This window comes from Corynebacterium sp. MSK150, assembly GCF_030229215.1.
Lineage (GTDB): Bacteria > Actinomycetota > Actinomycetes > Mycobacteriales > Mycobacteriaceae > Corynebacterium.
In genome coordinates this window covers 173,015-214,259 of sequence record NZ_JASPHM010000003.1, presented here as the reverse complement: position 1 = coordinate 214,259, position 41,245 = coordinate 173,015, and the positions used below count along the sequence as shown (strand labels likewise).

Here is a 41,245-nt window from a genome sequence, read left to right as displayed (position 1 = left end):
AGATAGGCCAGACCTGGAAGCACTGTAAGGTGTGAAGGCTACTGGTACTAATTGACCACAACAAACACCAACACACTACGTGTGACTTAACAAAAGAGTAAAGAGAAAGAAACAGTCACTGTCGTGACCGCGTCCACTATGCAGTATCTGACACAACACCCACACAAAGTGGGCACCCAAAAAGGGGTTTGTACTAATGCTTCGAATGTTTGTCGGTGGTCAATAGCTGCAGGGAAACGCCCGGTCCCATTCCGAACCCGGAAGCTAAGCCTGCACACGCTGATGGTACTGCAACCGGGAGGTTGTGGGAGAGTAAGTCACCGCCGACACCAAACAACAAAACACAACAAAATACAGAAACAATGAGGCCGTAGAAGACAAGGCACACTATAAAGTGCCGGAACTTTCTACGGCTTCATTCGTCGTTTTACCGCGATTGTCTGTGAAGCCAGCTTGAGGGCTATTCCGAAGGATGTTCTGAAGAGAAAACTTTTTCATTGCATCTTCGCTACACTTATCCACTCATTAGTTTGGGAGGAAGCTCATGTGGTTCGATGGCTATCATCGGCAATTTGGAAAACGCCTGGAAGAGTTTCACGCGATTGCGATTCCCGCGATGCTCGCGGAGCTATCGCCGGTGCAGGAAGAACAAGTTACCCAGGGTTCCAAAGAATTTCCCTTCGACGCGGTGCTAGACGTCTTAAACTCCAAGCACAGCTACGAAGACAAGGTTTCCCGAATACTGGCCATCAGCGGTACATGGATGAATGCTTCTTCCGGTAGCCAGTGGGCTCTAGGCCCATTGAGCAGCACAGCATACTCTGAACGGGTAGGCATAGGCGTTAGATGGGGTGAGATTGCATTCTCACCACTATTGAACGTCGCAGAAAACCTTATTGATGCGTATCCGACTTGGCCAGGCGTGCTCAGGGAATTCGCTGAGAACCAAGAGTTTAACCGTGATTATTTCTCGCAACGGCTTAAGGAGATTTAGCGGTGGCTGACTTCTCTTCTGAAAGACCGCTCGATGTTTCTGGGTCGAGGGTCTTATTCGGTATCGGCACCGCGTTGCCGGGCGCTTTGCTTTTGTCTATTTCGTGTGAAGGTGACAGTGAGGGCTGGTGGGACGCTGCGACTGGCGCGGTCTTGATTCTGCTCGCAGTGATTCTTCTCGGTTGGGCTGCAGTGAGGAAGGAGGTGCGTCGTCAAGCGCTGTGGGGCCTGCTATTTGTTGTCTACGGTATTCTAGGCGCGCTGCTTGTTCCTGGTGGTAGCATCCGTTTCGTCACGGTGTGCGTCTGGGTTAATCTGATGAATTTCGTTTGGCTAACGCTGCGGCAGCCCGTCAGGATCTAAATTCCGGCTTTTCGTTCGCGGGTTGTAGAATAGGGCCGGTATTCCTGTGCTAGTTCCAACCAAGAAAGGGTAGGGCTGAATGTCGGAGCGCAATCACAATGGGCGCGGCGGACGTGACCGCAAGCCACGCAATAACAAGGGCCGTGATTTTAAGGGCGATTCCCGGAAGAAGAAGTCTTTTTCGCCGCAGCGCTCCGGTTACCGTGAGGAACGCATTAACCGTCGCATGAGTGACCCAGACATCCCGGCAGAGGTAGATGTCAACGACCTGGACCCGATGGTGCTGCAGGACCTGAAGTCGCTATCGAAGGAGAATTCCGAGGCCGTCGCTAAGCATATGATCATGGCTGCGACCTGGATGGAGGATGATCCTAAGCTGGCCCTGCGCCACGCACGCGCTGCCAAGGATCGTGCAGGCCGAGTTGCTATCGCCCGTGAAGTCAACGGAATCGCTGCGTATCGCGCCGGCGAGTGGAAGGAAGCACTCGCTGAGCTGCGTGCCGCGCGCCGCATTTCCGGTGGCCCCGGGATGCTTGCAGTCATGGCTGATTGCGAGCGCGGTTTGGGCCGCCCGGAAAAGGCGCTCGAGCTAGGCCGTGCGGAGGAAGCATCAGAACTTGATGAAGAGTCCACGATTGAGCTGGCAATTGTTTTGGCCGGCGCCCGTCTAGACATGGGTCAAGCTGAGTCCGCGGTTGTCACCATTCAGCGCGCACATCCTGACCGCGATGCCCGCGGGGTAAGCGCATGCCGTCTCGCTTATGCCTACGGTAATGCTCTGCTTGAAGCAGGTCGGAAGGACGAGGCTCGGGACTGGTTTGAGCACGCAGTTTCTATTGATGAAGGCGACTGGACTGATGCTGCCGAGCGCCTAGAGGAGTGCAAGTAGTGACGGTCCTCAGCAAGCACGATGCTCTTCTCCTTGATCTCGATGGCACCGTGTGGGAAGGCGGCCGTCCACTCTCAAACGTAGTGGACGTCATCAACACCTGCGGAGTGCCGGCAGTGTATGTGACCAACAATGCTTCGCGCAGCCCGCAGGCAGTGGCGAAGATGCTCGCGGACATCGGGCTCACTGCGGGTACAGAACAGATCGTTACCTCTGCGCAAGCGGTTCTCCAACTAGCAGCAGAAGAGGTCCCAGCTGGGGCGAAGCTCCTTATCATCGGTGCCGATTCCCTCCGTGACTTGGCCCGAGAGATGGGCTTCAAGGTAGTCTCCAGCGCCGATGACAAGCCTGCTGCTGTAGTGCAAGGCTTTGATCGCTCGGTTGGCTGGGAACACTTGACTGAAGGTGCCTTGGCCATTCGCCAGGGAGCCAAGTTCTTTGCTTCGAATCTCGATACCTCTCTGCCAATTGAGAGAGGCCTTGCTGTGGGTAATGGTTCTCTGGTTGCCGCCATCCAGTCAGCCACCGGGGTAGAGCCGGTATCTGCTGGCAAGCCTGAGCCGGCCATGTTTACTTTTGCGGCAAAGCAAATCGGCGCGAAAAAGCCACTTGCTGTGGGCGACCGCCTGGATACTGATATTGCAGGTGGTAACTCTGCTGCAATGGATACCTTCCATGTGCTCACCGGCGTTTCTGGTGAGTTGGAGCTGATTGAGGCTCCTGTGGAGGCACGCCCTAACTTTATTGGCGCAGGAATGCACGAGTTGGCCCTTCCTGTCTCCGTCGCTCGTCCCGGAGCACAGGGTGGATTTACGGCGCGGTGCGATGGCCATGACCTTCTGCTCGAGGGCGGAGACGAAAAGTCTACCTCCGTGCAGGCATTGCGCACCGTGTTGGAAGTTGCATGGGCCATGCCGTCGCCGCCGCGCTATATTCAGCCGCGTAGCGAGCGTGCGGAAAAGGTTGTTGCGCAATGGCGGTAAAGCCGCACGACTTTCGAGCAGTCAAGGAGCCAGCAGAGATCGATGCGGAAGTAGCAGAGATCCTTGGAGAAGACGCAGCGGATTTGGCCGCTGAAGTAGATCAGCTTGATCGCGCTCACAATGTGTTGCGCGATGCATTGCAGGAGAATTGATGCCCCCACAACGTCGTAGGTTAGATGCGGAGCTGGTGCGCCGAAAGATTGCGCGGTCACGTGAGCAGGCGCGGGAGATGATTAAGTCCGGCCGTGTCACAGTTGGTGGCTTCAAGGCGCAGAAGCCGGCGTCGATTGTAGAGCCCGAGGTTTCCATCAAGGTAGAGGAAGCCGAAGAAGATAAGTGGGCTTCACGTGGCGCTCACAAGCTTTTGGGCGCCTTGGCGGCGTTTGACGTCGACATGAACGGCCGTATCCTCGATGCCGGCGCTTCTACCGGTGGCTTTACGGACGTGTGCTTAGAACACGGTGCGCAGGAAGTGCTGTCTGTCGACGTGGGCTATGGGCAGCTGCTCTGGCGCCTGCAAAACGATGATCGCGTAACCGTTTTGGACCGCACCAATATCCGGAATTTGACGCTGGAGCTTACCGACGGCCCCTGCGACGGCATGGTAGGCGACTTGTCCTTCATTTCCCTCCGCTTGGTATTGCCGGCCATTGTGGATTGTCTGAAAGACGGTGCTTGGTTGTTGCCTATGGTTAAGCCCCAATTTGAAGTGGGCAAGGAGCGCCTCGGAAGCGGTGGCGTGGTTCGTTCTCCGGAGTTACGCAAAGAAGTAACCAAGGAAGTCGCTGAATTTGCGTTGTCGCTGGGGCTTAGTATGCATGGGGCTGTTGCATCACCGCTGCCTGGGCCAAGCGGCAATGTGGAGTACTTCCTGTGGCTGAAGAAGGACGGTCAGCCCACAGATCTGGCTAAAGTGGAAGAAATGATTGACCGCGCAGTCGAGGAAGGCCCGCAATGACACGTGAGATCCTGTTGGTACCTCATGCCAACCGCCAGCAGAACCTGGAGGCGACGTCGCGTGCAGCGGAGCTTTTGCAAGATGCGGGCATTACTGTTCGAGTGTGCGCGGACGAAAAGGTACTGCCGGGATTAAAGCATGTACCTCACACTGAAGATGCGGCCGCAGGGTGCGAATTGGTATTGGTTTTAGGCGGCGATGGAACCTTCCTCCGTGCCGCCGACATGGCGCGAGCCGTAGATATTCCAGTGCTGGGCATCAACCTAGGCCACGTGGGATTTCTGGCCGAGTGGGAGGTTGAATCCCTCGACCAGGCCTTGGTGCGGGTCATTGAAAAGCGCTACCGCATTGAAGACCGCCTCACCATTGATGTGTCCATCTTTGATGAGGAGGGAACCCTTCTTAGCCGCAGCTGGGCTTTGAACGAGGCTTCGGTAGAAAACCAAAACCGCTCCGGCGTCCTGGATGCAATCTTGGAAGTTGACCGCCGGCCGGTGTCGTCCTTCGGCTGCGATGGCGTGCTTATTTCCACGCCTACCGGATCCACCGCCTATGCATTTTCCGCAGGCGGTCCGGTGTTGTGGCCCTCCCTAGATGCAATTTTGGTGGTACCTAATAATGCGCATGCGCTGTTTACCAAGCCATTGGTTGTATCGCCCAATTCTTTAGTGGCCGTCGAATCGACGATGCGCACGACTCCAGCCACCGTGATATTAGATGGCTTCCGCGAATTTGCGATGCCACCAGGGGCACGAGTGGAAGTAGTGCGAGGCGAGCGTCCGGTGCGGTGGGTACGCTTGGATGACCAACCTTTTACTGACCGTTTAGTCTCGAAGCTGCGCCTGCCCGTGGAAGGGTGGCGCGGGCCGAAGGAGAAATAGTGCTCGTCGATATTTCCATCAATGATCTGGGCGTTATTAGCCAGAGCTCCGCGGAACTATCCGCGGGCCTTACCGTGCTTACCGGTGAAACCGGTGCGGGTAAGACCATGGTGGTTACTGGTTTAAGGCTCTTAGCCGGTGGTCGCGCGGACGCCTCCCGGGTGCGCGATGGCGCGAAAAAGGCTGCAGTGGAGGGACATTTTTCCTCTGCAAAGGACTCGATCCGTGAGCTGGTGGAGTCGGTAGGCGGAGAGCCCGACGAAAATGGCGAGTATATCGTTTCACGCACAGTCTCTGCCGCGGGAAGATCGCGGGCCTATTTAGGCGGCCGGGCGGTACCGGCTGCAACCTTGGGCGAGTTCGCGCGCGAGCTCATTACAGTGCATGGGCAAAATGATCAGCTGCGTTTGCTCGCGCCCGAGGAACAACTGGGTGCGGTTGATCGTGCGGATCCGAAGTTGGCCCGTGTGCGGGAGCGCTATACCGAGGCCTTTAAAAAGTGGCGCAGCCTAGCGAAGGACTATAAGCGGCGCACGGAGCAGCGCCGCGAGCTGGCGCAGGAAGTTGACCGTCTGCAATTCGCCGTCGATGAGATCGATGGCATTGCCCCAGAACCCGGCGAGGATGAAGAACTGGTGCAGTTGGTTCGCAAGCTGCAAGACGTCGATGGGCTGCGAGAGTCCGCGGAAGTTGCGCTGGCTGCCATCGACGGCACCGAGGAGCTGGAGGAGGCTGCCTCGGCCTTGCTGGGCCGGGCGGTCTCGGCATTGGCGGGTTCCACCGATAAGGAACTGGCGGCCTTGGGCGAATGGCTCAGCGAGATCTCGTCGCAACTGGGCGATATCTCCGGCGAGCTCGGTGGATATCTGGCGGGGCTGCCGGCGGATCCACACCTATTGGAAAAGTCCCTCCAGCGGCAGCAGGAATTGCGCACGTTGACTAGGAAGTACGCAGGGGATATTGATGGCGTCGTGGCCTGGCGCAATGAGGCTGCGGCAAAGCTCGAGTCTATGGATACCTCTACTGAAGCCCTGGAGGAGCTGAAAAAGCAGGTCAAAGACGCTGAATCGGTGATGATTGAGCGGGCAGGGGAGCTGACAAGGGGGCGTCGGAAAGCGGCGAAGGCCCTGGGCGAGCAGGTAACGCAGGAGCTCCACGGCTTGGCCATGCCAAATTCGACCTTGACGGTCGAGCTTACGCAGGCGAAGTATTCTAAGTCCGGTGCAGACGCGGCCGAGCTGCAGTTGAATGGTAAGCCGATCGCCTCTGCTGCCTCGGGCGGCGAACTCTCCCGTGTCATGCTGGCCTTGGAGGTCGTGCTGGCAGACGAGGACGGCGCCACCTTGGTCTTCGATGAGGTCGATGCCGGCGTGGGCGGGCGCGCAGCGGTAGAGATCGGCCGCCGCCTGGCGCGCTTGGCGGTGCATAACCAAGTGATTGTGGTAACGCACCTGCCACAGGTCGCAGCGTACGCGGATGCGCACCTGCATGTATCGAAGGAGAAATTTACCTCTGGCGTGGCCGAGCTATCACAGGAGGAACGCGTGGAGGAGCTGGCCCGCATGCTGGCGGGGTTGGACGATACCGAGACCGGCCGCGCGCACGCGCAGGAGCTTTTTGACCGCGCACAGGAAGAAGCTTCCGCGCGCCTCGCCCACTCGAAACCATAATCACGCCACAATAGGGTCCATGGCTCTGTTTTCCCGTAACCCCGAGCAGCCTGGTGCGCTGCGCGACTGCACTCCAGGCGCTAAGGGGATGAAAAAGTTTAGTGAAGGCGATGTCGCCGTAATTGATGCGGCCAATATCTCTCGCCACGAGGCTCAAACTCTTGTAGACCTTAAGCCCTCCGCCGTCATTAACGTGGCGGAATTTTCTACCGGCACTGTCCCAAATTATGGCCCGCACATGCTGCTTGACGCCGACATTACCCTCCTTGAAAGCGTGGGGCAGTCCTTTGTTTCCGAGTTCAAAGAGGGCAAAAAGGCGCGCATCGGGGAAGACGGCACGGTCTTTAGCGGCGATAAAGCGCTCGGCACCGGCCGCGTGGTAACCCGCGAGCGAGCAGAAAAGAACTTCACTGCGGCGCAGGGCGCGCTGATCGACCACATGGAATCCTTCTTTGGCAATTCCATCGATTTTATTAACTCGGAAGGCCCACTGCTTATCGACGGCCTCGGCGTCCCCGCCTCCGGCTCCGAAATCGCCGGCCGCAAGGTTGTCCTCTTTTCGCCTACCGATAGGCACCGCGAACAGCTCAAGCAGCTGCGCAACTTTATCCGCGAGTATGAGCCGCTGCTGATTGCAGTGGGATCGGCGGCAGATTCCTTACTGGCCCAAGGATATAAGCCAGATTTCATTATTGGGGATCCCAATGGCGTGAGTGATGAAGCTCTGCGTTGCGGTGCCCGCGTAATCGTTCCTGCGGACCCGGAAGGGGAGGTAGAAGGCCTCGACCGCATCCAGGACCTCGGCATCGGCGCGATGACCTTCCCCGCAGCAACACACTCAGGTACCGACCTGGGCCTACTCTTTGCTGATTACCACGGCGCGGATCTCATCGTGCAGGCCGGCGGTGGGGTAGACCTCGATGATATCTTTGCTGACCGCACCAACCCCTCGGCCGTGCTGTCCCGCCTCAAGGCCGGTACCAAGGTGGTTGACGCTGATGCGGTGATCAATCTCTACAGTGCGCCTTCCTCCAACCTCGGCTGGCTGTGGGCAGTACTGGGAATCCTCGTTGCCATTGCGGCGGTCATCCTCATCGTCGGTTTTGGCGGCAGCCAAGACTTTGCTAGCAACCTTAGCGAAACCTGGTCTAGCCTCTTTGGGGGCGCATAAGGCATGGCAAAGACTGAGCTTGTAGCAGGCTTGGGCTTCGGCGCCGCGGTAGGCGTAGCCTTGGGCGCCCTGGTGATTGCGCCAAACCTGACCACCAGCATGGCAGACGACGACCCAATCCGCGAGGAGCACCGCAAGGTGGTCCAAGACAATAAGATTCTGCAGACCCAGAATGAGGCTAGCGACAAGATCGTGGCCGATTCTGGTGCGGAAATGGTTGACGGGACATTGTCGCAGCGCCCAGTACTCATCGTGACCACCGATGACGCCAATGGCGGAGACGTGGACGCGATTCGGAAGCTCTTGGAGTCTTCCGATGCCACGGAGGCCGGCGAGATTAAGCTGACCAAGGACTTCTTGCGCCCCGAAACTAAGGACAAGCTGCTTCCCATCTTGAAAGATATTGCGCCCAAGAAGGCAGATATCAAGGACTTGGATTCTGCAGGAGCCCTCAGCGGTGAGGTCCTGGGTACTGCGCTGTCTATGGATCCTGAGAGCACGAAACCTTTGGCCTCGGTAGACGAGCGTGCAGACGTGCTCCATAAGCTGCGCGACGAGGGCTTTATTGATTACGAGGACGGCACCATCGTGCCTGCCCAGGCCATCATCGTGGTCTCTGGAAATGGCCTGCGAGGTTACCCGTCAACCGCGCTGGCAGAATTTGCCACCGGGTTGGATGAGGTCAATGGGTCCGTGGTGTTGAGCGGGCGCACCAAGCAGACCCAGGATGATAAGGCGCTAGCCCAAGTGCGTGATCAGGACGCGGAGCTGTCTACGGTCGATAGCACAGAACGGGCAGTGGAGCGCATTGCGGTCATTCTGGCCACCCAGGAACAACTTGATGGTGGCCAGGGTGACTATGGCGCCACCGAAACTGCTGACTCCGCCTTGCCGGGAAAGGAATAGCCCATGGCGCATGATTTCAAGGTGCTTGATTCGCAGCTGCTTGTCGACGCCCCCATTATTGCCCTGCGCCGCGACGAGGTACTGATGCCCGGTGGCGTATCTGCCTCCCGGGAAGTAGTCGAGCACCTAGGTGCTGTGGCCGTCGTGGCAGTGGACTCAGACGAGCGTATTGCGATGGTGTATCAGTACCGCCACAGCGTGGGAAAGCGCCTGTGGGAACTGCCAGCGGGATTGCTCGACGTTCGCGGTGAGGATGAGCTGACCGGCGCCCAGCGTGAACTGCAGGAGGAGGCCGGTCTGAGCGCGCAGACGTGGTCCGTGCTGACGGACCTTGTGACTTCGCCGGGTTTCTGCGAGGAGGCGGTTCGCGTATTCCTTGCCTCGGAGCTTTCCGAGGTCCCCCGGATGGAGGCTACCGGTGACGAAGAGGCCGATATGGAAGTCGCCTGGGTGGGACTCGATGAGGCCGTCGACAAAGTGCTGCGCGGCGACATCGTCAATTCCATCGCCTGCAGTGGTATCTTGGCCGCCTACGCTGTGCTGCGCGGCGGCAAGCAGACCCGCAGCGTGGAGGAGCCGTTCGACCTTCGACCGACCTCAATGAGCTCCCGCCGCACGGGCGCGGACCTAAAGCAGCTGTGAGTGCGCTCGAAAACATAGCGCAGACGTGGCTTAATCACCTAGCAGTCGAGCGCGGCGTTTCTGCCAATACGTTGAGCAACTATCGCCGCGATGTCCGCCGCTACCTCTCCTGGCTGAGGGATAACGGGGTAGATGATCTGCGGTTGGTGACACGACCGATGGTGGAGGCTTATCTCAAAGACCTGCGCTCACACATGGCGGTGTCCTCAGCCAACCGAGCGCTCATCGTTGCTCGCGGACTGCATAAATTTGCCGTGTCAGAAGGCGTAGTGGACGTCGATGTCGCGGTTGAGGTAACCCCTCCGTCAACTGGGCAGCATTTGCCTGAGACATTATCGGTTGACGAGGTCACCGCCCTCATTGAAGCGACCCCTACTGAGACCCCAGTAGATGTGCGCGACCGTGCCCTGCTGGAGATGCTCTATGGCACCGGCGCGCGCATCTCAGAAATTATCTCCCTTACCGTTGATGACGTTTCCTCCGCGCAGGAGGTAATACGCCTGCGGGGCAAGGGAGACAAAGAGCGGGTTGTGCCAGTGGGCTCGCATGCTCGCCAGGCTCTCGATGCCTACCTGGTGCGGGCGCGACCGGCGCTGAGCAAAGGTAAGACGCCGGCGCTGTTTCTCAATACCCGCGGTGGGGCTTTATCGCGACAAAGTGCATGGACTGTGTTGAAGACGGCAGCGCAGCGGGCGCAATTGGGGAAGTCCATTTCTCCGCACACCTTGCGGCATTCTTTTGCGACGCACCTGCTTGAAGGCGGCGCTGATGTGCGCACCGTGCAAGAATTGCTGGGACATTCCTCGGTGACGACAACGCAAATATATACTCACGTCACTGCCGATTCCTTGCGCGAGGTTTGGCGCACTGCTCATCCTCGTGCTTAAGAAAGGACCACTATGTTTTCAACTCGTATAGCTGGTGCGGTGCTATCTTCCGCATTGCTTTTCCCAGCGGTGGCACACGCGCAGCTGCCGCCGGAAGTAGAAGCTGCTATTGCTGCTCCCATTTCGGTTCCTGCCGGTCAGACCACGACTGTAAGCTTGCCCGTGCCGGCCGAAGCTAGCTACTCCGGCGACGGGTGGAATGTATCTGCCTCTGGTACCTCCGCTACCATCACCGCCCCAGCTGAAGGCGGCCAAGTCTCGGTTCCTGTTTCTGCCCAAGGTATGAATGCGACCCTGACGCTAGTAGCCGATGGGTCGGTTGCACAGGAGGACATTCAGGAAGAAATTGATGGCGCGGAAGGCGGACCGGCCCCAGCTCCAGCGCCGGATCCGGGCTCGAATAAGCCGGCTGGGGGTGACAATGCTCCAGCCGGAAAAGATGCCGAGGGCGGAGATGACAAGCCTGCGCCGTCGAAAGAAAATAGCAACTTGCCGGTTGTTCCAGGTGAAAAGCCGGAGCGCAAGCCTGCCGGGGAAGCCAACCTGGAAGGCGCGGAATACGTCAACCTTGAATCCACAATTGAAGGCAATACTATTACCGCGAAGATGGGCCTCAAGCAGGCCTATGACCTTTACCAGCAGTTCAAGGACACGCAAGAAAACGACGTCACGCTGCGCTACCTTGACGGCGAAGGCAATATCATCCAAGGCGTAAAACGCGACGTGGACGCCTCTTCTCGAACCCTCACCTTGACCTATCCGGAGGGCGAGGCGCCTGATAATCCCTTTATCATGCAGTTGCTTCGCAATGACGGTTCTGGGGCCGCACTCATCGTCACCCTACAGGACCCTAACTATCAATCCGCCGCGGAAAACCTCGATGAGCGCCAGCAAAAGGAACCCAAAGAAGAAGACGGCGGCTCATATCTAGGGTGGATTATAGGAGGGGTAGCCGCAGCGGTGCTCATCGCACTCATAGCTCTAGTGGCAATCCTCAAACGCCGTTCTAGTCAACGCTAAACACTTGATATACACTAAGTCTCGGTACTTTTGGGCTGTAGCGGGTACGCTTTAATGACAACGTTGTAATCAACCCTAAGCCAAGTGTCATGGTCCGGAACTTGGCGTCAAGGAAGCAGGTGTGACTGTGAGCGAAGAGGGTCTCTTTTCTGCCTCTGACGTAGAGGTGGGGCTGACCGGTCGTCCTATCCGTGAGCTACCGGAACCCGCACCCTTGGAGAAGCATGGGCCGGCCACCATTATTTCGATGTGTAACCAAAAGGGTGGCGTCGGCAAAACCACCTCTACCATCAATATAGGTGCCTGCTTGGCGGAGTATGGCCGTAAAGTCCTCTTGGTTGACCTTGACCCCCAGGGAGCGCTGTCAGCAGGCCTTGGTCTCACGCATGATGATATCGAGGACACCATTTATGACGTGATGCTCGATAGTCACACTTCTATTCATTCCGCTATCCAGCACACCGGGGTATCGGGCTTGGATCTGGTGCCGGCAAATATCGACCTTTCCGCCGCAGAAATTCAGATGGTCAATGAAGTAGGTCGCGAGCACACCCTTGCCCGGGCTCTGCGTCCGGTGCGCCGCGATTATGATTTCATCATTATTGATTGCCAGCCTTCCTTGGGCTTGCTTACCGTCAATGCTCTTGCTTGCTCACAGGGTGTGATCATCCCTATGGAGTGCGAGTTCTTCTCCCTGCGCGGTTTGGCGCTGTTGACCGATACCGTGGAAAAGGTTTCTGATCGCATTAACTTTGACCTCGAGGTCATGGGAATCCTAGTGACCATGTTTGACCGCCGGACCAAGCACGCCCGGGAAGTTATGTCCCGAGTGGTGGATTACTTTGGCGATAAGGTCTTTGACACCGTCATTACCCGGACCGTTCGATTCCCAGAGACTTCGGTAGCCGGCGAGCCGATTACTACCTGGGCACCAAGCTCCCCGGCCACGCAGCAGTACCGGAACCTGGCCAAAGAGGTCATCGAGCGCTCGACCGTTTAAGGTATCGTGACCCAGCCGGAGATTACGGGCTTTCGCATTGCACTGCGGAATTTTGAAGGCCCATTTGACCTGCTATTGCAGCTCATTCAGTCCAAGAAGATGGACGTGACTGACGTTGCGCTGTCAGAAGTGACGGACGAATTCGTGGCGTATACACGCCAGCTGGGAGAGTCCGCTGATCTGGATGAGACCACTGATTTTTTGCTAGTGGCAGCTACGCTCTTGGATTTGAAGGCGGCACGGCTACTGCCGCGCGGTGACGTCGACGATATTGAAGACTTAGAACTGCTGGAGTCGCGCGACCTCCTTTTTGCCCGTCTGTTGCAGTACAAGGCTTATAAGCAAGCAGCGGACCAATTCGCCGTGTGGCAGCGCGAGGCGCAGCGCAGCTATCCGCGCGCGGTTTCCATCGAGGAGACGTTTGCTGAACTTTTGCCTCCAGTTTCGCTCGGCCATACGCCGGCCAGCTTTGCCGAGTTGGCTGCGGGCGTGTTCCGTCCCAAACCACCGGAGGAGGTGGCAACCGGTCACGTGCACGCCGTAGCAGTATCAGTACCAGAGCAGGCCGGCAAGATCTTGGAAATACTCAAGCTACTCGGCGCGGGTCAATGGACCAGCTTTGGTGCGCTAACCCGCGACTGTACGGTTTCTATGCAGATAGTGGGGCGTTTCTTGGCCCTGTTGGAGTTGTACAAAGCCAAGGCGGTTGATGCTCAACAAGAAGAAGCGCTGGGTCAGCTGGACCTCTCGTGGACGGGCTTGGATGTTGACCCAGCGGTAGTCGCCGCAGCGAACTGGGACTAAGGGCGCTGCTGGATGAATTCCAGTGTCTCGGGGGACAGCTCGCGGTCGGAGTAGACGCGTACGTCTGGTTCCTCGGGGTGGTCCTCGGTGCCTATGCGGCGTCCTTCCCATACTTGTTGGAGCCCTTGCTTTTCGATGACCCGGATGGCCGCCGGGTGATTTGTTGTTACGCGGGCCGTGATCGGTGAGTCAGGGTCCACTTGGCGGATGCATTTAACTGCTTCCGTGGTGATCTCTGTGGCAAAACCGGCACCCCAATGGGCGGGGCGCAGGCGGTATTTGATGTCCCAGAAGTTTGCCTCGTCGACGAAGATGGCACCACCGACGCCGACGAATTCCGAAGGGTTGTGGCGCATATACGCGGCCCAAGGCCCGAAGTGGTGGGCGTCCCACGACTCGGAGGATGCTTGTGCGAGTGCACGCGTGGTGCGGATGTCAGCAAAGCGCCCATTGGGACGGTGGTTCCAGATACGTCCGTCGCTGTAGACCTTGTGGGTCTCTTCGGTATTAGCGGCGGACAGCGGGATGAGGATGAGTCTGTCAGTGCGAGTGATAGTTTCCATGACAATATGTTATACGAGTCACAGTCAGGAATAAAAGTGATTTGAAGAATTTTCAGCGACTTTTTCTTCTCCAGTAAACTCGGGCGCTATGGATCTTCCCCTCATCTCGCAGTTGCGTTCCCGTCTTGAGTCCATATTGCTCGTGCTCGACTCTCCAGCCTCTGTGGAGTCATTGGCGCGTGCGCTGGGGGCGGAAACGGACGTCGTTAGTGATTGCTTGCGTTCTATTCAGCGCGAGTTGGATAGTCGCGGTTCCGGTATTGACCTGCGCGAGACCCAAGAGGGGTGGCGCTTTTATACGCGCACCGAGAATGCCGGTGCGGTAGAAGAATTTCTCTTGGATGGTGCCCAAACCAAGCTCTCCCGCGCTGCTCTGGAGACTTTGGCGGTAGTGGCTTATCGCCAGCCTGTTACTCGCCAGCAGGTGGCGGCGGTTCGCGGTGTCAACGTTGATGGTGTTATGCGTACCCTTAACCTGCGCGGATTGGTCCGGGAGTTGCCGCAGGATGATTTTGAGGGCGCCGCGCACCGGTACGAGACGACAGAATTGTTCCTCGAGTTATTGGGGATCGATTCTTTGGAGCGCCTGCCAGACTTGGCACCGCTGTTGCCTGACGTAGAGGCGATCGACGAAGAGTACTAGCGTGGGGTAGGATTGCCCAGGTAATTTCATATCTTCGAGAGAAAAGGACACGTACGTGACTCCTCCCGCTCGCCGTGACGGCACACCGGATAAGAAGCAGCGAGACAGTGACATCATTGTCTCGAATGCGAAGCCGGCCCGTCACCAGCATGTGTCAAAGAAAAAGCAGAAGGCTACCGCAGAATCCGTAGCCCGCGAATTGGGCGCCGATTGGCTGGTCGATGAAGACAAGCCCAAGGGAGAGCGTCTCCAAAAGGTGCTCGCCAAGGCGGGCGTCGCTTCCCGCCGCCACGCAGAAATCCTCATCGATGCCGGCCGAGTTGAGGTCAACGGCAAGATCATCGTCAAGCAAGGCGTCAAGGTAAACCCCTCCGTTGACGTCATCCGAGTAGACGGCGTGCGCGTCAACGTCAATGAGGAGCACGACTACTTTGTGCTCAATAAGCCGCGCGGAATGCAGTCCACCATGTCTGATGACTTGGGGCGCCCGTGCGTGGGCGACGTGGTGTCAGAAAAGGTCGCAGCCGGCCAGCGACTCTTTCACGTCGGCCGCCTCGACGCCGATACGGAAGGCCTGCTCATCCTCACTAACGACGGCGAGCTGGCCAACCGCTTAATGCACCCTAAGTACGAAGTGACCAAGACCTACCTCGCGACAGTATTGGGCGAGGCCGATAGGAAGCTCGTGCGCCAACTCAAGGAAGGTATCGAGCTGGAAGACGGACTGGCAAAGGCGGACTTTGCACAGGTAGTTGATACCAACCAGGGGTATTCTCTGGTGCGTCTTGAGCTGCACGAAGGCCGTAAACATATCGTGCGCCGCATGTTGAAGGAAGCGGGCTTCCCCGTGCAGCGCCTGGTGCGTACTAAGCTGCATACGGTTCAGCTGGGTGATATGAAGCCTGGCGGTCTGCGTGCCCTTAATTCCAGCGAGCTGACTAGCCTATACAAGGCGGTGGAGATGTAATGATTTCTAATATGCCGAATGAGGGTCTCATCCTCGCCGTGGATGGCCCATCTGGAACTGGAAAGTCGACCACGTGCCGTGCGCTGGCCAAGCAACTGAATGCAAAGTACGTCGACACTGGTGCGATGTACCGAGTGGCAACGCTTGCGGTGCTGCGTGAAGGCGTCGACCCTGCTGACACCGCCGCGGTTATTGCGGCTACGGCCAATCTGCCCTTAGGGGTATCCGATGACCCGGACTCCACCGAGGTTCTCCTCGGCGGTGAGGACGTCTCGCGCGTTATTCGAGAAGACGAAGTCACCCGTAACGTGTCCGCCGTATCTGCCATTCCGGAGGTGCGCGAGAATCTGGTCGCGCTGCAGCGCAAGCTTGCCCGCGAGGCTCACCGCGCGATTGTAGAAGGACGCGATATTGGCACTGTGGTGCTTGCCGACGCCCCCGCAAAGGCATTCATGACTGCCTCTGCCGAGGTCCGCGCGCAGCGCCGCCAAGCCCAGAATGAAAAGGCGGGCATCGCTTCGGATTACGAGACGGTACTTGCGGATGTCCAGCGCCGGGACGCTGCGGATTCTTCCCGCAAGACCTCACCACTGCGCCCAGCGGAAGACGCAACCCTAGTCGATACCTCCAATATGAGCCCAGAGGATGTTCTGCAAGCTCTAATTAACGTGGTAAAGGAGTCTGTCAATGACTAATCGCGATCCCCAGGAAGAGTCGGAGACTCAGTTCCATTACCCAGCCGGTAAGTTCGATGATGAGGTGGTAGAAGCCTCTCCTGGTTGGGCCGCCGATGATTTCAATACCGAGGAATTCGACTATGACTTCGATGACTCGGAATTTTGTGAGGCTGATTATGGTGACGATTCGCACGCGGAAGAGCCTCTGAGCGAAGAGGAGTGGGAAGAACTCTCCCGTGCCTTTGGTGTGGAATCCGATGATCACACCGAGGAAGCATTGTGCACGGTGGCCGTAGTCGGGCGCCCAAATGTAGGTAAGTCCTCCTTGGTTAACCGTTTCCTTGGCCGCCGCGAAGCGGTGGTAGAGGACCACCCAGGCGTTACCCGTGACCGCATCTCCTATGTTGCGGACTGGAATGGCCAGCGCTTTTTGGTGCAGGACACCGGTGGCTGGGATCCCAACGTGAAGGGTATCCATGCGGCGATTGCCCGCCAGGCAGAAGTCGCGATGGAAACCGCCGATGTCATCGTTATGGTGGTGGACACCAAGGTGGGCATCACGGAGACGGATGAGGTCATGGCCCGCCGCCTGCAGAAATCGCCTGTGCCAGTGATTTTGGTATCGAATAAGTTCGATTCCGATAATCAGTACGCGGATATGGCGGAATTTTATGCCTTGGGCTTGGGCGATCCGTGGCCCGTATCCGCCCAACATGGCCGCGGTGGTGCGGACGTGCTCGATGAGATTCTGCGGGTCTTCCCTGATGAACCTCGGCAGACCGCGATTACCTCTGGACCTCGCCGCGTCGCATTGGTGGGCAAACCTAACGTCGGCAAGTCCTCGCTGCTGAATAAGCTCACCAGCGAGGAGCGCTCCGTGGTCGACAACGTTGCGGGAACCACCGTGGATCCGGTGGACTCTCTAGTGCAGCTGGATGAGCAGCTGTGGAAGTTCATTGATACCGCAGGCCTGCGCAAAAAGGTGAAGAACGCGCAGGGGCATGAGTACTATGCGTCCTTGCGTACCCGCGGCGTTATCGATGCTGCCGAGGTCTGCATCATGCTTATCGACGCCTCTGAGGAAATCTCCGAGCAAGACCAGCGCGTGCTCAATATGGTGCTCGAGGCGGGCAAGGCCCTAGTGATTGCCTTTAATAAGTGGGACCTCATGGATGAGGATCGCCGCTATTACCTGGACCGCGAGATTGATCAGCAGCTGAGCCACTTGCCGTGGGTTACGCGTGTGAATATCTCCGCGGAAACGGGCCGCGCGCTGCAGAAGCTGGAGCCGGCCATGATTGAGGCACTGGAAAGCTGGGATCAGCGTGTGTCCACGGGCCAGCTGAATAACTGGCTGCGCGAGGCCATCGCGGCTAACCCGCCGCCGATGAAGAATAACCGCCTGCCACGCGTATTGTTCGCCACGCAGGCCTCGACTCAGCCGCCGACCATCGTCTTGTTTACGACGGGCTTCTTGGATGCGGCGTATCGCCGTTACCTCGAGCGCAAGTTCCGCGAGCGGTTTGGCTTCCACGGAACGCCTATCCGCATCGCAGTGCGCGTCAGGGAGAGGCGCGGAAAGAAGCGCTAGCAGTATGCCCGTTACGCTGGGATTATAGCACTCAGGCGAGCGATTGTTGCACCGGACGCGGTGTGAGAATTCGCTCGCCTTTCCGTTTATGTCCGGTTATGTGGGGCTGGATAGGATATAACCAGTTAATCATTCTCTCGTGATGGAGGGCTCAGCATGCTAGCCAGCGTAATTGCGCCAGATTCAATTCTGGCCATCGTGCTCCAGGTCATCATCATCCTCAGCGCCCTGCTATTGGGCACTCGCTATGGTGGTATAGGACTTGGTCTTATTTCCGGCATCGGTTTGATGCTCATGGTCTTTGTCTTCGGCCTCGCCCCGGGTGAGCCGCCGGTGTCCGTGATGCTGACCATCATTGCGGTCATCGGCTGCGCCGCCACCTTGCAACAGGCGCGCGGTCTAGAAGTGATGATGCAATTTGCCGAGAAGTTTCTCCGCGCCCACCCAGAGCGCATCACCATCCTCGCGCCGCTGACCACTTGGTTCCTGACGGTACTGTGCGGTACGGGTCACGTCGTGTACACGATGTTTCCGATCATCGAGGATATTGCCCTGAAGAAGGGCATCCGCCCAGAGCGCCCCATGGCTGTGGCATCGACGTCGGCTCAGATGGGTATTACGGCCTCGCCAGTGTCCGTGGCCACCGTATCCCTAGCGTCCATCATCGCGGAAAACGCCGGTGCTATCGACCACGCCTTTTCCATTCCGCAGATTCTCATGGTGGCTATGCCCGCCTCGCTTGCCGGCGTTATCCTCGCTGCGCTGTGGTCTTTGCGCCGCGGCAAGGACTTGGACGAGGACCCCGCATTTCAGGAGCGCATGAAGGACCCGGAGTTTGCAGAAAGCATTCACCAGTCCACCGGGTCGCTCATGGATGAGGAATTTTCGCCAGAAGCAAAGCGTGCGGTGGTTATCTTCCTCGTGGCTATCGCCAGCGTGGTGGCACTCGGTGCGTTCGAATTCCTGCGCCCCCTCGTCCCAGGCGATGACGGCGAGTTGAGCCCGCTTTCGATGAACCTGGTTATCCAAATGGTCATGCTTGTTGCCGGCGCAATCATCCTGCTTACCTGCAAGGCTGACCCGAAGAAGATCGCGTCCACGCCAGTCTTTAAGGCTGGTATGACCGCAGTATTCTCGGTCTTCGGTGTGGCATGGATGGCAGATACCTTCTTCGAAGCCCATATCGATGCCCTGGAGTCCAACCTCGGGTCCGTGGTGGAGGCCGCCCCGTGGGCCTACGCGGTGGTACTGGTCATCGTGTCCAAGCTGGTTAACTCCCAGGCCGCCGCCCTGGTTGCCATCGCTCCGATTGGCCTGCAGCTCGGCATCGATCCCGCCATTATCGTTGGTTTCTACGGCGCAGCGTATGGCTACTTCATCTTGCCAACCTACCCTTCGGACCTAGCCTGCATCGGTTTCGACCGCACGGGCACTACCCACATTGGCAAGTTCGTCATCAACCACTCCTTCCTCGTTCCCGGCGCCATCTCGGTGTTCACCTCCTGCGTGGTGGGCTCGCTATTAGCGCAGGTCCTGCTCTAATCCGAATCCCGTACCAGCACGAAGGCATCCGTGCGGTACGGGATGCGTAGTTTTTGCCCCGGCTTAAATCCCATGTGCTCGTAGAGGTACCAATCCAGGTTGTGGGTCATGCGTTCATGGATGGCCTCGCCATTGCGTAGCCAATAGGATCGGGTGTGCATCAGCTGGTGAAGCTGTTCGGGGGTTAATTCGTTCTCCCAGGTTAAGCGCAGCTCGTGGTCTAAAGACCACGGCTCCGTGTAGTTCGGATAAAAGCCTGGTTTATGTACATCCCCGGAGTGCATGATGCGAGAAAGCCGCAGGATCCAGGGGTCCGCGTTGACATCAAGCGTGTTCCACACCAGGAGAATCTTCCCGCCCGGCGCGAGGACGCGGTCAAGCTCTGCACAGGCGGCTGGCACGTCGACCCAGTGCCAGGTTTGGGCGAGGCAGGCGGCGTCTAGGGAGGCGTCGGCAAGCGCGGTGTTTTCGGCCGTAGCACGAAGGACTGGCAGGTGGAGGCGTGCTGCGAGAATTCCAGCCATATCGTCGGAAGGCTCCAGAGCCAAAACCCGAGGATTGGGTAGGGACTCGGTGAGTTTTCCAGTACCGGCACCAATATCGGCAACGGTATGGGCGTCAGCGATAAGGTCAGAAACCTCGTCCGGATAGCCGGGGCGCACATCGTGATAGGTGCTCGCGCCGCGGCGGAAGGCCTGGGCGGAAGCGGTGCGTTGCGCGGCATCGCGGAAGCCGGGGCCTTGTCTAGTGGAGGCCTTGCGGTAGCTAGGGAAGTGGCTGGGATCGGGGCGGCGAGTCGTCATAGCCCATCTAACCTACCCCGAATTAGAATGGCTGCCTATGAGGACACTTCCTGCACCATCAGATCCCAGGTGGCTGCTAAAGATTGTCTTTTCTCGTCCATCCCTCACTGTGCCGGCCGCACTCTGCATGGCTGTATCTTTTCTGCTTAACGGATCGACTCCAGTGATCGTGGGACATGCCATTGATCAAGCTGTGTCGAAAGGATCCGTTGACCGATTAGGCATGTGGCTGGTGGTATTGGGGGCAGCTTTTGGTCTTAATGCCATAGCCGCATGGTTCGGACGCGGCCTTAACGCGCGAGCCATGCTAGTAATTGGGCACGATGTTCGCATGGCCATCACGGATAGGATTCAGGATCCGCGGGGCATCGCAGGCGAGCCTCGCAGCGCCGGCGAGCTGCTTTCCATCGCCTCCACAGACGCACGGCGCGTGCAGAATGCGGTGATGATGACGGTTTTCCCCGTCGCTGAGATCACCGCCATTGTGTATGTGGCGATCATGGCTAGCCGTATTAACCTGCCTTTAGGCATCGCCATTTTGTGCGGCGGGCCGTTAATGGTGTGGGGCTCAGTGCGCGCGGCAAAGCCTCTGCGTACGCGTTCCGGAATCCGCCAAGCGGCGTTGGCCAAAGCCAGCTCCATGGCCACCGATGTGGTCCAGGGCCTGCGGATCCTTAAGGGCCTGGGCGCTGTAGCCACAGTAAGTAGGCGCTATTCCGCGGTGTCGGGTGCTGCCTATGCGCGAACGATAGAAGCCAATGGTGCCCAAGCGCGGCTTAATGCGGCTACGGAGATTTTGGGGTCGGTATATGTCATTGCAGTGGGTATTGGTGCAGGAATGATGGCTATGCGCTCCATGATTAGCGTAGGTGAACTCATTACGGTCATCGGCCTTACGCAGTTCATTATCACGCCGATGACGATGCTGGGCCGAAATATCGCCTCGCGGTGGGCGGCCGCACAGGCAAGCGCTGAGCGCATTATCGCCGTCCTCGCCGCTCCCGGGGTGGAGAAGAGTGAACCGCAGGTACCAGCCCTCGCCCCTGGGATCAACGTGGTGCCCGAGCCTGTTCCAGAGGATCTCGTCTTCTTGCCGCGCGAGCGATTCCTGGTTGTTCCACACGAAACCATGCTTTTTGAGGGGACCGTGGGGGACAATATTCATCCGGATAGCGCGAGTGCACAACGAGCCCTCTTCGTGGCTGCAGGGGAAGATATCCCGGGCGGGTTAGACCGTGAGGTGGGAGAAGGCGGCCGAAACCTTTCTGGTGGACAGCAACAGCGCGTGGCGCTTGCACGAGCCATTGCTGCCGACGCAGAGATCTTAATTTTGGCCGATCCAACTACCGCGGTGGATTCGGTGACCGAGCAAGAAATAGCGCAGCGGGTTGCCCATCACCGCGGGCCTAAGCCCACGCTTGTCTTCACCACCTCGCCGGCATGGGCAGCAGTGGGGGCGCAGCTATGATGCGGTTTCCTACGGCCTCCTGGCCCCAAGTGCGTAAGGAAGTGGGCCGCCAGCTTTCCGACGTCCCCGGTGCCCGCCCCCAAGCCGCAGCGGCCTTGGCCTTGCTTACCGCAGGCGCCGGCCGCAATGTAGCGATCCCCATCCTGTTGGGAAAGATCGTTGACGCTGTCATTACTCAGGGCGCCATGGTATCGATCGGTATCTCGCTGGTGCTGGTGGCCGCGGTTTCGGCACTGTTTTCCGCGGCGGGGTTCTATGTCCTTTCGCGCCTGAGCGAAAGAGTGATCTCCGCTTTGCGGGAAGATATGGTTTCTACCGTTCTTCGCCTGCCTACCCACCGGGTGGAGGAAGCCGGCCCTGGGGATTTGGTCTCTCGCTCTACCGATGATGTAGCAGAACTATCGGCTGCCGTAACCGAGACCGTCCCCGTGCTGACGAAATCTGCCTTCGCCATCGCAACCACTGGGGTGGCACTAGTCAGCCTCAACTGGCAATACCTACTGGTAGTAGGTGCAGTTACGCCGTTATATTTCATTGCTGCGCGCCAGTACCTGCAGCGCGCTCCACAGCGCTATACCGACGAACGCGCTGCCATGGCGGAACGGGCACGCAGGCTCCTAGAGGCAATTCGAGGGCGAGAGACTGTGCGCGCTTTTGGCATGGAAGACCAGATGCATGCCGGTATTGAACGTGCCTCCGCACAGGTGGTGGACAAAGGCTACGCCGCGCGAAGGACAATGATGGTCCTACAGCTATGGATGACGGGTATCGAGTTAATAATGCTGGTCTGCGGTTTGCTCGTTAGCTTTTGGGTGGTGCAGGTTGGGGCGCTCACCGTTGGTGCAGTCACCGCGGCGATGCTCCTTCTTATTCGCTTGCGGGGTCCGCTCATGGGATTGATGCGAGTAATCGATACCATTCAATCCGACTATGCCTCCCTGTCTCGGATAGTTGGGGTGGTTATGGATCCACCACAGGCGGTACCAGACTTCGGCGCCCCGGTCCCAGGTGGAGTTGCCGAATTGAAAGAAGTGAGCTTCAGCTACGATGACGGCGGCTGGGCTGTGCAAGACGTGAACCTTAAGCTTCCCGCTGGGCACACCGTAGCTCTGGTGGGAGCTTCTGGTGCAGGAAAGACCACGGTCGCTGCTCTTTTGGCCGGACTGCGAGTCCCGGCTACCGGAACAGTCTTGGTGGATGGAGTAGAGGTATCGGCCCTTTCTGATTCCGAAAGGGTGGCGCGTTTAGCGATGATTTCCCAAGAGGTTCATGTATTCTCAGGAACCCTGCGCGAAGATTTGTCCTTGGCCGCCCCGCAAGCCTCAGACGCACAAATGGAAGATGCACTACAGCGCGTCGGCGCACAGTGGTATGCGCAGTTAGAGGAGGGCCTAGATACGGTCATTGGCGCTCAGGGAATCCACCTTGACCCAGTAGCAGCGCAGCAGCTTACCCTGGCGCGAATATTGCTTTTAGATCCCCAGATCGTCATCATGGATGAGGCCACCGCAGAGGCCGGATCGGTGGGGGCGGAAGCTCTGGAAGAAGCCGCGACAGCGGTTACGCGTGGGCGAACTGCATTGGTAGTGGCGCACCGACTAGACCAAGCCGCACGAGCCGATAGCATCGCCGTGATGGATAACGGGCGGGTGGTGGAGCAAGGCAGTCACCACGAATTGTTAGATTATGGTGGCCGCTACAAGCAGTTATGGACCGCATGGCAGAAGGGACGACAAAGATGAACGCGAGGTCGCTACGGGTCGTGTTAGGCGCGGTAGCAGTGAGTTTCCTTGCGGTTGCCGGCGCATCATGTTCGGCCGATTCGCCCGACTCCGCGCCCCCAGCAGTCCCAACTGAGACGAAAAACCTAGGGATTCCAACCTCCGCACCGCTGAGCGGACCCGAGCCAGGAAGCTATACCACCGTTAATCTGCCCTCGGGTCGTTCCTTCATCCTCAGCGTGCCCAAGGACTACACGGGGGAGAAAAAGTGGCCCATCGTCCTGGCCTTTCCAGGCTGGGGACAATCTGCCGAAAATCTCCGCGGCTATTCCCGCCTCGATGCCGCTGATGCCATCACCGTTTTCGCGGAAGGCAAAAAGAAGGCATGGAGCCCTGCTCCCTATGCCAAGACGTCAACAGCAGAAGACAAAAAATTTGTTCGCGACATCATTGATGCCGTTCGAGCAACGTACCGGGTAGATGACTCGCGAATTTTTGCCACCGGCATGTCAAACGGCGGCGGGTTTGCCGCCTACCTGGCCTGTCAGATGCCCGATGTTTTTAAGTCTGTGGCTACAGTTTCTGCTGCCTACTACAAAGATATTCTTAAAGACTGTGCTCATTCGCCCGTGGGGCGATTGGATATTCACGGCACCGTGGACCCCGTGGTGGGTTACTACGGTGGAACGCGCCATAAGACCAAGTACTATTCCGTGGAATCCGTGTTGGAACAAGACCGTAAACGCAATGGTTGCTCTACCAAGGTCGATACGACCCGTTTAGTCAACAATGCACTCGATATGAAGTGGAGTGGCTGTACCGCACCGCTTGAACACATCCGTATCGCCGGAGGCTCACACGTATGGCCTGGTGGTACAGCGGACGCGCACAATGAGGTAGGCAAATTCTTCGCTACCGACCGCGTCCTAGACTTCTTCGGCATTCCCGGTCGCCCGTCCGGTACCGCACAGACTTAGTCCTGGCGATAGACCTGAAAGGATGCGCCTGGGACCTTGCGCACCCTTTCAATGCAAATATCTGCCACGGTAGAAAAGCCCGCGCGATGAGCAGCGCTACGCGGGGAGGTTGGCTCTGGAATTTGCACAAGGTGAAAAGACCGAGTGCCCCCATCGTTGTTGTTGAGTTCCACTACCGCCTGGGCAGTGGTGCCGGAGCCCGCAAAAAAGTCAAGGACGCGCGCATCCTTTCCACCCGCAATGGAAATGAGGTGCTTAATCAAGCGCACCGGTTTGGGAAACTCGAAAACGCCCTCTATCCCCATGACGTCTTCAGCATCACGCCTGCCAGTGCGGGTCACCCCAAAGCGCTCGCCGTCCAAGATGGAGCGTGGGCGCGCTCCCACCTTCTGATAGTTCTTGGTATAGACAAAACCTCGCCGGAACACGAGCTCATCGAAGCGCTGTTCAACCTTTTCCCGGCCCCAACGCCAACGGGCGACTTTTTCTTTTCCCACCGGCTGGTCCGGCCAATATTCCTTGCCGTCGGGCCCGGAGATAGGGAAGTCGAGGGAGGGAAGGTACCCAAGGGTTTTAGAGTCCAACCGCACCAAGGAGTACTTCCCTTTGTCATCCTCATGGTTGTATTTGGTGGAAGTGTGGCCAAGGAGATCGACATTGAATCCAGGGTTATCAGGCGTACGGGCGTAACACAGAATATATTCGTGCTCTACCACCGCGTACTTAGAATCATTCTTGCCGGTGCCGGCTTTTTTCCAAATCAATTGGCCGGCAAAGCACTCCTCTCCAAAAACTTCATCGAGTACCTTGCGCGTATTGGCCACTTCGTCCTCTCCAATGGATACGAAAATAAATCCATTTGTTGACAATACTTGCCGGGCCAAGATGAGCCGGGGAAGCATCATAGACAACCATTGCGAGTGCCACTCTGCATAGCTCCCCGAGCGCATCTGCCGGCGCAAACGGTAATTGTCGCGGTAGACAAAGTCTTTGCCGGTGTTATAGGGAGGGTCTATGTAAATGACGTCAAAGAGCTCTCCGCGGCTGGCAAGTTCCTGAAGTACTGGAAGATTATCTGCGGCAATAATCGCGTTGTCAGCGCCGACAGCTGTACTGAGTGCAGAATCACGCGTGAAATGACGTGGCAGAGGGGTGCTAGCAGCTGCTCGAGCTGCCTCCTTGCCCGGCCATACTAAGCCAAAGAATTCCATGCCCGTCTCCGGAGTAGATGGTCGCGCTGGGTTAGTGGAAGCCATGGTGCAGTGCCTTCGTCGGAGAATCGTCAATACCGTCTAACGCTATCATTTGCAAGACTTAGGAAGATTGGCCTTTGGCTAAAATACTTCAACGCTTTTCCTTAAGCATGGCTAGGGCCGGGCTAAAGCAGCAGGCCCTATTGGGTGCTCGTTAGGCTGCGGGGGTGTCCACATGCCCCTGAGGGCAACTTGGATATGGAGTAGTAAAACTTATTTGGTCTAGTGACCTAAAGAACTTTTCGGTGGCATGTTGGCTCAAGTGTCGGTACGTTGGGGTGTGTTGCCGGACACGGCAGCTTTTAGATAAAGCTAGAACTAGAAGAAAGGATAACCACATGGGTATCTTCGATAAGGCAAAGGACGCACTGAACTCCGACAAGGGCGAAGAGCTTAGCGACAAGGGCCTGGACAAGGCAGCTGATGTAGCTAAGGGCAAGCTCGGCGAGGACAAGGCTGACCAGATCGACAAGGCTCGTGACGCAGCTGACGGCAAGATCGGCAACGAGTAAATAGCTTCGCCCGCTTATAGGGCGAATGGCTACCTTCTATTTTGGCCCCGAGCCCGCAAGGGCTGGGGCCAAAGCTATATAAAGACCAGCGACATAAAGTTGGCAAAGGTCTATATAGGCGCTCCCACCTTTTCGTGGGTGACTCAACTTATAAAGTGAACGTATCCCAAGCAATTTTGCATGAAATCGCTAGGATTATATTTGTGAACAATCTTGAAGGCACCGTTTCCCATGCGGGCTCCACTAAGCAGCGCTTGCTGGAACAAAGTGCCCGTATCCTGGCTAAGGGCGGGCGCGACGCTTTAAAGGTTTGTGCTGTGGCGGAGCAGATCGCTGTTCCAGTCGATGAAGCTAAGTCTTTCTTTGAAGATGACCACGACCTTTACATTCAGACCAGCCGGTTCTTGGATGAGCGTCTCCGAGTAGCGGCCTACGATGCACTCGATAAATTGCCGGATGACGCGACCGCGATTCAGAAACTTCGCGAGTCTGCCAAGGTCTACTTCAACTTGGCTGTTGATAACCCCACTTACTTCGCCGCCTATAACAACTGTGAGACGGCAACGAGCTTTCCCAACTTTGAGGACGGCATCGAAGAGGCGAAAAGCTTTGATGCCTTCCCGCCCACCTTCCGCTGGATTCTTGAACACATGCGGGAAGCCGCCATTGCAGCACGCGGCGATTTTGATCACCGCTTGGTAGTGCTCCAAGCCCTTACTTTCCTGTCTGAGTTGCAGGGTATTACTCACTTGGCCACGTTCGGCATTATGCGTCATCTCTCGCCCACGGCGAAGAAGCAGACCTTCAATGCTTGCATTGAGACTTTATTTTCTGGGTTGGAAGATAGCTTGCGTGACGGGGAGATTGCGCCCTTTGAACCGCTAGCACTCGTTGGCGATCCAGCGGAACCGTTTACTACAGCAGCAAAGGACATGCCAAAGTCTACGGCTGAGGAAAAGCGTGCAGCCATCTTCCGTGGTGCGGCCGAAGAGATTGTCTATAACGGTCTGCCTAGCTTGCATCTCGGCTCAGCTGCTGCCCGAGCAGGCGTAGATTTGGCAGACGCGGAGCATCTTTTCGATGGTAATTCTCACCTGCTGCGTTCTTTGGAAGAGTCTTTGGATGAAGCCAATACGCTAGCGATCATGCGCCAGAACCAGGCCGTGCCAGAAGGATCCCACGGGCTGGATTATATTAAGGCAACCGGATTCGGATATTTGGAGTATGCGCTGGAAGACCCCGTCGGCTTCGTCGCCCTTATCGAGGTATCAAGCCGCTCGATTGTCCCCGTCTCTTTCGATGAACCCGGCGATACTGAACAGCCATTTGATATGGGTAAGGCCTTTACCTACATCATGAATCTGGTGCGCGATGCCATTTCCGAGTCGAATGGGCCACGATCTCCATGGATTCTCTTTACCCAGATTGCGGCGCTGTGGGCCTCCATCCACGGCCTCTCGCAGTTGAGTACTGTAGGAGCCCTGCGCTATCACTCGGCTGATTTCTACTTCAACCTAGCTTCCAAGGTGATGGACGTAGTCATTCAGGGCATGGTCAATGTTCTTGAGCTAAAGCAGCCAGAATAGGAAGCCAAGCAAAAGGGGCCGCGCAGTGGGCTTCCTTTTTCTATATCCATCCCTGGGCATGTGCAGTAGTTGCTGCTTCAAAGCGGTTCCCAGTTCCTGTCTTGGCGATGAGCGATGAGACAATATTGCGCACTGTGCCAGTGCTCAGGTGAAGATGCCCGGCAATCTGGCGGGTGTCGCTTCCCTCCAAGACATGACATGCGATCTCCTTTTCGCGTGCGGTTAGTGGATTGTCGGGCGTGAAAATAGTTTCTTGGGCCAGTGCAGGGTCGATGACCTTTAGACCGGCGTGCACTCGCCTTATGGCTTCGGCAAGTTGTTCGGGTGGGGTGTCCTTGACTACGAAGCCAGCTACGCCTGTTTCCAAAGCACGTTTGACGTAGCCACTGCGCCCAAAGGTCGTGACAATCAGGCTGCGGCAACCCGTGCCCTCAAGTTCAGCGGCCGCATCAAGACCGTTCTTACCGGGCATTTCAATATCAAGTAGCGCAACGTCGACGCCATGCTTGGCGACGAGCCCCGCAACCTCCGCGCCCGTTGCACACTCAGCCACAACGCTGATATCTGGCTCTGTCTCCAAGAGGGCAACTAGCGCCCCACGCACCAATGATTGGTCCTCAGCAATGAGAACTCGGATGGGATCAGTCATTGCCTGAGCCTCCGGCGGTAGTAAGAGGAAGAAAGTCCGTATCGCCATTCATAGTAACCAAGGCCAGAGTACAGCCCTTGCGGCGCGCAAAAAGCAGCTGTCCCCCAGCATCTGTTATACGTTTGCGCAAACCGACAATCCCACCGTGGGCACGAGAAAGACTTTCGTCAGCGTCAAACCCGCAGCCATCGTCTACCACTTGGAGTTGGTGGTCTGTCACCTGAACCCAACAGTGCGCTGCGCCTGAGTGCCGGACCACGTTTGTGGTTAGCTCACGCAGGGCCCAGGAAAATTCGGCGTCGTAAAGCCCAGCGCTTTTGGCCGCAGAGGGCAAGTACGACTCAATGCCGGCAGTGTCGAGAGCCCTGTAAGTCGCGTGGATTTCCCCTTCAAAAGTGGGCATGCGCATCCGGGTTACTGTGGAGCGGACTTCCGCCAAGCCTCTCCGAGAAAGCATGCTCACCTCCTGGAGCTCCTGCTGCGCCCGTTGCGGATCCGAATCTATTAGACGCCGGGCAAGCTCTGATTTGAGGTTGATAACGGTTAAAGAGTGGCCCAAGAGATCGTGAACATCGGTAGCGATATCCTCGCGTTGGCGTGCCAAGTCCAATTCATGCTCCAATTCAGCGCGGCTATCTTCGCGCTGGGAAAATGTACCTAGCAGCACTAGTAGTATTGGCCAGACGAAGAGGACTATCAGGGCCCAGCCGGTGCTTTCAGGAGCGAAGAACCACGTGGTGGTGGCGAGCACGGTCCCCATTAGCAGGGTAAGCGCTAATGCTCGGCGTAGAGAAAGGTTAAAGCCGATCAGCGCCGCAAGGTAGGGCACAAACGTGACGGCTATTATCCCGAAGAAACAAATTGATATCGCTGCGATGGCCGCGAGTGACACCCAGTAGAGCCCGATCCGCTGTCCTAACCGCCATCCGCGTGGGTAGTAGCCCACAGCGCCAAAAGAAAAGAAGTAGACGGCACTAAACGCTAAAGCGCACGCAGATGCCCCAATTCGTTCAGCGAGCGTCGTTCCCGGCGCGGCAAAGGTCATCACCAACCCGGGAATGAGGAAGACCAACCATACGCTGGCGAAAAGAGCGCTATTAAGGCTAAAACCGCGCCACGGATCGCGAAAGGGGCCCATTAACGGCGCGCCTTGTCGCGGGAGCGCAGCACCAGGCAAGCGGTGAGAAAGATGGTCGTCCATACCGCGAAGTTTAACCATGCGGCCCACATGGGGTGCGACACGGTGCCTTCCTCCCCGCTAAGAAACTGCATGCCTTCTGCAAGGGGCCACTGGGCGAGCACAACCGGGCCAAAGAGGGGAGTGAAGCGGCCCAATTCCATCAGCGGCTCAGTAAGTGGAGTGAATACATTGGCGGCAAAGAGGAAGAGGACAACGGACGTCGAGGCGATTGCGACAGAATTGTCGGTGGGCAAAGCCATGGCCCACACCAAGCCATAAAAGCCAAAGGGAATGGAAACTAGGACGCAAGCGATGAAGGCTAAAATCCACTGGTGTGGTTGCATTGCAGCTTGTGTCACGGCGCCGGTGATAAATACCGCGGTGATGGGGAGCAGTGCCTGAAAGCCGATTGATATGAGGTTTGCCCACAGAAGCTGTCGTGGGTGCAGAGGAGTGAGGGCTAATTGACGCGCCCACCCAGTCTTCGCATCTGTCACAGCGGAACCAGAGGCGGAGACGGAACCAGCGACGCCGCCGTAAAGGGCCATGCTGATCATCTCTAAGGCGGCGAAGTTTCCTCCTTTAAAGGGGGCATCACCAAAATCCATCATGGTGCCAAAGAGGAGGTAAAAGAATACCGGCAAGATGGTACTGAAAAAGAGGGGAGTAAGGTTGCGACGAAGGCGCAGCAGGTTGTGAGTGGCAAACCGGAGAGTGCGCGCACTGGTCGTTGCAGCTTGTGTGGTCATGGCATGTTCCTTTCGCGAAGTAGCTAACGGAGCGACGGGCTAGGACTGGGACGCTGTCAAAGCAAGAAATGCGTCCTCTAAGGAGTGTTTGCGAATAGTCAGGTCATGGGCCGAGGTGTGGTTGAGAAGGTAATTCGCAAGTACATCGGAGTCACGGGTGGTCATCCGGGCGTGAGTGCCAGACAAGGAAATCTCGGCGACGGTGGGTAGCTCTTTCGCATTTAAAGGTGTGCCGTCGAACTTTGCCTCGACTATGCGCTTGCCTGACTGTTCGCGTAGTTCTGTGGCCTGAGCATCTGCGCGCAGCTTTCCTTCATGCAGGAGGATTATCCTTGCTGCAAAATTGTCTGCCTCTTCGAGGTAGTGCGTAGCGAAGACAATGGTGCGTCCCTGTTCTGCTTGTCTGTGCATGGTGGACCAGAACTCGTAGCGCGCTTGAGCATCCATGCCAGCTGTAGGCTCATCGAGCAATAAAATGTGGGGATTGCCTAAAAGAGCGAGGGCGAATCGCACGCGTTGTTGCTCGCCACCAGAGCACTTTCCTACTGGGCGGTGCAGGATCCGGTCTAGGTCTGCTTGTTTGGCAACTTCTCCGATGGGAAGGGGATGGGGAAAGGTAGAGGAAATCATCTTTAGTGTGTCCAAGACTGTGAGCTCGGGTAGCAGGCCACCGGTTTGCAGCACGGCGCCAATCTGTGCCGCGCGGATCGCGGTGTGCGGTGTGTGTCCAAGCACGGAAACGCTGCCGGAGGTGGGGGTGGTAAGCCCGAGGATGAGGTCAAAAAGGGTGGTTTTGCCTGCTCCATTGGTGCCTAATAGGCCTACGATCTCGCCTTGGGCGATGCTGAAGGAAATTTCGCTGAGCGCCTGGACGGGATGGGAGGATCTCGTGGCGAAGGTTTTACTGACTCCGGATACGTCTATAGCCAGCGGTTGTGCGGTTGATGGATCTGTAGTTCTCATACCTGGAAGGTATCTATAGCCAGCAAAAATGATGAATAGAATCTGTCAGCACATTTTCATGACAAGTGTCATGACGCGATAAGGTAGGAAAGTGCTTACTACTCTCGCAGCGGCTACTGGACTATTCGTGGCCACCAACATCGATGACATTGTGGTGTTGTCCCTCTTCTTCGCCCGTGGAGCTGGACGCAAGGGCACGACGCCCGCGATTCTGCTAGGTCAGTATGTGGGGTTTCTTGGCATACTCGCGGCCTCTGCCGTTGTCGGACTGGGCTTTAATGCTGTTTTGCCTGAGGAATTGATTCGCTACTTTGGTCTCATTCCATTGATTTTGGGCCTATGGGCAGCGTGGCAAGCATTCCGGGGTGAGGATGACGATGAGGACGTTTCGGGTAAAAGGCTTAGCGCACTTGCGGTAGCCGGGGTGACCTTCGCCAACGGTGGCGACAATATCGGCGTCTATGTGCCAGTTTTTACCACCTCTACGCCGGCTGAGGTAGCGATCTATTGCGTGGCTTTCTTAATTCTGGTGGCGCCCCTAGTGTGGGCAGCGCGGTTTGTGGCCACGCGGCCGGGCATTGCAGAAGCACTGGAAAAGTGGGAAAGCGTACTGTTTCCAGCGGTCTTGATTCTTTTAGGAATTGCGATCTTGCTTGCGGTGTAAACGCAGAATAGAAAAAGCCGGCACCTTTACGGTGCCGGCTGAACTTTTTGTCGGGCTAACAGGATTTGAACCTGCGACCCCTACACCCCCAGTGTAGTGCGCTACCAAACTGCGCCATAGCCCGCCGTCGAACTGTGCGACTTGTCTAGATTACATCAGTAGGATTCTACTGTGAAATTTGGGGTGTAACCTGCGCTAAAACTCGCCACTGGAGTACACCCAAGCGCCGCCGACACGGCGAAACGAGGAACGCTCGCGTTGTGAGCCAACGGCCGCGCCTTTATAGAAGGCCTCAAACTCCACTACGCCGGAATTATCGAGCAATCCGCCTGCTTGGGTGTCCAGAATATCGAGGCGATAAAACCGGACGGGAGAATCAGCCAAGTCGAGTGTTGCAGGGCGAGTATCGGGATCCCACGTACGGAGGAGATAGGCTTCGTCTCCAGTAACAAAGGCGCTAAAGCGCGAGCGCATGAGCGCCTCCGCAGTGGGGGCGTTGGTGCCGGCATGGTACTTGCCACAGCACTCGCCGTAGGTCAGGCCGGTGCCGCACGGGCAGCGGCGCGAGGGATCAAAGGCTGCCATTAGTGCGCGTCCACGTCCACGATGGTGACGTTGCCGAGCATGCGCTCAACATCGGTGTCCTTCGCGGCAGAGCGCAGGGCGGACTTTTCTTCCGCTGACAGTTTTCCGGCAAGCTCGATGCGGCGTTCGAAGCTAGCGGGGCCGGTTTGGGTGATGCTCACGTGGACGTCGTCAAGCGCAAGCCTCTTGCCGGCATCCTTGATTGCTTGGGTGGCGGCCGTAGCCAGCGCGGACATAACAAGGCCCTCTGCGGTAAAGCCCTTACCCTTGCCGCCATTCTTCTTCGTGCGGTCGGCACTGAGGTTGTGGTCATTATGGCGGACGACCACGCCGAATTTGGTGCCGGTGGCCGGCTGCGCAACGGCGGCGTCGGTTCCTACTTCCTCCGGGCGGTAATCAGGAACGATAAACTGCTCGGCCCACGCACCGATGAGATCCGCAGCGCGGGCTGCCGTGCCCTGCTTGGTGAGCAGATGATCGGTCTTGTCCAGGGAAACCAAGGATTTGGGGTAGCGCGTGAGCAGGAAGATATTTTGCGCATTGTCTATGCCCACCGTCTGGTCAATGGGTGAGTGCAACACCATCAACGGCTTGCGGAGCTTGGGCAGGTACTCCTCAGGGTTGGTATCGGCCAAGTCCTCGAGGAACTTGCGGGAAATGATAAGGCCGCGGCCACCGAGGATTACTTCCACCTCTCCGTTGGCGTCGACCTCGCCAATTTTGTCCGCATAGTGAAGCACGGAGTGGGCAGGATCAAAGGGCGCGCCAATGGTGGCTACCGCCTTAAGTGATTTCATGGTGGTGGCCGCCTTCAATGCAGCGGCGCCACCGAGCGAGTGGCCCATGAGCAATTGTGGAGCAGAGTAGTTCTCCGTCAGCCAGGCGGCAGCGGCATGGATATCATCAACATTTTGGCTAAAGGTAGTATCGCCAAATTCTCCGGCGGACTGGCCAAGACCGGGAAAATCGAAACGTAAAGTGGCGATGCCGAACTCGGTGAGCTGCTTCGCGGTGCGGGCAGCACCGGGAGTGTGGCGCGAGCCGGCGAAGCAATGGGCAAAGATGGCATAGGCGATCGGGGGAGAATCCGGGAAGTCGATGGTTCCGGCCATCTCGGTTCCCCGGCTCGAAGGCAGCTTAACATTGACGGATTGCATGAGAACTACAATAACGGGCCTCTTACCCGCAAGCCATACCAGGTTGACTACAGTCGATAGGAGCAATCCAAATAAGGAGGATGAGGTATGGGCGCGTTCGATTGGTTCTGGAAAGCAATGGGCTCGCAAAGCGAGCGTAACGATAAGAAATCCAAGGCCATCGTGGGTTCAGCCGATGAAGCGGCTCGGGCATTGGGCCAGCAGGACGACGCAGCTGTAGCCCAAGCTGCACGCGATGCCGTTGCAGGCGGCGAGATTGCGGATAAGGCGCAGTTCCTCGCGGCCCTAGCAGTAGCGTGCGAGCGCACCCTAGGGATGCATCCCTTCAATGTGCAGTCCCAAGCCGTACTGCGCCTGCTTACCGGAGACGTCATCCAAATGGCCACCGGCGAAGGCAAAACTTTGGTGGGTGCCATGGCGGCTACGGGTTTCGCGTTGACTGGCAAACGCGTCCACGTTGTCACCGTCAATAACTATCTTGCCGCCCGCGACGCCGAATGGATGCGTCCTGTCGTGGAGTTCTTTGGATTGAGCGTTGCCTCGGTTACGGAGGGCATGACACCGGATGAGCGACGCGCTGCGTACGCGCAGGATATTATCTACGCACCGGTCAACGAACTGGGCTTTGATCTGCTCCGTGATAACCAAATTACTGATCGCTCCCACACGGTGCAGGCCGCCGGCGACGTTGCCCTCGTAGACGAGGCCGACTCTGTCCTAGTGGATGAGGCCCTTGTGCCCCTGGTGCTGGCCGGAAATCGGCCAGGTGAGGCCCCCACCGGGCACATCACCAATGTGGTTTCCCGTTTGCGCGAGAAGCTGGATTACTCCATCTCTGAGGACGGCCGCACCGTTCAACTGACGGAGACTGGTGCCCGCCGCGTGGAGCAGGAATTGGGCATTGATTCGCTCTATTCGGAGGAAAACATCGGCACCATCTTGGTGAAGGTTAACCTCGCCCTGCATGCAAAGGCCCTGCTTATCCGGGACATCCACTACATCGTGGTGGATGGCAAGCTGCAGCTTATCGACGCCTCCCGGGGCCGCGTCGCAGACCTACAACGCTGGCCCGACGGGCTCCAAGCGGCAGTAGAAGCCAAAGAAGGCCTCGAGGTTTCCGAAGGTGGGCGCATCCTCGACACCATCACGCTGCAAGAACTTATGCGACGTTACCCACTTGTGTGCGGCATGACGGGTACCGCGGTGGAAGCGACCGATCAGCTGCGGCAGTTCTATGATCTTCATGTATCCGTGATTGACCGCAATAAGCCGCTGCAGCGCTTTGATGAGCAAGACCGCATTTTTGCGACCGTCGATGATAAATCTGCCGCCATCGTGGAGGAAATAGCCACCATTCACGCCACGGGGCAACCCATCCTTGTGGGCACGCAGGATGTAGCCGAGTCGGAAGATCTGGCGGATGCTCTCCGCGAGCGGGGCATTGAAGTCAATGTACTCAACGCCAAAAATGATGAGCAGGAGGCACAGATCGTCGCCGAGGCCGGCGATATTGGACGCGTCACCGTCTCTACTCAGATGGCCGGGCGCGGCACCGATATTAAGCTGGGCGGTGCTAACGAAGCTGACCATGATGCAGTAGCGGAGTTAGGTGGCTTGGCGGTTATCGGTACCTCCCGCCACCGCACCGCCCGCTTGGATAACCAGTTGCGCGGCCGTGCGGGTCGGCAAGGCGATCCGGGCCTATCCCTATTCTTCGTCTCCCTCGAAGATGATGTGGTCCAGCAAGGCGGCGACGGCGAGACTGTGCGTGCTCAACCGGCAGAAGATGGGCGCATTGAATCCAAGCGAGTAAGTGATTTCGTGGCACACTGCCAGCGCGTGACCGAGGGCCAACTACTCGAAATTCATGCCCAGACCTGGAAGTATAACCAGCTCCTAGCTGATCAGCGCATCATTATTGATGAGCGCCGAGCCAAGCTGTTGGATACTGATCAAGCGTGGCAGGAACTATCCCAACGTGCTCCGGAGCGTGCAGCAGAGCTATCGGAGGTTCCAGAGGAAGCCCGCATCAAGGCCGCGCGCGAAATCATGCTGTATCACTTGGACTTGGCCTGGGCCGACCACCTAGAGCTCATGGACGATGTGCGCGAGTCGATCCATCTGCGCGCCATCGCCCGAGAGACTCCCATCGACGAGTACCACCGCATTGCGGTGAGGGAGTTTAAGGACTTGGCTCAGAGGGCCGTAGACAAGTCTGTGGAGACTTTCCATACAGTGCTTATCGACGCCGCCGGGGCACACCTCGATGACGCCGGCCTCGCTCGTCCGAGTGCTACATGGACCTACATGGTGTCCGATAACCCCCTTGCGGGCAAGGGAAATTCCGTGCTGAGCGGCATCGGAAACATTTTCCGGTGAAATAATTCCCCGCGAAGGGGTCACGGATTCAAATGAGTCGCTAGTATTGTTATAAGTAACTCGTAACTAATCCCCGGAGGTAACAATGAGCGAGAACACCGGAACCCCGGAACCACAGGTAGAGACCACATCTGTATTCCGCGCAGACCTGCTCAAGGAGATGGAAAACGGCGCGAATGGCAATGATGCTACCGTTGCCGGCACCGACAATCTGGCGGAAGGTCAAGCCCTCCTCGTGGTAAAGCGTGGCCCGAACGCAGGTGCCCGCTTCTTGTTGGATCAGGCGACTACTACCGCCGGCCGCCACCCTGAGGCAGACATCTTCCTCGATGACGTTACGGTGTCCCGCCGCCACGCGGAGTTTCGCAAGAATGATGACGGCAAGTTTGAGGTAGTTGATGTGGGATCCCTGAACGGAACCTACGTTAACCGCGAGCCCCGCAACTCCCAGGTGCTCGAGGTAGGAGACGAAATCCAGATTGGCAAGTTCCGCTTGGTTTTCATCGCTAACCAGAGCTAATTTTTTACGTAGACTAGCCGCGCTTCCTTACTAGGAGGGGCGGTGTAGTCTACTTATGGCACGATAAGAACTTTCAGTACCCCTAAGAGATAGACACAGTGAGCGCAGCAGATTCTTCGGCAGCAGCAGTACGCCGCACCAGCCCTAAAGCTAAGAAGCCAAAGACCATGTCCATTGGCGTGGTTTTGGAAACGCTGAATCAGCAATTCCCAGACGTCACGGTGTCTAAGATTCGCTTCCTCGAATCTGAGGGGCTCATCAGTCCACAGCGCACGGCCTCTGGCTATCGCCGCTTCACCCAAGAAGACGTGGACAGACTGCGGTATATTCTCACCACTCAGCGCGATAACTATACGCCGCTGAAGGTTATCCGCGAGCAGCTAGAAGCCATGGATTCCGGCCAGGTGACCGCCATTGTTTCTGCGGGAAATGCAGAAACCCTACTCTCGCCGCAGCAGTTTAGGGCCCCTGTGGTCACGCGCCTGACCGACGTAGAGGTAGCTACCCAAGCTAGTGCCAGCGAAGATGATGTAGCTTCCTTGGTTAAATATGGCCTCATCCGCCCGGATGCCGCAGGCTTTTTCAATACCGACGACGTAGCCATTGTCTCTGCAGCGGTGGCCCTCAAAGCTTTTGGTTTTGGCGCCCGTGAACTCAAGTCCCTGCGTAATAACGCCCGCCGGCAGGCTGATTTGATTTCCCAGGCGGCAGCTCCCGTGGCACACTCAAACTCTGATACCGCGCATCAGAAGGCAGAGGAAATCTCCCAGCAAATGACCGCTCTAGTGGTCTCCTTGCACGCAACTCTGGTGAAGTCGGATCTGCGCGACGAATACCACTCCTAATACACACGTAATCCCGCGTTTGTGGGAGAGTGGTATTTATGAGTGATGTATCCCTAGAGTTTCACGGTATCCACCAGGTAGGCCCCGAAGACGATGTGTGCGCTGTGCTGCGCTGGCCGGAAGAGAACCGGTTGATCCCCGTGTGGATCTCCCCGATTGAAGGCATGCAACTAGCTGCCGCTTTAGACGGCCACCAGCCTAATCGTCCCACCTCGCACGATCTTATCTGCGAGGTACTAGAGGGCACTGGCGGGGTAGAGGCCATTGAAATTGCCAACTACCACCAGGGAACGTTCATGGTAGATATTAAGGCTCCGAACGGAGAGGTTTATGACTCTCGGTTGAGCGACGCACTTGCCGTATCCGAATATTTCCACGTCCCCATTTCAGCCGAGGCGGATCTCCTTGCCCAGGTTTCCGTATATGCCAGTGATGCAGACGTGAAAGAGTACTTCGACCTGGAAATTTCCACCCACGCCGCAGGCGATAATCTACCAGCCAGCGAAAACAATGATTCCTCGACCTCGGCGTCGGGAAATGCCCAGGCAGATGCGGATTTTGAAGCCATGATGAGGTCTTTGGGTATGGAGGAAAAGGATTTCCTATCGGGGGATGACGACGAAAAAAGTTAATGACACGCGTGTGACTAATGGTGACAATGGGGTTTGAGAAGTCTAAAGTTGTACTTGACAGTTGAGCAAGCAGCGCTTGACGGGCGTATGCGCTTGGCTTTTAATTGATCTTTAGAAATTCCAACAAACCCCATTGGAGTAATTACGTGAGCATTAACGAGGACTCCCAGTCCGAATCCACCTACGTACAGGAATCGCTTTTTGACGTCGGACCCGACGAAGAGGTGGGCTACCGCGTTCCCATCGCTTGCCAAGTTGCCGGCATCACCTACCGCCAGCTGGACTATTGGGCACGCACCAACCTGGTCAACCCTTCCATCCGCACGGCGCGCGGCTCCGGCTCCCAGCGCCTGTACTCCTTCAAGGATGTACTGGTGCTCAAGATTGTGAAGCGCCTCCTGGATACCGGCATCTCTCTGCAAAATATCCGATTGGCAGTTGAGTCCCTGCGGGATCGTGGTGTGAATGACCTAGCAGAGCTCACCCTCGTATCCGACGGCACTACCGTTTATGAGTGCCGTTCCAACGATGAGGTCATTGACTTGCTCGCCGGCGGCCAAGGCGTCTTCGGCATTGCAGTTCCGGGCATCTTGAAGGAGCTGTCCGGCACCATTTCTTCTTTCCCTTCGGAACGCATCGAAGACTTCGCCGAAGACAATGTAGTCGGCCTCGACGAGTTGGCCGCTCGTCGCAAGCGCAAGAGCTCCTAGGCTCGTCCACACAGAATCCACCCTCCTCCCAGCTCACGGGGAAGCAGGGTGGATTTTTGATCTCTATCGCAATGAGTGCACCATCCAAGACAGTCTATTCCGCGCTGTGTGGCCTCGCGGGATCGAAGTCGAGCCCAGGCTTAGTACCCGAGCCGACTCTGTGTTTAGATCTGGTGCAGTGCCCGTAGTTCCGCGGTGTAGGAGAGCACTAGTCACAATAAGCCGACAAGAAAGGCACCGAACGAGGCGTCGTTCGGTGCCGTAGGCAAGGAAGAGTTGCGTATTAGACTCCTGCGGCCTTATTAATTGCTCCAGAGACCGTCGCTTCATCGGCTGAGTCAACAGAGGTGAAGCTATCAGCCGCGGACTTCAGTGCGGCATCGACATTGCCTTCACCGACATGGACGACGCTGAGGGAAACGTCCTTGGAGGCGGCGTCTTCAAGAGCGGACGTGAATTGCGCGTCACCCATGTCCTGCTCGGTACCAGTAGTTACCACGACCACGCGTGCCTTGTCGCCAGTTCCTGCGGCTTGATCGGCGGCATTGGCGATAGCTGCTACAACGGCGCTGCGTGTTTGTGGAACACCGCCAGTTCCAAAGCCACCGAGCGTTCCGGATACAGCGTTGCCATCACCAAAGCCTAGGTTTTGTCGGAAGCCAACCGTGGCGGTCTCGGAGATAGGAGAGGAGTAGTTCCACAAAGAAACTGCTCCGCCGTCAGCGGCTAGGTCAGAAGCAGTGGTGCCCAAGGCTTCGGATACAGGGCCGTACATCGGCGCCATGGCCGTAGAGGTATCCAAGAGCAGGAGCGTATTTGCCGCCATCGTCACATCGGGCTTGGGAGCTGCTGCGGAACTCGTCGCTGGAGCGGAGCTCTTCGGGGAAGAACTCTTGGGGGCAGCGGAGGTGGAAGCACTGGAAGCAGCTGTCGTACTGGTCTCCGGTGCGTCCTCGGTGCTGCTTTCCACTGCGGCGGGTGCGGCGGAGTCTTCGCCGTCGTCGTTGCCTGCGCCGCGCAAAAGGAAGACCACCAAGGCAATTATGGCCAGCAGCGCGATAATAGCCACCGCAATAACCCATCCCGCTACTGCGAAGCTATTTTTCCCGTTTGAATGCCGTGCCATGTGGTGTCTTCCTCCCAAACAAACTGCCGTTGTTAGTGGCTCATTCTAGCGGGGCAAGTGCTTGATCTATCACAGCGACAAGCCGGTCTCGCAGTGGTTTAGCTGTGAGCGCCAGCGTTCGTTGCCTCGAGACGTACTCGGCCTTGCCCTCAGGGGTCTCGATGGGTACCACGCCAAGTCCCCAATCACGGCAGTCATAAGGAGATGCCTCCATGTCAAGGATGCGCGCTTCAATCGCCAAATCCAGACATTCAAGGAAAAGTTCGCCTGGTACGAGAGGTCCCAGCTTCCAGGCCCACTTATATAGATCCATCGTGACGTGTACGCAGCCTGCCTGGTCATTGTCGGGCTGATTTTCACGATGCAGGACAGTGAGGTTAAGAGGGCGAGCAGGAGGGGTAAAGAACCGGAAGGCATCATAGTGAGAACACTTAATTGAGTGCTCATCGACAACCCGGTTGGTGCCGTCCGCACCGAGCCGCAAGGGCAGCGAATGACGCGGGGAATCTGTGTGGTAGACCATTGCCCATTCATGCAGACCGAAGCAGTCAAAGTGGACCGGATTGGTCGCGGAACGCCGAAGCAGATTGGAGATATAGCGAACCGAGTCACCACGACGCTCTAGAAAGCTGGCGAGGTCGACGGTGATGCCTTCTGAGGTGGCGTGGTAATCCCGCCATTCAGCGTGCTGAGGAGTGCCTGCTAGCGCAGTTCCTACACCCGGGTGCCAGCGCTTTAGGTGAGAGGGACGTACGGGGTAGTACTCAAAGAGAAAATCGAAAACAGGGTGGTAGCTGCCAGGATGCCGGAAGCGCTCCAAGCGGTCTGTGGCTTGCTTTTCGTGTTCATGCTGTTGAGCACTCCAGTCCTCAGGGCTCAAGATGCGCATGAGCGTTCACCTCCTTGACTTAACGGCGTCGGCGGCGGGCGACTTTGCCGCCCGAGCGGCGGCGTTGAGAGTTGGACTTCTTGACAGATTTCGCCGGTTTCTGGGGCGCGCTCTGCCCGGGTGGGGGAAGGGCAGGGCCATTGGGCTTGCGAGCGCCCGTAATCTCCTTAAGGATCGGTGCGCCAGCAGGATTGTCACGGTGAGAAATATCGTGCTCCGTAGCTGTGACCCCGGCTTTCTTAATGAGAGCGGCTACTTCTTTGCGTTGTTCATCCATGACCAAAGTGATCACGGTACCCGCAGCACCGCCGCGTGCCGTGCGGCCGGCGCGATGGAGATAGGCTTTGTGCTCTGCGGGCGGATCGACGTGAACGACGAGTGAAACGTCCGCAATATCGATACCGCGGGCGGCAATATCGGTGGCGACCAAGACCGGAATGCTGCCATCGGCGAAGCCTTCGATTGCGCGGGTACGCGCGCCTTGGCCTTTATCGCCATGCAATGGATAAGCGTTGATGCCAGAGCGACGCAATTTCTTGACCTGCCTGTCCACGCCGTGCTTGGTGCGCATAAACATGATGGTTTTGCCTTGGCGGGCAGCGATGCGCAGCACCACCTCGTTGCGGGCGGGACGCTCGCCGACGAAAAAGAGGTGATGGGACATGGAATCCACTGCAGCTTGCACCGGGGCTGTGGAGTGGACCACCGGGTCATGGAGGAATTGCTC

Annotated in this window: 43 protein-coding genes, 1 tRNA gene and 1 rRNA gene (1 of these 45 only partly in view); 32 read left to right on the top strand and 13 right to left on the bottom strand. The window is 57.4% G+C overall.

The window, feature by feature from the left end:
• The first annotated feature begins 211 nt into the window (after positions 1–211).
• The 16 genes from rrf (at position 212) to QP941_RS03315 (ending at position 13,167) form a co-directional block, all read left to right on the top strand.
• A 5S ribosomal RNA gene (gene rrf, locus QP941_RS03390) occupies positions 212–329 on the top strand.
• Positions 330–544: 215 nt separating this feature from the next.
• Complete coding sequence (locus tag QP941_RS03385) at positions 545–994, top strand: hypothetical protein (protein WP_284867998.1); 450 nt, start codon at positions 545–547, stop codon at positions 992–994.
• Positions 995–996: 2 nt separating this feature from the next.
• A complete protein-coding gene (locus tag QP941_RS03380) occupies positions 997–1,356 on the top strand; it encodes a hypothetical protein (protein WP_284867997.1) in 360 nt (119 codons plus the stop codon).
• Between the two features lie 79 nt (positions 1,357–1,435).
• Positions 1,436–2,245: a tetratricopeptide repeat protein gene (locus QP941_RS03375; protein WP_284766430.1), complete on the top strand. Its 810-nt coding sequence runs from the start codon at positions 1,436–1,438 to the stop codon at positions 2,243–2,245.
• Positions 2,245–3,228: an HAD-IIA family hydrolase gene (locus QP941_RS03370; protein ID WP_005329477.1), complete on the top strand. Its 984-nt coding sequence runs from the start codon at positions 2,245–2,247 to the stop codon at positions 3,226–3,228. Before QP941_RS03375 ends, QP941_RS03370 begins: the two co-directional genes overlap by 1 nt.
• Positions 3,219–3,380 (top strand): hypothetical protein, encoded by a 162-nt coding sequence (locus QP941_RS03365; protein WP_005324658.1) that lies wholly within the window; start codon positions 3,219–3,221, stop codon positions 3,378–3,380. The genes QP941_RS03370 and QP941_RS03365 overlap by 10 nt, the downstream gene beginning before the upstream one ends.
• On the top strand, positions 3,380–4,186 hold the full coding sequence (locus QP941_RS03360) for a TlyA family RNA methyltransferase (RefSeq protein WP_239282549.1): 807 nt from the start codon (positions 3,380–3,382) through the stop codon (positions 4,184–4,186). The genes QP941_RS03365 and QP941_RS03360 overlap by 1 nt, the downstream gene beginning before the upstream one ends.
• Entirely contained in the window at positions 4,183–5,067 is an 885-nt protein-coding gene (locus QP941_RS03355) for an NAD kinase (RefSeq protein WP_284766431.1), read from the top strand. Before QP941_RS03360 ends, QP941_RS03355 begins: the two co-directional genes overlap by 4 nt.
• Positions 5,067–6,737 (top strand): DNA repair protein RecN, encoded by a 1,671-nt coding sequence (gene recN / locus QP941_RS03350; protein ID WP_284867996.1) that lies wholly within the window; start codon positions 5,067–5,069, stop codon positions 6,735–6,737. Before QP941_RS03355 ends, recN begins: the two co-directional genes overlap by 1 nt.
• 19 nt (positions 6,738–6,756) lie before the next feature.
• On the top strand, positions 6,757–7,908 hold the full coding sequence (gene steA, locus QP941_RS03345; protein ID WP_284844899.1) for a putative cytokinetic ring protein SteA: 1,152 nt from the start codon (positions 6,757–6,759) through the stop codon (positions 7,906–7,908).
• 3 nt (positions 7,909–7,911) lie between these two features.
• The gene (locus QP941_RS03340; protein ID WP_284788709.1) at positions 7,912–8,814 is read left to right on the top strand and encodes a copper transporter; all 903 of its coding nucleotides are present in this window, start codon (positions 7,912–7,914) and stop codon (positions 8,812–8,814) included.
• Positions 8,815–8,817: 3 nt separating this feature from the next.
• A complete protein-coding gene (locus QP941_RS03335) occupies positions 8,818–9,456 on the top strand; it encodes an NUDIX domain-containing protein (protein ID WP_284844900.1) in 639 nt (212 codons plus the stop codon).
• A complete protein-coding gene (xerD, locus tag QP941_RS03330; protein ID WP_284844901.1) occupies positions 9,453–10,343 on the top strand; it encodes a site-specific tyrosine recombinase XerD in 891 nt (296 codons plus the stop codon). Before QP941_RS03335 ends, xerD begins: the two co-directional genes overlap by 4 nt.
• Positions 10,344–10,355: 12 nt before the next feature.
• Complete coding sequence (locus tag QP941_RS03325; RefSeq protein ID WP_239278861.1) at positions 10,356–11,363, top strand: hypothetical protein; 1,008 nt, start codon at positions 10,356–10,358, stop codon at positions 11,361–11,363.
• Positions 11,364–11,490: 127 nt separating this feature from the next.
• Complete coding sequence (locus QP941_RS03320; RefSeq protein ID WP_284868007.1) at positions 11,491–12,363, top strand: ParA family protein; 873 nt, start codon at positions 11,491–11,493, stop codon at positions 12,361–12,363.
• Positions 12,364–12,369: 6 nt separating this feature from the next.
• The gene (locus QP941_RS03315; protein ID WP_284867995.1) at positions 12,370–13,167 is read left to right on the top strand and encodes a segregation and condensation protein A; all 798 of its coding nucleotides are present in this window, start codon (positions 12,370–12,372) and stop codon (positions 13,165–13,167) included.
• Here QP941_RS03315 and QP941_RS03310 read toward each other — a convergent pair.
• A complete protein-coding gene (locus tag QP941_RS03310) occupies positions 13,164–13,730 on the bottom strand; it encodes a GNAT family N-acetyltransferase (RefSeq protein WP_284867994.1) in 567 nt (188 codons plus the stop codon). The genes QP941_RS03315 and QP941_RS03310 overlap by 4 nt on opposite strands.
• A gap of 88 nt (positions 13,731–13,818) precedes the next feature.
• Between QP941_RS03310 and scpB the strand changes: the two genes are divergently transcribed.
• From scpB to QP941_RS03285, 5 genes are all read left to right on the top strand, one after another.
• The gene (gene scpB, locus QP941_RS03305; protein WP_284766439.1) at positions 13,819–14,373 is read left to right on the top strand and encodes an SMC-Scp complex subunit ScpB; all 555 of its coding nucleotides are present in this window, start codon (positions 13,819–13,821) and stop codon (positions 14,371–14,373) included.
• Between the two features lie 55 nt (positions 14,374–14,428).
• Complete coding sequence (locus QP941_RS03300) at positions 14,429–15,340, top strand: pseudouridine synthase (protein ID WP_284867992.1); 912 nt, start codon at positions 14,429–14,431, stop codon at positions 15,338–15,340.
• Complete coding sequence (gene cmk, locus QP941_RS03295; RefSeq protein ID WP_284867991.1) at positions 15,340–16,035, top strand: (d)CMP kinase; 696 nt, start codon at positions 15,340–15,342, stop codon at positions 16,033–16,035. The genes QP941_RS03300 and cmk overlap by 1 nt, the downstream gene beginning before the upstream one ends.
• Positions 16,028–17,608: a ribosome biogenesis GTPase Der gene (gene der / locus QP941_RS03290; RefSeq protein WP_284867990.1), complete on the top strand. Its 1,581-nt coding sequence runs from the start codon at positions 16,028–16,030 to the stop codon at positions 17,606–17,608. The genes cmk and der overlap by 8 nt, the downstream gene beginning before the upstream one ends.
• Before the next feature lie 156 nt (positions 17,609–17,764).
• Complete coding sequence (locus QP941_RS03285; protein WP_284867989.1) at positions 17,765–19,150, top strand: anaerobic C4-dicarboxylate transporter; 1,386 nt, start codon at positions 17,765–17,767, stop codon at positions 19,148–19,150.
• On the opposite strand, the gene QP941_RS03280 is transcribed toward QP941_RS03285, so the two are convergent.
• Positions 19,147–19,953 carry a class I SAM-dependent methyltransferase gene (locus QP941_RS03280; protein WP_284867988.1) on the bottom strand — a complete coding sequence of 269 codons (807 nt, stop codon included), beginning with the start codon at positions 19,951–19,953 and terminating at the stop codon, positions 19,147–19,149. The genes QP941_RS03285 and QP941_RS03280 overlap by 4 nt on opposite strands.
• Before the next feature lie 37 nt (positions 19,954–19,990).
• Here QP941_RS03280 and QP941_RS03275 point away from each other — a divergent pair, with 37 nt between their 5' ends.
• From QP941_RS03275 to QP941_RS03265, 3 genes are read left to right on the top strand one after another with little or no spacing between them, the layout of a single operon-like run.
• Positions 19,991–21,421, top strand: a complete 1,431-nt coding sequence (locus QP941_RS03275; RefSeq protein ID WP_284867987.1) for an ABC transporter transmembrane domain-containing protein — start codon at positions 19,991–19,993, stop codon at positions 21,419–21,421.
• Entirely contained in the window at positions 21,421–23,163 is a 1,743-nt protein-coding gene (locus QP941_RS03270; RefSeq protein WP_284868006.1) for an ABC transporter ATP-binding protein, read from the top strand. The genes QP941_RS03275 and QP941_RS03270 overlap by 1 nt, the downstream gene beginning before the upstream one ends.
• 38 nt (positions 23,164–23,201) lie before the next feature.
• Positions 23,202–24,119 (top strand): CE1 family esterase, encoded by a 918-nt coding sequence (locus tag QP941_RS03265; protein WP_284867986.1) that lies wholly within the window; start codon positions 23,202–23,204, stop codon positions 24,117–24,119.
• Here QP941_RS03265 and QP941_RS03260 read toward each other — a convergent pair.
• Complete coding sequence (locus QP941_RS03260; RefSeq protein ID WP_284867985.1) at positions 24,116–25,375, bottom strand: site-specific DNA-methyltransferase; 1,260 nt, start codon at positions 25,373–25,375, stop codon at positions 24,116–24,118. The genes QP941_RS03265 and QP941_RS03260 overlap by 4 nt on opposite strands.
• Positions 25,376–25,710: 335 nt before the next feature.
• Here QP941_RS03260 and QP941_RS03255 point away from each other — a divergent pair, with 335 nt between their 5' ends.
• The gene (locus tag QP941_RS03255) at positions 25,711–25,884 is read left to right on the top strand and encodes an antitoxin (protein WP_284766446.1); all 174 of its coding nucleotides are present in this window, start codon (positions 25,711–25,713) and stop codon (positions 25,882–25,884) included.
• 203 nt (positions 25,885–26,087) lie between these two features.
• Complete coding sequence (locus QP941_RS03250; RefSeq protein ID WP_284867984.1) at positions 26,088–27,470, top strand: TetR/AcrR family transcriptional regulator; 1,383 nt, start codon at positions 26,088–26,090, stop codon at positions 27,468–27,470.
• A 40-nt stretch (positions 27,471–27,510) separates the two neighbouring features.
• On the opposite strand, the gene QP941_RS03245 is transcribed toward QP941_RS03250, so the two are convergent.
• Genes QP941_RS03245 through QP941_RS03230 form a run of 4 tightly spaced genes read right to left on the bottom strand, consistent with a single transcriptional unit; the run spans position 27,511 to position 31,011 of the window.
• Positions 27,511–28,119: a response regulator transcription factor gene (locus QP941_RS03245; protein ID WP_284766448.1), complete on the bottom strand. Its 609-nt coding sequence runs from the start codon at positions 28,117–28,119 to the stop codon at positions 27,511–27,513.
• Positions 28,112–29,257 (bottom strand): sensor histidine kinase, encoded by a 1,146-nt coding sequence (locus QP941_RS03240; protein WP_284867983.1) that lies wholly within the window; start codon positions 29,255–29,257, stop codon positions 28,112–28,114. Before QP941_RS03240 ends, QP941_RS03245 begins: the two co-directional genes overlap by 8 nt.
• Positions 29,257–30,048 (bottom strand): ABC transporter permease, encoded by a 792-nt coding sequence (locus QP941_RS03235; RefSeq protein WP_284867982.1) that lies wholly within the window; start codon positions 30,046–30,048, stop codon positions 29,257–29,259. Before QP941_RS03235 ends, QP941_RS03240 begins: the two co-directional genes overlap by 1 nt.
• A gap of 39 nt (positions 30,049–30,087) precedes the next feature.
• A complete protein-coding gene (locus QP941_RS03230) occupies positions 30,088–31,011 on the bottom strand; it encodes an ABC transporter ATP-binding protein (RefSeq protein ID WP_284867981.1) in 924 nt (307 codons plus the stop codon).
• 91 nt (positions 31,012–31,102) lie between these two features.
• On the opposite strand from QP941_RS03230, the gene QP941_RS03225 reads away from it, so the two are divergent.
• Positions 31,103–31,675, top strand: a complete 573-nt coding sequence (locus QP941_RS03225; protein WP_284867979.1) for a cadmium resistance transporter — start codon at positions 31,103–31,105, stop codon at positions 31,673–31,675.
• A 50-nt stretch (positions 31,676–31,725) separates the two neighbouring features.
• On the opposite strand, the gene QP941_RS03220 is transcribed toward QP941_RS03225, so the two are convergent.
• The 3 genes from QP941_RS03220 to QP941_RS03210 form a co-directional block, all read right to left on the bottom strand.
• A tRNA-Pro gene (locus QP941_RS03220) sits at positions 31,726–31,799 on the bottom strand.
• Between the two features lie 71 nt (positions 31,800–31,870).
• Positions 31,871–32,260: a YchJ family protein gene (locus tag QP941_RS03215; protein WP_284766453.1), complete on the bottom strand. Its 390-nt coding sequence runs from the start codon at positions 32,258–32,260 to the stop codon at positions 31,871–31,873.
• The gene (locus tag QP941_RS03210) at positions 32,260–33,417 is read right to left on the bottom strand and encodes an alpha/beta hydrolase family protein (protein WP_284768984.1); all 1,158 of its coding nucleotides are present in this window, start codon (positions 33,415–33,417) and stop codon (positions 32,260–32,262) included. Before QP941_RS03210 ends, QP941_RS03215 begins: the two co-directional genes overlap by 1 nt.
• Positions 33,418–33,504: 87 nt before the next feature.
• On the opposite strand from QP941_RS03210, the gene secA2 reads away from it, so the two are divergent.
• The 5 genes from secA2 (at position 33,505) to QP941_RS03185 (ending at position 38,503) form a co-directional block, all read left to right on the top strand.
• Entirely contained in the window at positions 33,505–35,796 is a 2,292-nt protein-coding gene (gene secA2 / locus QP941_RS03205; protein ID WP_284766455.1) for an accessory Sec system translocase SecA2, read from the top strand.
• An 85-nt stretch (positions 35,797–35,881) separates the two neighbouring features.
• Positions 35,882–36,316, top strand: a complete 435-nt coding sequence (gene odhI / locus QP941_RS03200) for an oxoglutarate dehydrogenase inhibitor Odhl (RefSeq protein WP_049378119.1) — start codon at positions 35,882–35,884, stop codon at positions 36,314–36,316.
• 98 nt (positions 36,317–36,414) lie between these two features.
• Positions 36,415–37,161: a transcriptional regulator FtsR gene (gene ftsR, locus QP941_RS03195; protein ID WP_049378120.1), complete on the top strand. Its 747-nt coding sequence runs from the start codon at positions 36,415–36,417 to the stop codon at positions 37,159–37,161.
• A gap of 38 nt (positions 37,162–37,199) precedes the next feature.
• The gene (locus QP941_RS03190; RefSeq protein ID WP_225746973.1) at positions 37,200–37,793 is read left to right on the top strand and encodes a bifunctional nuclease family protein; all 594 of its coding nucleotides are present in this window, start codon (positions 37,200–37,202) and stop codon (positions 37,791–37,793) included.
• 146 nt (positions 37,794–37,939) lie between these two features.
• Positions 37,940–38,503: a MerR family transcriptional regulator gene (locus QP941_RS03185; RefSeq protein WP_204609122.1), complete on the top strand. Its 564-nt coding sequence runs from the start codon at positions 37,940–37,942 to the stop codon at positions 38,501–38,503.
• A gap of 283 nt (positions 38,504–38,786) precedes the next feature.
• On the opposite strand, the gene QP941_RS03180 is transcribed toward QP941_RS03185, so the two are convergent.
• The 3 genes in view from QP941_RS03180 to QP941_RS03170 are tightly spaced (at most 40 nt apart) and all read right to left on the bottom strand, a layout consistent with a single transcriptional unit that may run on beyond the window.
• Positions 38,787–39,629 carry a hypothetical protein gene (locus QP941_RS03180; protein WP_239278838.1) on the bottom strand — a complete coding sequence of 281 codons (843 nt, stop codon included), beginning with the start codon at positions 39,627–39,629 and terminating at the stop codon, positions 38,787–38,789.
• Between the two features lie 40 nt (positions 39,630–39,669).
• Positions 39,670–40,518 carry a 3-methyladenine DNA glycosylase gene (locus tag QP941_RS03175; protein WP_284867978.1) on the bottom strand — a complete coding sequence of 283 codons (849 nt, stop codon included), beginning with the start codon at positions 40,516–40,518 and terminating at the stop codon, positions 39,670–39,672.
• 19 nt (positions 40,519–40,537) lie between these two features.
• Positions 40,538–41,245, bottom strand: the 3' portion of a protein-coding gene (locus tag QP941_RS03170) for a DEAD/DEAH box helicase (RefSeq protein ID WP_284867976.1). Its footprint extends 591 nt past the window's final position; 708 of the gene's 1,299 nt are visible here — the last part of the coding sequence; the start codon falls outside the window, past its right edge — the gene reads right to left on this strand; it ends in the stop codon at positions 40,538–40,540.

Bases quoted from the DNA above. Each gene is read 5' to 3' on its own strand.
- QP941_RS03385 (WP_284867998.1), top strand. From the start codon at position 545: ATGTGGTTCGATGGCTATCATCGGCAATTTGGAAAACGCCTGGAAGAG.
- QP941_RS03375 (WP_284766430.1), top strand. From the start codon at position 1,436: ATGTCGGAGCGCAATCACAATGGGCGCGGCGGACGTGACCGCAAGCCA.
- QP941_RS03365 (WP_005324658.1), top strand. From the start codon at position 3,219: ATGGCGGTAAAGCCGCACGACTTTCGAGCAGTCAAGGAGCCAGCAGAG.
- QP941_RS03360 (WP_239282549.1), top strand. From the start codon at position 3,380: ATGCCCCCACAACGTCGTAGGTTAGATGCGGAGCTGGTGCGCCGAAAG.
- QP941_RS03355 (WP_284766431.1), top strand. From the start codon at position 4,183: ATGACACGTGAGATCCTGTTGGTACCTCATGCCAACCGCCAGCAGAAC.
- steA (WP_284844899.1), top strand. From the start codon at position 6,757: ATGGCTCTGTTTTCCCGTAACCCCGAGCAGCCTGGTGCGCTGCGCGAC.
- QP941_RS03340 (WP_284788709.1), top strand. From the start codon at position 7,912: ATGGCAAAGACTGAGCTTGTAGCAGGCTTGGGCTTCGGCGCCGCGGTA.
- QP941_RS03335 (WP_284844900.1), top strand. From the start codon at position 8,818: ATGGCGCATGATTTCAAGGTGCTTGATTCGCAGCTGCTTGTCGACGCC.
- QP941_RS03325 (WP_239278861.1), top strand. From the start codon at position 10,356: ATGTTTTCAACTCGTATAGCTGGTGCGGTGCTATCTTCCGCATTGCTT.
- QP941_RS03310 (WP_284867994.1), bottom strand. From the start codon at position 13,730: ATGGAAACTATCACTCGCACTGACAGACTCATCCTCATCCCGCTGTCC.
- scpB (WP_284766439.1), top strand. From the start codon at position 13,819: ATGGATCTTCCCCTCATCTCGCAGTTGCGTTCCCGTCTTGAGTCCATA.
- cmk (WP_284867991.1), top strand. From the start codon at position 15,340: ATGATTTCTAATATGCCGAATGAGGGTCTCATCCTCGCCGTGGATGGC.
- der (WP_284867990.1), top strand. From the start codon at position 16,028: ATGACTAATCGCGATCCCCAGGAAGAGTCGGAGACTCAGTTCCATTAC.
- QP941_RS03285 (WP_284867989.1), top strand. From the start codon at position 17,765: ATGCTAGCCAGCGTAATTGCGCCAGATTCAATTCTGGCCATCGTGCTC.
- QP941_RS03280 (WP_284867988.1), bottom strand. From the start codon at position 19,953: ATGACGACTCGCCGCCCCGATCCCAGCCACTTCCCTAGCTACCGCAAG.
- QP941_RS03275 (WP_284867987.1), top strand. From the start codon at position 19,991: ATGAGGACACTTCCTGCACCATCAGATCCCAGGTGGCTGCTAAAGATT.
- QP941_RS03270 (WP_284868006.1), top strand. From the start codon at position 21,421: ATGCGGTTTCCTACGGCCTCCTGGCCCCAAGTGCGTAAGGAAGTGGGC.
- QP941_RS03260 (WP_284867985.1), bottom strand. From the start codon at position 25,375: ATGGCTTCCACTAACCCAGCGCGACCATCTACTCCGGAGACGGGCATG.
- QP941_RS03255 (WP_284766446.1), top strand. From the start codon at position 25,711: ATGGGTATCTTCGATAAGGCAAAGGACGCACTGAACTCCGACAAGGGC.
- QP941_RS03245 (WP_284766448.1), bottom strand. From the start codon at position 28,119: ATGACTGATCCCATCCGAGTTCTCATTGCTGAGGACCAATCATTGGTG.
- QP941_RS03240 (WP_284867983.1), bottom strand. From the start codon at position 29,257: ATGGGCCCCTTTCGCGATCCGTGGCGCGGTTTTAGCCTTAATAGCGCT.
- QP941_RS03235 (WP_284867982.1), bottom strand. From the start codon at position 30,048: ATGACCACACAAGCTGCAACGACCAGTGCGCGCACTCTCCGGTTTGCC.
- QP941_RS03230 (WP_284867981.1), bottom strand. From the start codon at position 31,011: ATGAGAACTACAGATCCATCAACCGCACAACCGCTGGCTATAGACGTA.
- QP941_RS03215 (WP_284766453.1), bottom strand. From the start codon at position 32,260: ATGGCAGCCTTTGATCCCTCGCGCCGCTGCCCGTGCGGCACCGGCCTG.
- QP941_RS03210 (WP_284768984.1), bottom strand. From the start codon at position 33,417: ATGCAATCCGTCAATGTTAAGCTGCCTTCGAGCCGGGGAACCGAGATG.
- secA2 (WP_284766455.1), top strand. From the start codon at position 33,505: ATGGGCGCGTTCGATTGGTTCTGGAAAGCAATGGGCTCGCAAAGCGAG.
- odhI (WP_049378119.1), top strand. From the start codon at position 35,882: ATGAGCGAGAACACCGGAACCCCGGAACCACAGGTAGAGACCACATCT.
- QP941_RS03190 (WP_225746973.1), top strand. From the start codon at position 37,200: ATGAGTGATGTATCCCTAGAGTTTCACGGTATCCACCAGGTAGGCCCC.
- QP941_RS03180 (WP_239278838.1), bottom strand. From the start codon at position 39,629: ATGGCACGGCATTCAAACGGGAAAAATAGCTTCGCAGTAGCGGGATGG.
- QP941_RS03175 (WP_284867978.1), bottom strand. From the start codon at position 40,518: ATGCGCATCTTGAGCCCTGAGGACTGGAGTGCTCAACAGCATGAACAC.